The 41,693-nt window shown below is 67.8% G+C and carries 36 protein-coding genes; 24 read left to right on the top strand and 12 right to left on the bottom strand.

Features of this window, described 5'->3' with window-relative positions; all coding sequences use genetic code 11:
* Nucleotides 1-130 precede the first annotated feature (130 nt).
* From FFS23_RS14380 to FFS23_RS14355, 6 genes are all read left to right on the top strand, one after another.
* On the top strand, nt 131-535 hold the full coding sequence (locus tag FFS23_RS14380; RefSeq protein ID WP_249340688.1) for an energy transducer TonB: 405 nt from the start codon (nt 131-133) through the stop codon (nt 533-535).
* A gap of 75 nt (nt 536-610) precedes the next feature.
* The gene (locus FFS23_RS14375) at nt 611-1,405 is read left to right on the top strand and encodes a MotA/TolQ/ExbB proton channel family protein (RefSeq protein ID WP_038663276.1); all 795 of its coding nucleotides are present in this window, start codon (nt 611-613) and stop codon (nt 1,403-1,405) included.
* A 92-nt stretch (nt 1,406-1,497) separates the two neighbouring features.
* Nucleotides 1,498-1,977, top strand: a complete 480-nt coding sequence (locus FFS23_RS14370; protein ID WP_038663274.1) for an ExbD/TolR family protein — start codon at nt 1,498-1,500, stop codon at nt 1,975-1,977.
* A gap of 30 nt (nt 1,978-2,007) precedes the next feature.
* Entirely contained in the window at nt 2,008-2,436 is a 429-nt protein-coding gene (locus tag FFS23_RS14365; RefSeq protein WP_038663270.1) for an ExbD/TolR family protein, read from the top strand.
* Nucleotides 2,437-3,647: 1,211 nt separating this feature from the next.
* Nucleotides 3,648-5,507 (top strand): ABC transporter ATP-binding protein, encoded by a 1,860-nt coding sequence (locus FFS23_RS14360; protein WP_137899139.1) that lies wholly within the window; start codon nt 3,648-3,650, stop codon nt 5,505-5,507.
* Nucleotides 5,508-5,595: 88 nt separating this feature from the next.
* The gene (locus FFS23_RS14355; protein ID WP_137899138.1) at nt 5,596-5,940 is read left to right on the top strand and encodes a tetratricopeptide repeat protein; all 345 of its coding nucleotides are present in this window, start codon (nt 5,596-5,598) and stop codon (nt 5,938-5,940) included.
* Between the two features lie 254 nt (nt 5,941-6,194).
* Here the strand turns inward: FFS23_RS14355 and dcd are convergent, their stop codons facing one another.
* Nucleotides 6,195-6,749 carry a dCTP deaminase gene (dcd, locus tag FFS23_RS14350; protein ID WP_137899137.1) on the bottom strand — a complete coding sequence of 185 codons (555 nt, stop codon included), beginning with the start codon at nt 6,747-6,749 and terminating at the stop codon, nt 6,195-6,197.
* Between the two features lie 78 nt (nt 6,750-6,827).
* On the opposite strand from dcd, the gene FFS23_RS14345 reads away from it, so the two are divergent.
* The 6 genes from FFS23_RS14345 to FFS23_RS14320 all read left to right on the top strand — a co-directional run bounded on the left by FFS23_RS14345 (nt 6,828) and on the right by FFS23_RS14320 (nt 13,363).
* Nucleotides 6,828-7,289 (top strand): NUDIX domain-containing protein, encoded by a 462-nt coding sequence (locus FFS23_RS14345; RefSeq protein ID WP_137899136.1) that lies wholly within the window; start codon nt 6,828-6,830, stop codon nt 7,287-7,289.
* A gap of 59 nt (nt 7,290-7,348) precedes the next feature.
* Nucleotides 7,349-7,648 carry a putative quinol monooxygenase gene (locus FFS23_RS14340; RefSeq protein WP_137899135.1) on the top strand — a complete coding sequence of 100 codons (300 nt, stop codon included), beginning with the start codon at nt 7,349-7,351 and terminating at the stop codon, nt 7,646-7,648.
* A 51-nt stretch (nt 7,649-7,699) separates the two neighbouring features.
* Nucleotides 7,700-9,349 carry an NAD(P)/FAD-dependent oxidoreductase gene (locus tag FFS23_RS14335; RefSeq protein ID WP_137899134.1) on the top strand — a complete coding sequence of 550 codons (1,650 nt, stop codon included), beginning with the start codon at nt 7,700-7,702 and terminating at the stop codon, nt 9,347-9,349.
* A gap of 296 nt (nt 9,350-9,645) precedes the next feature.
* Entirely contained in the window at nt 9,646-10,272 is a 627-nt protein-coding gene (locus FFS23_RS14330) for a TetR/AcrR family transcriptional regulator (RefSeq protein WP_137899133.1), read from the top strand.
* Nucleotides 10,273-10,277: 5 nt separating this feature from the next.
* The gene (locus FFS23_RS14325) at nt 10,278-12,038 is read left to right on the top strand and encodes a sensor histidine kinase (RefSeq protein WP_212742983.1); all 1,761 of its coding nucleotides are present in this window, start codon (nt 10,278-10,280) and stop codon (nt 12,036-12,038) included.
* Nucleotides 12,035-13,363: a sigma-54-dependent transcriptional regulator gene (locus tag FFS23_RS14320; RefSeq protein ID WP_137899132.1), complete on the top strand. Its 1,329-nt coding sequence runs from the start codon at nt 12,035-12,037 to the stop codon at nt 13,361-13,363. The genes FFS23_RS14325 and FFS23_RS14320 overlap by 4 nt, the downstream gene beginning before the upstream one ends.
* Nucleotides 13,364-13,652: 289 nt before the next feature.
* Here the strand turns inward: FFS23_RS14320 and FFS23_RS14315 are convergent, their stop codons facing one another.
* A complete protein-coding gene (locus FFS23_RS14315) occupies nt 13,653-14,243 on the bottom strand; it encodes a TetR/AcrR family transcriptional regulator (RefSeq protein WP_137899141.1) in 591 nt (196 codons plus the stop codon).
* A 144-nt stretch (nt 14,244-14,387) separates the two neighbouring features.
* Between FFS23_RS14315 and FFS23_RS14310 the strand changes: the two genes are divergently transcribed.
* Genes FFS23_RS14310 through FFS23_RS14300 form a run of 3 tightly spaced genes read left to right on the top strand, consistent with a single transcriptional unit; the run spans nt 14,388 to nt 20,381 of the window.
* Complete coding sequence (locus FFS23_RS14310) at nt 14,388-15,575, top strand: efflux RND transporter periplasmic adaptor subunit (protein WP_137899131.1); 1,188 nt, start codon at nt 14,388-14,390, stop codon at nt 15,573-15,575.
* 6 nt (nt 15,576-15,581) lie between these two features.
* The gene (locus tag FFS23_RS14305) at nt 15,582-18,800 is read left to right on the top strand and encodes an efflux RND transporter permease subunit (RefSeq protein WP_137899130.1); all 3,219 of its coding nucleotides are present in this window, start codon (nt 15,582-15,584) and stop codon (nt 18,798-18,800) included.
* Between the two features lie 6 nt (nt 18,801-18,806).
* Nucleotides 18,807-20,381, top strand: a complete 1,575-nt coding sequence (locus tag FFS23_RS14300; protein WP_171009502.1) for an efflux transporter outer membrane subunit — start codon at nt 18,807-18,809, stop codon at nt 20,379-20,381.
* 302 nt (nt 20,382-20,683) lie between these two features.
* Here FFS23_RS14300 and FFS23_RS14295 read toward each other — a convergent pair whose 3' ends face one another.
* The 4 genes from FFS23_RS14295 to FFS23_RS14280 form a co-directional block, all read right to left on the bottom strand.
* Nucleotides 20,684-21,709 (bottom strand): glycosyltransferase family 4 protein, encoded by a 1,026-nt coding sequence (locus FFS23_RS14295; RefSeq protein ID WP_137899128.1) that lies wholly within the window; start codon nt 21,707-21,709, stop codon nt 20,684-20,686.
* A complete protein-coding gene (locus tag FFS23_RS14290) occupies nt 21,709-22,584 on the bottom strand; it encodes a UDP-2,3-diacylglucosamine diphosphatase (protein ID WP_137899127.1) in 876 nt (291 codons plus the stop codon). The genes FFS23_RS14295 and FFS23_RS14290 overlap by 1 nt, the downstream gene beginning before the upstream one ends.
* Nucleotides 22,585-22,729: 145 nt before the next feature.
* Nucleotides 22,730-24,376 (bottom strand): inorganic phosphate transporter, encoded by a 1,647-nt coding sequence (locus tag FFS23_RS14285; protein WP_137899126.1) that lies wholly within the window; start codon nt 24,374-24,376, stop codon nt 22,730-22,732.
* Nucleotides 24,377-24,569: 193 nt separating this feature from the next.
* Nucleotides 24,570-25,544, bottom strand: coding sequence for a cation diffusion facilitator family transporter (locus tag FFS23_RS14280; RefSeq protein ID WP_137899125.1), 975 nt, complete (start codon nt 25,542-25,544; stop codon nt 24,570-24,572).
* 296 nt (nt 25,545-25,840) lie between these two features.
* Between FFS23_RS14280 and FFS23_RS14275 the strand changes: the two genes are divergently transcribed.
* From FFS23_RS14275 to FFS23_RS14265, 3 genes are all read left to right on the top strand, one after another.
* A complete protein-coding gene (locus FFS23_RS14275) occupies nt 25,841-27,229 on the top strand; it encodes a helix-turn-helix domain-containing protein (protein WP_137899124.1) in 1,389 nt (462 codons plus the stop codon).
* A gap of 138 nt (nt 27,230-27,367) precedes the next feature.
* Entirely contained in the window at nt 27,368-28,960 is a 1,593-nt protein-coding gene (locus FFS23_RS14270; protein ID WP_137899123.1) for an isocitrate lyase, read from the top strand.
* Nucleotides 28,961-29,450: 490 nt separating this feature from the next.
* Nucleotides 29,451-29,837: a DUF805 domain-containing protein gene (locus FFS23_RS14265; protein WP_137899122.1), complete on the top strand. Its 387-nt coding sequence runs from the start codon at nt 29,451-29,453 to the stop codon at nt 29,835-29,837.
* 6 nt (nt 29,838-29,843) lie between these two features.
* Here the strand turns inward: FFS23_RS14265 and FFS23_RS14260 are convergent, their stop codons facing one another.
* Genes FFS23_RS14260 through FFS23_RS14250 form a run of 3 tightly spaced genes read right to left on the bottom strand, consistent with a single transcriptional unit; the run spans nt 29,844 to nt 31,335 of the window.
* On the bottom strand, nt 29,844-30,791 hold the full coding sequence (locus FFS23_RS14260) for an aldo/keto reductase (protein ID WP_137899121.1): 948 nt from the start codon (nt 30,789-30,791) through the stop codon (nt 29,844-29,846).
* Nucleotides 30,788-30,997 carry a hypothetical protein gene (locus FFS23_RS14255; RefSeq protein ID WP_137899120.1) on the bottom strand — a complete coding sequence of 70 codons (210 nt, stop codon included), beginning with the start codon at nt 30,995-30,997 and terminating at the stop codon, nt 30,788-30,790. Before FFS23_RS14255 ends, FFS23_RS14260 begins: the two co-directional genes overlap by 4 nt.
* A complete protein-coding gene (locus FFS23_RS14250; protein ID WP_137899119.1) occupies nt 30,997-31,335 on the bottom strand; it encodes a hypothetical protein in 339 nt (112 codons plus the stop codon). Before FFS23_RS14250 ends, FFS23_RS14255 begins: the two co-directional genes overlap by 1 nt.
* 102 nt (nt 31,336-31,437) lie before the next feature.
* Between FFS23_RS14250 and FFS23_RS14245 the strand changes: the two genes are divergently transcribed.
* The 5 genes from FFS23_RS14245 (at nt 31,438) to metH (ending at nt 37,437) form a co-directional block, all read left to right on the top strand.
* Nucleotides 31,438-32,406: an ArsR/SmtB family transcription factor gene (locus FFS23_RS14245; protein ID WP_038663214.1), complete on the top strand. Its 969-nt coding sequence runs from the start codon at nt 31,438-31,440 to the stop codon at nt 32,404-32,406.
* Nucleotides 32,403-33,344 (top strand): methylenetetrahydrofolate reductase [NAD(P)H], encoded by a 942-nt coding sequence (gene metF / locus FFS23_RS14240; protein WP_137899118.1) that lies wholly within the window; start codon nt 32,403-32,405, stop codon nt 33,342-33,344. The genes FFS23_RS14245 and metF overlap by 4 nt, the downstream gene beginning before the upstream one ends.
* Before the next feature lie 150 nt (nt 33,345-33,494).
* Nucleotides 33,495-34,541 carry a homocysteine S-methyltransferase family protein gene (locus FFS23_RS14235; RefSeq protein WP_137899117.1) on the top strand — a complete coding sequence of 349 codons (1,047 nt, stop codon included), beginning with the start codon at nt 33,495-33,497 and terminating at the stop codon, nt 34,539-34,541.
* Nucleotides 34,538-34,768 (top strand): hypothetical protein, encoded by a 231-nt coding sequence (locus FFS23_RS14230; protein ID WP_137899116.1) that lies wholly within the window; start codon nt 34,538-34,540, stop codon nt 34,766-34,768. Before FFS23_RS14235 ends, FFS23_RS14230 begins: the two co-directional genes overlap by 4 nt.
* Nucleotides 34,765-37,437 (top strand): methionine synthase, encoded by a 2,673-nt coding sequence (metH, locus tag FFS23_RS14225; protein WP_137899115.1) that lies wholly within the window; start codon nt 34,765-34,767, stop codon nt 37,435-37,437. The genes FFS23_RS14230 and metH overlap by 4 nt, the downstream gene beginning before the upstream one ends.
* Nucleotides 37,438-37,647: 210 nt before the next feature.
* Here the strand turns inward: metH and FFS23_RS14220 are convergent, their stop codons facing one another.
* The gene (locus FFS23_RS14220) at nt 37,648-38,856 is read right to left on the bottom strand and encodes a cation:proton antiporter (protein ID WP_137899114.1); all 1,209 of its coding nucleotides are present in this window, start codon (nt 38,854-38,856) and stop codon (nt 37,648-37,650) included.
* A gap of 161 nt (nt 38,857-39,017) precedes the next feature.
* Between FFS23_RS14220 and FFS23_RS14215 the strand changes: the two genes are divergently transcribed.
* Entirely contained in the window at nt 39,018-39,944 is a 927-nt protein-coding gene (locus tag FFS23_RS14215; RefSeq protein ID WP_137899113.1) for a right-handed parallel beta-helix repeat-containing protein, read from the top strand.
* 389 nt (nt 39,945-40,333) lie between these two features.
* On the opposite strand, the gene FFS23_RS14210 is transcribed toward FFS23_RS14215, so the two are convergent.
* Nucleotides 40,334-40,525: a hypothetical protein gene (locus tag FFS23_RS14210; RefSeq protein WP_137899112.1), complete on the bottom strand. Its 192-nt coding sequence runs from the start codon at nt 40,523-40,525 to the stop codon at nt 40,334-40,336.
* A 30-nt stretch (nt 40,526-40,555) separates the two neighbouring features.
* Complete coding sequence (locus tag FFS23_RS14205) at nt 40,556-41,608, bottom strand: sialidase family protein (protein WP_137899111.1); 1,053 nt, start codon at nt 41,606-41,608, stop codon at nt 40,556-40,558.
* Nucleotides 41,609-41,693 lie beyond the last annotated feature (85 nt).

Raw genomic sequence — 41,693 nt, 5'->3', positions numbered from 1 at the left:
TCCCCGGCGACCGACGTGGCCGGCAACCCGCTCTCGACCACCCAGTCGCGGCGCGTGGTCTGGAAGATCCCGAAGGAATGATGCGGTCTCCGCCCGCCGCGACGGCGGGCGGAATCCGAATCCGCCGCCCGTGGTGATCCAGACGGTTTCGACGCCGCCGCCCGCCGTCAATCTGACGCCGATCGCTGCGCCGCCGGCACCGCCGGCTCCGCCTGCGCCGCCGGCCGTCTCGACGGTCAGCAAGGCAGCGGGTGCCAAGGGCAACCCCGCGGACTGGATCACGAACGACGACTACCCGCCGAGCTCGCTGCGCAACAACGAGGAAGGCACCAGCGTGATCGCCTGGACGATCAATACGCAGGGGCGCGTCGAAAACTGCCACACCACCCAGTCGAGCGGTTCGACCGCGCTGGACCGGGCGGCATGCGCCGCGATCACCCGGCGGGGACGCTACTCCCCGGCGACCGACGTGGCCGGCAACCCGCTCTCGACCACCCAGTCGCGGCGCGTGGTCTGGAAGATCCCGAAGGAATGATGCGGTCTCCGCCCGCCGCGACGGCGGGCGGATCCTCCCCGAACTTCTACACCGTTTGATAAGGACGAAATCCCAATGCTCACCACCATTCTCGCGGCCGGCGGCACCGCGGCAGCCGAAAACCAGTTCGGCCTCCAGGCCGCTCTGAAGGAAGGCGGCCTCATCTCGCAGTCGGTGTTCACGATCCTCGTGATCATGTCGATCGTGTCGTTCTACATCCTGTTCTCGAAGCTGTTCGAGCAGCAGAAGATCATCAACCAGGCGAAGCGCGTCCGCCAGGGCTTCTGGAGCTCGCCGAACCTGCGCGAAGGTGCCGCCAAGCTCGAGAAGAACTCGGCGTACAAGCAGCTCGTCGACGACGGCCTGCAGGCGCAGGACCAGCACGCCAAGCTGACCGATCCGGTCGAGGCGCACGACTGGCTGCACGGTTCGCTCGCCCGTTCGGAAGCGGCGATCAACTCGAAGCTGGGCGGCGGTCTCGCCTTCCTCGCGACGGTCGGCGCGACCGCACCGTTCATCGGTCTGTTCGGTACCGTGGTCGGCATCTACCGCGCGCTGATCAAGATCGGCGCGTCGGGCGATCCCTCGATCGACAAGGTCGCCGGTCCGGTCGGTGAGGCGCTCATCATGACCGCGCTCGGCCTCGTCGTCGCGGTTCCCGCCGTGCTCGCCTACAACTGGCTGCAGCGTCGCAACAAGTCGATCGCGGAAGACCTGTCGGCCTTCTCGAACGACGTGCTGGGCTTCCTCGCCTCGAACGGTGCGGTCAAGCCGACGATCGCCGGTGCGCCGGTTTCGAAGGCGCCGGTGAAGCCGGCCGCGGCGACCACGACCGCCGGCCAGACCGGTGGCGTGCAGACCCGCCCGTAACGATAAGGCTGCGGGGCCGTCTCCGGGCGGCCCCGCGACCGGCCGGCGACGTTCGGTCGCCGGCTAGATTGAATGGATAGGATAGCTCGCACATGGCGATGAGCGCTGGCGGAGGAGGAGGTTCCTCCGAAAAACCCTTGTCGGACATCAACACCACGCCCCTCGTGGACGTGATGCTGGTGCTTCTGATCATCTTCCTGATCGCCGTTCCGGTGGCGATCCAGACGGTCAAGGGCATCGTCCTGCCCAAGGTCCGTTTCGATCCGACGACGACCAAGCCCGAGAACGTCCTGCTGTCGGTGACGACCAAGCCGGACGGCAGCTGCCTGGTCTATTGGGGCACGTCGCCGATCACCAGCAAGGACCTGCTGACCCGCGCGGTCGACAAGCTGAAGCTGGAGATCGACCGTCAGGGTGGCGCAGGCAACCCCGATCTCGAACTGCCGGAAGTCCATATCCGCGGTGACGTCAACACCCCGTACAAGTGCATCGGCGGCACGGTCTACACGATGCAGCAGGCCGGCTTCGCCAAGGTCGGCTTCATCTCGCAGCCGCCGCCCGCGGGTGGCTAATCCGCCCCGCCCGACCCAGGAGTATCTGACATGGCAATGAGTGGTGGCTCGGAAGATGGCGAGCCGATGATGGAAATGAACACGACGCCGTTGATCGACGTCATGCTCGTGCTCCTCATCATGTTCATCATCACGCTTCCCATCCCGACGCATGCGGTCAAGGTCGATCTGCCGGTCAATGACCCGCGGAACGTCAAGCCGCCGGTCGACCCGCAGAAGAACAAGATCATCATCGATGCCGCGGGCACGGTGTCTTGGAACGGCGTTCCCGTCGACGAGGTGACGCTGCGCACCTATCTGGACGCCGCTGCGGCGATCAACCCGGAACCGGAGCTGCACTTCCAGCCCGATCCGGCGGCGAAGTACGACAAGGTCGACCAGACGCTGGCGGTGATCAAGCGCTCGGCGGTGACCAAGCTCGGTTTCATCGGCAACGAACAGTATCGCAACGACTTCTGATCGCGATCGGATGACGGATGACAAGGGCGGTTCCGCAAGGAGCCGCCCTTTTTGCGTTCGGGGGGTGGGGGGCGGTTGGGGAGCCGCGGGCGTCACGGATGTGCGCGACGCTGTGGCGAAGGGCGACAGGCTGCGCGTCGGAACGAACAACGAGAGGCGTGCGTGCGCAGGGCAGCAGCCGGTGACGGAACGGGATTTGCAGAAGAAGAAAGAATGAGTCGCGCGGAGGCGCGGAGGACGCAGAGGTGTTGCGTTCGCTTTAGCCGCGGCCCGTTACCTTGCGACGATGAAGTGATAGGTGAGGCTTGGCCGGGCGAGACACTCCGCGCCTCCGCGCCTCTGCGTGAACCCAGCCTTCTTCGCCTCGTGTACGACGATACGTCCGACGACGTTGTGCCCGATTAGCGGGCTATCTTCCGGATAGTCTCGGTTCGACCATCACCAAAGCCGGCGGCATCGTGATCGTGAGCGAGGCTGTCCGCCCGCGGCTCATGTTTGGCCGATCGACATTCCGCCATGGCGTTCGCGCGCGAGGGCAGGGCTATCGCATATGACTATGGTGACGAGGCTCGATCGCTTTCCTTACCGGTTTCGTCATTCCGGACTCGTTCCGGGGTCCGCCGGGCTGCAAGGGAACGGTGTCGGATCGAGCCTTTCTCCTCGCCGCGGGGTGGACCCCGGAACGAGTCCGGGGTGACGGGGTGGTTTGGGACGACTTTTCAACCTCATTCCGTCAGCCCCGCCTTGCGCCGGGGTCCCGATTCTTCAGGCGGTCCGAAGAAGCGGGATGCCGGATCAAGTCCGGCATGACGGGGATATGAGTACCGTCGCAACACCCTGATCAGGCGTGCGTATAGCCCTGCCTAGTCCCGACCGACATTCATCGTCGTAGCGTACGTCCTTGACCTGACAGGGAGGATTTTGCCTGAATGTCGATTGACCCTAGGTCGACACGCTCGGCCTCGATCCGGTTAGGCCGCTTCCAGCCTAGCGATTTTCAAGCAGGCGGACGGTGCCGGTTTGGGCGTTGAAAGGACAACGGCGCAGACCTGACCATCGATGGTCGCCGTGAGAAGCAGGCCAGACGTGCCGGGCGGCGACCGAGACACAGCGTCCGGCACCTGTCCGGCCATTCCATCCCCTTGCCTCAACCGGATTGCCAAGATCGTTGCTGCGGCGCAACATCGGGACATATCCGGGAGACCTCTGCCGTGCCTTATCTCCGCAGCCCGTTCCGGTTCCTGCTCCACTATATCCGCGTCCGCCCCTGGACCTTCCTGCTGCTCGGCCTGCTCGTTGCGGGTTCGTCGGTCAGCTCGATCGGGGTGCAATATGCGTTGAAGCTGCTGATCGACGCGATGACCGGCTCGGATCGCATCCGTGCCGCGGTCTATACCTTTCTCGGCGCCTTCCTCGCGCTGGTGGTGCTGGAGAGCGCGTTGCAGCGCGCCGCGGCGCTGACGCTCGGTCATGCCACGGTGGTGTCGGGGGTCGATATCCGGCTCGACATGGTCGATTATCTCACCGGGCATCAGATGCCCTTCTTCCAGAATCAGCGCGCCGGCTCGCTCGGCCATCGCGTGTCGGGGCTGGCGGGGATCTTCGGCGCGATCGTCCACCGCCTGCTCCAGGAGGTGACGCCGCCGCTGATCGCCTTCGTCGGGGCGATGATCATCTTCGTCAGCATCGATCCGGGCATGGCGCTGGTGCTCGGCGTGGTGTTCGTGATCGTCACCGTGGTCCTGGTGGTGCTCGGGCTGCAGGGGCACGTCCACCACAAGGCGTTCGCCGAACATGCCGGCACCGTCGGCGGCGAGCTGGTCGACCTGATCGGCAACATCTGGGTGGTGAAGGCCTTCGCCGCGCACCGGCGCGAATTGTCGCGATTGCAGGGCTTCCTCGACGATGAGGCGAGCGCGCAACGCCGCGGCTGGTTCTTCGTCGAACAGATGCGCGGGCTGCACGACCTCGCGCTCGCGATCCTCGTCGGGGGCACGCTGATCTGGGCGATCGGGCGCTGGTCGGCGCATGCGATCTCGACCGGCGACGTCGTCGTGATCAGCACGATGACCTTCCGCATCCTGCACGGTTCGCGCGATCTCGCGATGGCGCTGATCGATACCAGCCAGCAGTTCAGCTATCTGCGCGAGACGCTCGACATCATCGGCGTGCCGCAGACGCTGAGCGACGCCGATCACGCCAGTCGGCTGCGCGTCGGCGAGGGGCGGGTGGAGCTGTCGCACGTCACCTTCGGCTACGATCCTTCGCATCCGGTGCTGCACGATCTGTCGCTGGTCATCCCGGCGGGGCAGAAGGTCGGCATCGTCGGACCGTCCGGTGCGGGCAAATCCTCGCTGCTCCAGCTCATCCAGCGCTTCCACGATCCGCAGGGCGGCCATGTCGCGATCGACGGCCAGGATATCCGCGAGGTGACGCAGGAAAGCCTGCGCGACGCGCTCGCGGTGGTGCCGCAGGAGGTGATGCTGTTCCACCGCTCGGTGATGGAGAATATCCGCTTCGCCAAGCCGGATGCGAGCGACGAGGAGGTCTATCGCGCGGCGCAGACCGCCGGTTGCGACGATTTCATCCGCCGCCTGCCGCACGGCTATGACAGTATCGTAGGCGAGCGCGGCACCAATTTGTCGGGCGGCCAGCGCCAGCGGATCGGCATCGCCCGCGCCTTCCTCAAGAATGCGCGCGTCGTGCTGCTCGACGAGGCGACCTCGGCGCTCGATTCCGAGTCGGAACTCGAGGTACAGAACGGGCTCGAGGCGCTCATCGAGAATCGCACGGTGATCGCGGTCGCGCACCGGCTGTCGACGATCGCGGGCTTCGATCGCGTCGTCGTGCTGGTCGACGGCCGCGTCGTCGAGGACGGGCCGCCGCAGCATCTGCTCCGCCAGAAGGGCGGCGCGTTCCGGCAATTGTGGGTGATGCAGGTCGAGGGACTCGATCGCAGCACCGGCATCTCCGCCGCCGGCGAGCGGCTGCGCCACCTTTCCGACAAGAGCCGCGAGCATCTCGGGCGGATGGTGCGCAACGCCTGGCAGGGGGTGACCGAAAGGACCTGATCGGCCGCTTGCATCCATGTCTCTGAAGTGACACAACAGTGTCACAAAAGTGAAACCTGCCGTTCAGGCGGGAGAAGGAGACGATGCAATGCGTATGATTGTCGCGACGCTGCTGGCGGGTGCATGCCTGACGACGCCAGCACTGGCCACGGACCGGACGGGCTATCAGGCGATCACCGCGGGCGATTTCACCGCGGCGGCGAAACGGATCGAGGCGGAGCGGCGGATTTTTCCGGATCGCCCCGAGTTGATGCTCAATCTGGCGGTCGCCTATGCGCGGATCGGCCGCGCCGCGGATGCGCGCACGCTGTATGACGACGTGCTGCAGCGCCCGGCGGTGGCGATGGACATGCCCGATGGCGCGGTGGTGTCGTCGCACGATATCGCGACGCGCGGTTTGTCACGGCTGCAGACGCGGATAGCGACGCGCTGAGCGCAGGGGGTGCGTTCGGTTTATTCCGAATGCACCGTCATCGCTGAACGAGTTGGGACTTTTGCGAAGATCTACTCGGCCACTCGGTTAGGTGCAGTGTTCCTGCGAAAGCAGGAACCCAGGGCCAAGCAGAATAACAGCTAATGGCGTTCCGGACTCCTGGGCTCCTGCGTTCGCAGGAGCACGGGTGGGCTGTCGCAGAGGTTTGATCCGAGCCCGGGGTGTCGGAGTGGATGAGACGTCGTCCCGCCCCCTCAGAGCCGCGGCAGGGTGACCCCGCGCTGCCCCATATATTTGCCCGCGCGGTCGGCGTAGCTCACCTCGCACGGCTCGTTGCCGCGCAGGAACAGGAACTGGCACGCGCCCTCATTGGCATAGATCTTCGCGGGCAGCGGCGTGGTGTTGGAGAATTCCAGCGTGACATGCCCCTCCCAGCCGGGCTCGAGCGGCGTTACGTTGACGATGATCCCGCAGCGCGCATAGGTCGACTTGCCGAGGCAGATCACGAGCACGTCGCGCGGCACGCGGAAATATTCCACCGTCCGCGCCAGCGCGAAGCTGTTCGGCGGGATGATGCACACGTCGGTCTTGCGGTCGACGAAGCTGTTCGAGGCGAAGTCCTTCGGATCGACGATGACGCTGTCGATATTGGTGAACACCTTGAATTCGTCGGCAACGCGGGCGTCATAGCCGTAGCTCGACAGGCCATAACTGATGCAGCCGTCGCGCCGCTGCGATTCGACGAACGGTTCGATCATCGCATCGGCAAGCGCGCGTTCGCGAATCCAGCGGTCTGACATGACGGTCATGATGGTCCCCTTCGTCGCGCCCTTTTGCCGGTTCGGGGCGAGGTGGCAAGCGTCGGCGCAGTCGCCTAGACTGTCGCGATGCGCCCGCTGATCGATCTCGCCCACCGCCTGCGCCGCCGGACGATGGCGCTGGTCGGCTGGCGGACGCGGGGCGTCAAGGTAATGGCATTCGACCCCGACGGCCGGTTGTTGCTGGTCCGGCATCGCTACGGCCGGTCGGATCTGTGGATGCTGCCCGGCGGCGGCATCGCGCGGCGCGAGACGCCCGCCGCGGCGGCGGTGCGCGAGCTGGCGGAGGAAACCGCGTGTCGGCTCGCCGCCGTGACGGAAGCGGGGCGCTACGAGGCGCGCGCGGAAGGCAGGCGCGACACCGTCTTCCTGTTCCGCGGCACGACCGGCGATGCGCCGGTGGCGGATGCGGTCGAACTGGCCGAGGCGCGCTTCTTCGCGCTTGACGCGCTGCCCGCGGGCGTGTCGCCGGCGACGGCGCGGCGGATCGCCGAACATCGTGGCGTCGCGGCACCGGATGGCCGCTGGTAGGCTTGCCGCGTCAGGGGAACGCGCCCACGGTCGCCGTCCGCAACACAGGGATATCCGTTATGGCACTCAAGGTGGTCGCATTCGTCTCGGTGAAGCCCGGACAGGAAGAGGCATTCGTCGCCGCGGCGAAGACCTGCGTCGCCGCGTCGCGCGCCGAGCCGGGAACGCTCCAGTACGAGCTGTGGCGCGAGACCGAGGGCGCGCGGCGCTTCGTCTTCAACGAGCTGTACGCCGATCAGGCGGCGGTGGCGGCGCATATGCAATCGGCGCATTTCAAGGCGTTCGGGCTGGCGGCGCGCGATCTGGCCGCGGCGCGGCCGGAGATCATCGTCACCGAGGCGGTGGATGTGGCAGGGTAGGGCCGGCCCGACCCCGCTGGCCGCATCGCCCGCAATCCGCTATCACGCGCCATGCTCCGCATCACCGAATTGAAGCTGCCCCTCAACCATCCCGAGGAGGCGCTGGCGGCCGCGATCCGCAACCGGCTGCGCATCACGCCGCGCGATCTCGTCCGCTACACCGTGGCGCGGCGCGCGCACGACGCGCGCGACAAGATGGACATCCATTTCGTCTACTCGGTCGACGTCACCGTCAAGAACGAGGCGCCGCTGCTCGCCCGGTTCAAGCGCGACCGCCACGTCAACCCGACGCCGGACACTGGCTATCGCTTCGTGACGAAGGCGCCCGCCGGCTATGGCGGGCCGCGGCCGGTGGTGGTCGGCGCGGGGCCGTGCGGGCTGTTCGCCGGGCTGATCCTCGCGCAGATGGGGTTCCGGCCGATCATCCTCGATCGCGGCAAGGTGGTGCGCGAGCGGACCAAGGACACCTGGGGCCTGTGGCGGCGCAGCGAGCTCAACCCCGAGTCGAACGTCCAGTTCGGCGAGGGCGGCGCCGGCACTTTCTCCGACGGCAAATTGTGGAGCCAGATCAAGGATCCGCGCCATCTCGGCCGCAAGGTGCTGACCGAGTTCGTCAAAGCCGGCGCACCGCCCGAGATCCTCACCGAAGCGCATCCGCATATCGGCACCTTCCGCCTCGTCACGATGGTCGAAAGCATGCGCGCGACCGTCGAGGCGCTGGGCGGCGAATATCGCTTCCAGCATCGCGTCGACGATCTGGAGATCGCTACCGATGCTGCGGGCAAACGCCGCGTCTGCGGCCTGCGCTTGCAGACCGGCGAGCGGCTGGACACCGAAGGGCCGGTGGTGCTCGCGCTCGGCCATAGCGCGCGCGACACCTTCCACATGCTGCACGAGCGCGGCGTGTTCCTCGAAGCCAAGCCGTTCTCGATCGGGGTGCGGATCGAGCATCCGCAAAGCTGGATCGACGAGGCGCGGTTCGGCCCGTGCGCCGGCCATCCCGATCTCGGCGCGGCGGCCTACAGCCTGTCGCACCATTGCAGGAACGGGCGGACGGTCTACAGTTTCTGTATGTGTCCGGGCGGGACGGTGGTCGCCGCCACCTCCGAGCCGGGGCGCGTCGCGACCAACGGCATGAGCCAATATTCGCGCAACGAGCGCAACGCCAATTCGGGGATCGTCGTCGGCATCGATCCCGCGCGCGACTATCCCGGCGATCCGCTCGCGGGCATCGCCTTGCAGCGGCATTGGGAGACGCGCGCGTTCGAGGTCGGTGGCGGTGCGTACAAGGCGCCGGCGCAGCGGCTCGGCGACTTCCTTGCCGGGCGGCCGTCGACGCGGCTGGGCAATGTCATCCCGTCGTACCGGCCGGGGGTGCACCTTACCGATCTCGCCGACTGCCTGCCCGATTTCGCGGTGACCGCGATGCGCGAGGCGCTGGTGGCGTTCGGCCAGCAGATTCCGGGCTACGACCATCCCGATGCGGTGATGACCGGGGTCGAGACGCGCACCTCGTCGCCGGTGCGGATCACGCGCGGCGACGATTTCCAGAGCGTCACCACCGCCGGCCTGTATCCGGCCGGCGAGGGGGCGGGCTATGCCGGCGGCATCCTGTCGGCAGCGGTCGACGGCATCAAGATCGCCGAGGCGGTGGCGCGCGATTTGATGGGCATGCGGCCGGCGCTGGCCGACGCGGCTTAGGGTTTCGCACGAGGCGCGCACGTAGGTGTGCGGCGGCGCGCTTACATCGGGTCCGCGGCTGCCCCACCTTGCCCGTCACCCCGGACTTGTTCCGGGGTCCACCGATCCGCAAAGGCATGGCAAGAGGCTCTGGCCGTTCTCACCGCCGCAAGGTGGACCCCGGAACAAGTCCGGGGTGACGAATCCCTGGGGGTGACGATTTCGCGCGAAGTCGTTCAGAAGCGGGCAAAAGGTTTCAGTCCGCAACTGCCTTGTTTGTGCCATCGGCGAGTTCTATACTAAGCGATATGGAAAGCATGACCCTCTCGCACGCCGATCCGGCACCGCTGCCCCTCAAGGGGCGGCCGCGCGAGTTCTGCACCGATGCCGCGCTCGCCGCGGCGCTGCGCGTGTTCTGGAGCAAGGGCTATGAAGGTGCCTCGCTCGCCGATCTGACCGACGCGATGGGGATCACCCGGCCGAGCCTCTATGCCGCGTTCGGCAACAAGGAAGCGCTGTTCCACAAGGCGCTCGACCTCTACGAGGCGGAGAAGCTCGCTTATACCCGCCAGGCGCTCGAACAGCCGACCGCGCGCGGCGTCGCCGAATGCTTCATGCGCGGCGCCCTCGCGATGCAGACCAGCCAGTGCGGCGATCCCAAGGGCTGTCTCGGCGTGATCAGCGCGATGCCGTGCGGGGCGGAGGCCGATTCGATCAAGGCGGACGTGATCGCGCGGCGCGCCTCGTCGCAGGCGGCGCTCGTCGAACGGTTCGAGCGGGCCAAGGCGGAGGGCGATCTGCCCGCGCACGTCGATGTCACCGGGCTGACCTGCTATCTCTACGCGCTGCTGCAGGGGCTGGCGGTGCAGGCCGGATCGGGCGCGAGCCGCGCCGATCTGGAACGGCTGGTCGAGACCAGTCTGGCGATCTGGCCGACCCGCTAGGCCGCGTGCCGCGGCGGCTGACGTGGCTGCTGCTGGTGGCCGGGCTGGTCGCGCTGGTCGTCGCGGCCGGTGCGCACTGGGCGGAGGGCGCGGCGCGCACCGCCGCCGACCGCGAGGCGACGACGCTGGCACGGACCCACGCCGGGCTGCTCGCCAGCGAATTGCAGAAATTCCGGCTGCTGCCGCTGGTCCTCGCCGAATATCCCGACGTGCCGCGAGCGCTCGCCGGCGGTGACGCGGCGGCGGTGCACGGCCTCGACGAGACGCTGGAGCTGCTCGCCGCGCGCACCGATGCCGCGGCGCTCTACGCCATCGATGCGCGCGGTCGCGCGGTTGCGGCGAGCAACTGGCGCTTGCCGACCAGCTTCGTCGGACAGGATTATACCTTCCGCCGCTATGTCGCCGAGGCGATGGCGCGCGGTGCCTCCGAATTGTTCGCGCTCGGCACGGTGAGCGGGCGGCCGGGCCTGTATCTGGCGCGGCGGATCGATCGCGAGGGCCGCGCGCTCGGTGTGATCGTCGTCAAGGTCGAGTTCGACCGGTTGGAACGCGAATGGGCGCAATCGGCCGGGGCGACGATCCTCACCGACGCGCGTGGACTGATCCTCGTCACCAGCGTGCCCGGCTGGCGATTCCACCCGACCCGGCCGGTCGATGCCGCGACGCGGGAAGCGCTGCGGCGGTCGCGCCAGTTCGGCGAGTCGCCGCCGGCGACGCTCGCCTTCGTCGCCAACGGTCGCGATATCCGCGTGCGGCAGGATGGGCGGATGGTGCGCTATCGCATCGCCGCGGTGGCGGCGCCGCTCGCCGGCAGCCGGGTGTTGCATTTGACGCCGCTGCGGCCGTTGCTCGCCGCGGCACGCGCGCAGGCGGCGCTGTGGGGACTGGCGCTCCTCCTGCTGGTCGGCATCGCCGGCGGCATCGGCCTGCGCGCCGCCAACCGGCGCCGGTCGCAGGCGCGGGCGCGCGAATCGCTCGAACGCGAAGTGGTGCGGCGCACCGCCGAACTGCGTGAGGCCAATGCGCGGTTGATCGTCGAATCGCAGGAACGCGGCGAGGCGGACCGCCGCTTCCGCGCCGCGCGCGAGGAACTGGCGCAGGCCAACCGGCTCGGCTCGCTCGGCCAGATCACCGCCGGCGTCGCGCATGAGATCAACCAGCCGCTGGCCGCGATCCGCACCTTTGCGGAAAATGGCGCGATCCTGCTCGATCGGGGCGGCGCCGATCGCGCGCGCGAGAACCTCGGCCGGATCGTCGACCTGACCGACCGGATCGCGACGATCACCGGCGAATTGCGCGCCTTCGCCCGCCGCCGCACGCCGTCGCGCGGCGCACCGACGCTGGGCGCGGCGATCGAGGGGACGATGCTGCTGATCGGCGAGCGCGCGCGTGGCGTCGTGGTCGATGCGGTCGCCGACGATCTGCGCGCACGCCGCGTCATCGCCGACCGCATCCGGCTGGAGCAGATTCTGGTCAATGTGATCGGCAATGCGCTCGACGCCGTGGCGGGGCGCGACCCGCGCCGCGTGACGATCGACGCCGTGCTGGAGGAGGATCAGGTGATCGTCCGCATCGCCGACACCGGACCCGGCATCGACCCGAGCCTCGACGAGACGCTGTTCACCCCCTTCGCCTCCGCCAAGCCCGAGGGGCTGGGGCTCGGCCTCGCCATCGCCCGCGATATCGCGCGCGAATTCGGGGGCGAGCTGGCGCTGGCGCCGGACGGCCCCGGCGCGACCTTCCTGCTGACGCTGCGGCTGGCATGAGCGAGCAGAGCGTCCTGTTCGTCGAGGATGACGAGGCGCTGCGCTTCGCGACGGTGCAGGCGCTGGAGCTGGCCGGCCTGTCGGTGCGCGCCTTCGCCGGGGCGGAGGCGGCGCTCGCCGCGCTGCCGGCCGATTTCGACGGGGTCATCGTCTCCGATATCCGCATGCCGCGGATCGACGGGCTGCAATTGCTCGCCCGCGTCCGCGCGCTCGACAAGGACCTGCCGGTGATCCTCGTCACCGGCCACGGCGACGTGCCGATGGCGGTGGCGGCGCTGCGTGACGGCGCGTTCGACTTCCTGACCAAGCCGTTCGCTACCGATCATCTCGTCGCCGCGATCGCGCGGGCGCTGGAGCGGCGCGCGCTGGTGATCGAGAACCGCCGGCTGCGCGCCGCGCTCGCGGCGGGCGAGACGGACAGTCCATTGATCGGCGAGAGTGCGGCGATGGTGCGGTTGCGCGGCGCGATCGAGCGGCTGGCGACGGCGGATCTCGACGTGCTGGTCGAGGGCGAGACGGGGACGGGCAAGGAGCTGGCGGCGCTGCTGCTGCACCGGCTCGGGCCGCGCCGGGCGCGGCCGTTCGTCGCGGTCGACTGCACCACGCTGACCGAAGACGGCGGCGCGGCCGATCTGTTCGGTCATGCCGCCGACAGCGTCGCGCATACGCGGCTGTCGCGCGTCGGCGCCGTCGTCGCATCGAGCGGCGGCACATTGTTGCTCGATGCGGTCGACGATCTGTCGCCGGCGATCCAGGCGGCGCTGCTGCGCGTCATCGAGGAGCGCGAGGTGCAGCCGATCGGCGCCGAGCGCGCCGAGGCGGTCAATCTGCGCGTCGTCGCGACGAGCCGCGGCGATCTCGCGGCGGCGGCGGCGGCGGGGCGGTTCCGCGGCGACCTGTACCATCGGCTGGCGATCACGCGGCTGCACCTGCCGCCATTGCGCGAGCGCGAGCACGACCGGATGCTGCTGTTCGCCGCCTTCGTCGATCAGGCGCGCGAGGCGCTGGCGCGGCCGGATCATGCGATCGGGGAGGCCGAGCGGCATCACGTGCTGGCGCATGGCTGGCCGGGCAATGTGCGCGAACTGCGCAATTACGCCTTCGCCTGCGTCCTGGCCGCGGACGACGCCCCCGGGGAAGACCGGCAGGACCTGCCGAGCCGGGTCGCCGAATTCGAAACGCGGGTGATCGTCGACGCGTTGCGCGCCAGCGCCGGTAACGTCGTCAAGGCGGTCGAGCTGCTCGGCATCCCGCGCAAGACGTTGTATTACAAGCTCGGCCGCTACGGCATCGACCCCGATGCGTTCCGCCGGCAGGGCACTTAGGCACGAGCGACATTCAGGGTGTTGGAAAAATTCCTCCCCCTGGCGGGCAGGGCTATCGGATATGGTTGCGGTGATGAGGCTCGATCGGTTTCCTCATCAAATTCGTCACCCCGGACACGTTCCGGGGTCCACCGGGCCGCGAGAGAACGGTGCCAAATCAAGCCTTTCTCCTCGCCGCAGGGTGGACCCCGGAACAAGTCCGGGGTGACGGGGTAAGCTTGGAAGACGACCGGCTCGCACGAGCGTCCGTATGCGATATCGCTCCGGCGGGGGGAGGACTTGCCTCGGCCTAGGCCGCCATCGCCGAGGCCGCGCGGCGCAGCGAGTCGATGTCGCGGTCGATCGTCGCGGTCAGCGCCGCGACCAGCGTCGAATCGTCCTCGCCGGAGTGCATCATGCCGTGGTGCAGCATGCCAAGCGACATGATGAGAATGACGTCGGTCACCGCTGACCGTCGCTCGGCAAGCGCCGCGCCCGGTGCCAGCATCTCGAGCGCATTGAGCATCAGTTCACGCACGTCGCGATGCGTGGCGTTGAACACCGCCGCGATGCGGGTGTTGCGCGCCGCCTCGGCGAGGATTTCGGCGAACAGCCGCGGATCGCCGTCGTCCTCGCCCGGCGTCACCAGTTGATGGATCCAGTCGCGCACGGCGTGCGCATCCCCGTCCTGAATGGCACGGCGGAGCGAATCGGCCGCGAGGAACGACCGGCAGTCCGAATTGACGATCGCGGCGACGATATCCTCCTTGGCGGAGAAATCGCGGTACAACTGGCCCACCGCGACGCCCGATTCGCGCGCGATCTGGGCGATGCCAGTGCCATGGAAGCCGTTTTCGATGAACAGCTTGCGAGCCGCCTCAATGACCCGATATCGACGCATTTCCGCATTGTTTCGTTGTGCACCGCAACAAATATTCGAGTCGATCATTCCATCCTCGTCGGCATGCCTTGACGCCTGTTCATCACTGGTTGTAGCAGGGCGTGAGTGATCGATCACTCACATTCTTACTAGCGGACAATTTGCATGGCGAATATGCGACACGGGGTGGCGGTGCTTGCGTTGGCACTGGCATTGGCGGCGTGCGGCGGCGGCAACGAGCAGCAGCAGCAGGCGCCGCAAGGCCCGCCGCAGGTCGGTTACCTCGTGGTACGTGAACAGCCGGTGACGCTGACCACGGAACTGCCGGGGCGGACCACGGCCTATGAGACGTCGGACGTGCGTCCGCAGGTCAACGGCCTGATCCTCAAGCGCCTGTTCACCGAAGGCGACATGGTGCGCGCCGGGCAGCCGCTCTACAGCATCGACCCGGCGCCCTATGAGGCGCAGGTCGCCAGCGCGCGCGCCGCGCTGGCCCGTGCCCGGGCGAACATCGCGTCGACCGCGGCGCTGGCCCGCCGCTATGGCGAACTGGTCAAGATCAACGCGATCGCCCGCCAGGAATATGAGAATTCGCAGACCAGCGCGCAGCAGGCGCAGGCTGACGTCGCCGCGCAGCAGGCCGCGCTGCGTACCGCGCAGATCGATCTGGGCCGAACGACCATCCGCGCGCCGATCTCCGGGCGGATTGGCCGCTCGCTGTCCACCACCGGTGCGCTCGTCTCCGCGTCGCAGACGCAGGCGCTGGCGACGATCCAGCGGCTCGACCCGATCTATGTCGACATCCAGCAGTCGAGTGCCGGCCTGCTCAAGCTGCGCCAGCAGGTGATGAACGGGCAGGTGACGCGTGACGGCAACGCCCGCGTCAAGCTGACGCTCGAGGACGGCACCGAATATGGCGCGCAGGGGACGCTGCGCTTCGCCGACGTCACCGTCGATCCGACGACGGGGTCGCAGACGATCCGCGCGCTCTTTCCCAATCCGCAGGGCCTGTTGCTGCCCGGCATGTTCGTCCGCGCCTCGCTGGTCGAGGGGACGCAGGCCAAGGCGCTGCTGGTGCCGCAGCGTGCGGTCAGCCGCGACGAAAAGGGGCAGGCGACGACGATGGTCATCGGCAACGACGGCAAGGTGCAGCCGCGCACGCTCCAGACCAGCCGCACGATCGGCGACAATTGGCTCGTCACCGGCGGCATCAAGCCGGGCGACAAGGTCATCGTCGAGGGCGGCATGATGCTGCGTCCCGGCATGGCCGTCCAGGGCAAGCCCTGGGATCCCAATGCCAAACCGGCCGCCGCACCCCAGGGTGCCGGCGCGCCCGCAGCTCAGGCGAAGTAACCGCTCATGGCCCGCTATTTCATCGACCGGCCGATCTTCGCCTGGGTGATCGCGATCATCCTGATGCTCGCCGGCGTCATCGCGATCCGCTCGCTGCCGATCGCGCAATTCCCGGCGATCGCGCCGCCCGCGGTGTCGATCACCGCCACCTATCCGGGTGCCGACGCGACCACGCTCGAAAATACGACAACGCAGATCATCGAGCAGCAGATGAAGGGGATCGACAACCTTCGCTATTTCTCCTCCTCGTCGTCCTCGGCCGGCACCGTCACCGTCACGCTGACCTTCGAACAGGGCACCGATCCCGACATCGCGCAGGTCCAGGTCCAGAACAAATTGCAGGCGGCGACGCCGCTGTTGCCGCAGGAGGTGCAGCGTCAGGGGCTGATCGTCGCCAAGGCGACGCAGAACTTCCTGATGTTCGTCGGCCTCTATTCCGAGAACGGCACGCACAACGATTCGGACCTGTCGGACTATATCGCGTCCAAGCTGCAGGACCCGCTCGCCCGTGTGAACGGCGTCGGCGATACGCAGGTGTTCGGCTCGCAATATGCGATGCGCATTTGGGTCGATCCGATCAAGCTCAACAATTACGCGCTGACGATGACCGACGTGACGTCGGCGATCACCGCGCAGAACGCACAGGTGTCTGCGGGCCAGATCGGCGCGCAGCCGGCCCCCAAGGAGCAGATGCTCAACGCCACCGTCTCGGTGGAATCGCGCCTGACCTCGCCCGAGCAATTCGCCGCGATCCGGTTGAAGAGCAACACCGACGGTTCGGTGGTGCGGCTCGGCGACGTCGCGCGCGTCGCGATCGGTGCGGAGAATTACGGCTTCTCGTCGCAGTGGAACGGCAAGCCCGCCTCGGGCATCGGCATCAAGCTGGCGCCGGGCGCCAACGCGCTCGACACGGTCGAGGCGGTGAAGACGCGCGTCAACGCCATCGCCAAGCAGTTCCCGCCCGACGTCAAGGTCATCTACCCCTATGACACGTCGCCGTTCGTGCGGCTGTCGGTGGAGCAGGTCGTCCACACGCTGATCGAGGCGGTGATCCTCGTCTTCCTCGTGATGTTCCTGTTCCTGCAGAACTTCCGTGCGACGCTGATCCCGACGATCGCGGTGCCGGTGGTGCTGCTCGGCACCTTCGCGATCCTCAGCGCGGCGGGCTTCTCGATCAACACGCTGACGCTGTTCGGCATGGTGCTCGCCATCGGCCTCTTGGTCGACGACGCGATCGTCGTCGTCGAGAACGTCGAACGCCTGATCCAGACCGAGGGGCTGAGCCCCAAGGAGGCGGCGCGCAAGTCGATGGACGAGATCACCGGCGCGCTGGTCGGCATCGCGCTGGTGCTGTCGGCGGTGTTCCTGCCGATGGCGTTCTTCGGCGGCTCGACCGGCGTCATCTATCGTCAGTTCTCGATCACGATCGTCTCGGCGATGGTGCTGTCGGTGACGGTCGCGCTGATCCTCACGCCGGCGCTGTGCGCGACGATCCTCAAGCCGCACGATCCGAGCCGGACCGAGGGCAACGGGCCGCTCGCCCGCTTCTTCCGCTGGTTCAACGACAAGTTCGAGCGCGGCCAGAACCGGTATGAGAAGGGTGTGCGCAGCACCGCGCGCAGCTGGAAGCGGTCGATGCTGGTCTATCTGCTGATCGTCGTCGGCATGGCGGTGCTGTTCGTCCGCCTGCCCACCGGCTTCCTGCCCGAAGAGGATCAGGGGATCATGATCGCGCTGGTGCAGGGGCCCCCGGGCGCCACCACCGCGCGGACGCAGAAGGGCCTCGACACGATCAAGGACCATTTCCTCAAGAACGAGGGCGGCAACGTCCAGGGCGTGTTCACCGTCAACGGCTTCAGCTTCGCCGGCCAGGGCCAGAACAGCGGCATCGCCTTCATCCCGTTGCAGGAATGGTCGCATCGTGAAGGCGCCGCCAACAAGGCGCAGGCGATCGCGGGCCGGGCGATGGGTGCCTTCTCGCAGTTCAAGGACGCACTGATCTTCGCGGTGATCCCGCCTGCGGTGCAGGAACTGGGCAATGCCAGCGGCTTCGACCTGCAATTGGTCGACGAGGCGGGCATCGGTCACGAAAAGCTGCTCGCGGCGCGCAACATGCTGCTCGGCATGGCGTCGCAGGACAAGTCGCTGACCGGCGTGCGTCCCAACGCACTCGACGACGCGCCGCAGCTCAAGATCGAGGTCGATCAGGACAAGGCGCGGGCGCTCGGGCTCGACCTCACCACGGTCAACAATACGATCTCGACCGCCTGGGGTGGCGCCTATGTCAACGACTTCATCGATCGCGGTCGCGTCAAGCGCGTCTATATCCAGGCGGACACGGCCTATCGTCTGAAGCCCGAGGATCTCGGCAACTTCTACGTGCGCAGCGAGACCGGCACGATGGCGCCGTTCACCGCCTTCTCGACGATCGCCTGGGCGCAGGCCCCGGCGCAGCTCACCCGCTATAACGGCCTGCCGTCGATGGAAATCCTCGGCCAGCCGGCACCGGGCGTGTCGTCGGGCGCGGCGATGAAGGCGATCGAGGCGATGCACGCCAAGCTGCCGCCGGGCACCGGGCTCGAATGGACCGGCCTCAGCTATGAGGAGCGCCTGTCCGGCGGCCAGGCACCGGCTCTGTACGGCCTGTCGCTGCTGATCGTCTTCCTCTGCCTCGCCGCGCTGTACGAAAGCTGGTCGGTGCCGATCTCGGTCATGCTGGTGGTGCCCTTGGGGATCATCGGTGCGTTGCTCGCCGCGACGCTGACCGGGCTCAACAGCGACATCTATCTGCAGGTCGGCCTGATCACGACGATCGGCGTCTCGGCGAAGAATGCGATCCTGATCGTCGAATTCGCCGAGGAGCGGATCAACGAGGGGATGAAACCCTTCGACGCCGCGGTGGAGGCGGCCAAATTGCGCCTCCGCCCGATCCTGATGACGTCGCTGGCGTTCATCTTCGGCGTGCTGCCGCTGGCGATCTCGACCGGCGCCGGCGCGGGCGGGCAGAATGCGATCGGCCGCGCGGTGGTCGGCGGCATGCTGTCGGCGACGATCCTCGCGATCTTCTTCGTGCCGATGTTCTTCGTCGTCGTGCTCCGCCTGTTCGGCCACGACGAGCACGGCAAGCGCGGTGCGAAGGACGCGGGGCATGACGATCGTCCCGACGACGAGCGTCCGCATGATGACGGCGCGCACGGGCCGACGCCCGCGCCGCAGGGAGCCTGAGTGGTGATGACGAGCAAGATCCTCCTCGGCCTGCTGGGCGCGACCGCGCTCGCCGGCTGCAACCTCGCGCCGAAATACGTCCGGCCGGTGGGCGAAGTGCCGGCGGCGCTGCCGCAGGGCGGCGTCTATGCGGCGGCGGCGACCGACGCGCCCGACGTCACCAAGATCGGCTGGCGCGACTTCTTCACCGACGAACGGCTGCGCAACACGATTGCGCTGGGGCTGGAGAACAACCGCGACCTGCGCGTCGCGGCGGCCAACGTGCTCCAGGCGCGGGCGCAATATCGCATCCAGCGCGCCGATCTGGTGCCGCAGACGACGCTGTCGGCGTCGGGCACCTACACCAACAATATCCAGGGTGCGGCGAGCACGCTGGGTGGCGCGGCAAGCGGGGGCACCGGTACCGGCGGCACGGGCACGGGTGGCACCGGTACCGGGGGCACCGGCACCGGCGGCACCGGATCGAATGCCGGTGGGGGCACCGCGGGTACCGTGGGCTCGAGTTCGTCGAACTTCGAATTCTACTCGGTCAACGCCGGCTTCTCGGCGTTCGAGCTCGACCTGTTCGGCCGGGTGCGCAATCTCAACCGCGCCGCGCTCGAGCAATATTTCGCCACCGAGGAGGCACAGCGCTCGACGCGGATCAGCCTGATCGCCGAGATCGCCACCGCCTGGCTGACGTTGGCATCGGATCAGGACCAGCTCGCCATCTCGCAACGCTCGCTGGCCTCGTTCGCGCAATCGCTCGAACTGACCCGCGCGCAATTCCGCATCGGCGTGGCGTCGGAGCTCGAGGCACGACAGGCCGAGACGACCTATCAGGGCGCGCGCAACGACATCGCCGTGCTCAAGACGCGGGTGGCGCAGGACAAGAATGCGCTCGACCTGCTCGTCGGCGCGCCGGTGGCCGCGCCGTTGCTGCCGCAGGGCCTCGGCAATGGCGATGCCGCGTTGCAGGTGCTGCCGGCGGGTCTCGCCTCCGATGTGCTGCTGCGCCGTCCGGACGTGTTGCAGGCGGAGCATCAGCTCATCGCGCAAAACGCCAATATCGGTGCGGCGCGCGCCGCGCTGTTCCCGCGCATCTCGCTGACTGCGACGCTGGGGACGATCAGCACCGCGCTCAGCGGTCTGTTTGCGGGCGGCAGCTTCACCTACACCGGTGCGCCCTCGGTCTCGCTGCCGCTGTTCGACGGCGGCCGCCTGCGCGGCAACGTCGATCTGGCGCGTGCGCAGCAGCAGTCGGCGGTGTCGACCTACGAGAAGACGGTGCAGACCGCGTTCCGCGAAGTCGCCGATGCGCTGGCGCAGCGTGGCACGATCGACGAGCAGGTCGCCGCGCAGACCGCGCGCGTCGAGGCGGCGAACGTTGCGCTGCGGATCTCGGATGCGCGCTACCGGGCGGGGGTGGAATCGTTCCTGACCACGCTCGACTCGCAACGCACCGCTTATGCCGCGCAGCAGCAGCTGGTGACGACGCGGCTGAACCGCGGCAGCAATCTGGTGGAAGTATATCGGTCGCTCGGCGGCGGGCTGGACGTGGACGATCCGCAGGTGCGTCCCGCTTCGACAACGGCCAGGTGAACGGGGTGTCCGGGCGATGGGTCATCGTCCGGACGGCGGCCTGTCGTAGGTGTGATTCGCGCGAAGACGCGAAGACGCGAAGGAAGGAGAAGGGTTTTGCGCGCAGAGGCGCAGAGGCGCGGAGAGGGTGTCGCCGCGGCAGCGGCTGTTTCCTTCCCATGGATACAAGGGGCGCTTCGCGCCGGTCGAGACATCTTTGCGTCTCTGCACCTCTGCGCGAACAACGATCCTCCTTCTTCCTTCGCGCCTTTGCGTCTTCGCGTGAACCCGACCTTCGCTGTCACCGGTACGGCGATCCGTGGTTATGCGGCGCACGCCTCCGCCACCCGGATCGGCGCGAGGCTGTCGAGGAACTGGCGTGCGCTCGCTTCCCAGGTGAAGTGCGCTGCATAATCCACGCAGGCGCCCGGGTTTCGCGTCAGCGCCGCGGCGATCGCCGTTTCCAGATCATCGTCGATCGCGCCGACGTCGGCGCACAGCACATCCACCGGTCCCGGCGCCGGCAGCGCCGCGACGGGGGTGCCGCAGGCGAGCGCCTCGATCATCACCAGCCCGAACGTGTCGGTCCGGCTCGGGAAGACCAGAACGTCGGCGCTGCGATAGGCGGCGGCGAGCGCCTCGCCGAACCGCGGACCGAGGAAATGCGCGGCGGGATAGCGCGCGGCGAGCGTCGCCCGCGCCGGTCCGTCGCCGACCACCACTTTTGTGCCCGCCACCCGCGTATCGAGGAACGCCTCGATATTTTTCTCCACCGCGACCCGGCCGACGTAGAGCTGGATCGGTCCCGGCAGGGCCGCGATCGCCGGATCAGTCGCGCCCTCGGCCGAGAAGACGGCGAGATCGACGCCGCGTCCCCACCGCCGCAACCGGCTGAGGCCGTGCGCGCGCAACGCGGCATCGACCGACGGCGTCGAGGTCAGGATCGCGTCGGCGGGGGCGTGGAACCAGCGGATGTAGCGCCAGATCCATTCCGCGCTGACACCGGTCCGCGCCGCGACGTAATCGGGGAATTGCGTGTGATAGGCGGTGGTGAAGCGCAGCCCCTTGGCGAGGCACCAGCGCCGCGCCGCGACGCCCAGCGGTCCTTCGGTGGCGATATGGATCGCATCGGCGTCGAAAGCGCGGATCAGCCGGCCGATGCTGCGCCCGCCGGCGAGCGCCAGGCGGATTTCGGGATAGCTCGGGCAGGGCAGGCTGGCGAACCGCTCGGGCGAGACGACGAGCAGTTCATGCCCCTGCGCCTCGACTTCGCGTTTGATCGCGCTGAGCGTGCGGACGACGCCATTGACCTGCGGTTGCCACGCGTCGGTGACCAGCGCGACCCGCATCAGGCGGCGATCGTCCCGGCGCGGCTCGCGGCGCGCTCCGTCGCGACCCGTGCGGCGATCTCGTCGCCCCACAGCAGCAATTCCATCCGGCCATCGAAATGTTCGACCAGCGCGGTGCAGCCTTCGACCCAATCGCCGTCGTTGTAATAAGCGATATCGCCGATCTGGCGGATCTCGGCGGTATGGATATGGCCGCAGACGACCCCGTCGACGCCGCGCGACCCCGCCGCATGCGCCACCACCTCCTCGAAGCGCGAGATGAAGGCGACCGCATTCTTGACCTTGGCCTTGGCATGCTTCGACAGCGACCAATAGGGCATGCCGAGCCGCCGCCGCGCCGCATTGACCCAGCGGTTGAGGACCATGAGCGCGGTATAGGCGCTGTCGCCGACCAGCGAGAGCCAGCGGTGGGCGAGCGTGATCGCATCGAATTCGTCGCCGTGCAGCACCAGCAGGCGGCGGCCGTCGGCGGTGATGTGGATCGCCTTGCGGCGGATCTTGACGCCACCGAAGTCCATGCCGGCGAACTGGCGGAACACCTCGTCGTGGTTGCCGGGGATGTAGGTGACGCGGGTGCCGCGCTTGGCGCGCTTCATCAGCCGCCAGACGACGTCGTTATGCGCCGCGGGCCAGTAGAATTTCTTCTTGAGCCGCCAGCCGTCGATCATGTCGCCGACCAGATACAGCTGCTCGCTGTCGACATGGTCGAGGAAGTCGATCAGCATGTCGGCGTTGCAGCCGCGCGTGCCGAGATGGACGTCGGAGATCCAGATGGTGCGGAACCGGCGCCGGGCGATGTCCGACCGCTCGGCGACGATCGGCCGCTGCGGCAGAAAGGCAAGAACGTCGGCGCTGCTCACATCTTTGGTGGTCATGATCGGCCCCCCGGGGCCCGCTGCCCCCGATGCCGACATGCCAGAGGGATGTGACGCTGCGATCACGGCAGCGTGACGATCGTGTTGCGATATCCGAAACGGACCAAATACGCCGGGCGCGCCGCTTCGGGCTCGCGCCCCCGGCTCAGGCCGCCATCGTCGTCCGCAGCACGGTGAGCAGCGCCCAATAGAGTCCGCCGGCGAGCAGCATCGCCGCGGGCAGCGTCATCACCCAGGCGAGCGCCATGTTGCGGATCGTCCGCCATTGCAGCCCGGCGCCGTTCGCCACCGAGGCACCGGCGACGCCCGAGGACAGGATATGCGTCGTCGAGACCGGCAGATGACCGAACCGGTCGGCGAGCAGGATGGTCGCCGCGGTGACCAGCTCCGCCGACATGCCCATGCCGTAAGTGAGGTGGGTCTTGCCGATCCGTTCGCCGACGGTGACGACGATCCGCCGCCAGCCGACCATCGTGCCCAGCCCCAGCGCGATCGCGACGGTCACCTTGACCCAGAAGGGGATGAAGCGCGTGCCCTTTTCGAGCGCGCCGCCGTAGCTCTTGATCCCCTCGATATCCTGCGCGGTGAAGCGGGCCTGCGCGCCCTCGTCGGCGACCACCATCTTACTGGCGTCGAGCACCAGATACATGTCGCCGCGCAGATTGGGCGTTGCCGCCGCGGGCACCTTGTCGAGCGAGCCGTAGCTGGCCAGCCGGTCGCCGACGTCGCGCGACAGCGACGACAGCGCTCCATAGACCGCGGGCGTATCGATGTTGCGGGTGGCGAGCCCCTGCGTCACCGTCGCGCGCGCGACGTCGATCGAGCGCGGCTCCGGTCCCGGCTGGCGGGCGAAGATCGCCTCGGCCGAGCGTGCCTGCGCGACGAAAGCGGGCATCTCGCTCTGCGGCACAGTGCGGTTGAGCGCATAGGCGGTGGGGGCGCAGCCGATCAGGATCAGCATGATGAGCCCCATGCCCTTCTGCCCGTCGTTGCTGCCGTGCGCGAAGCTGACCGCGGTGCAGGTGAGGATCAGCGTCGCGCGGATGCCGCGCGGCGGCGGCGCGTCGGTCCGTGGCGCGCTGTACAATTTGGGATCGCGCATGAACCGCTTCATCACCAGCAGCAGCACCAGCGCGCCGATGAAGCCGACGAGCGGACTGAACAGCAGGCCGGTCAGCACCTTCTGCGCCTGGCTCCAGTCGACCCCGGAGGTGCCGCCGAGCCCGCGCGAAAGCAATTGGTTGGCGAGGCCGACGCCGAGGATCGAACCGATCAGCGCGTGGCTCGACGAATTGGGCAGGCCGACATACCAGGTGGCGAGGTTCCACAGCACCGCGGCGAGCAGCAGCGCGAAGATCATCGCGAACCCGCCGGCCGAGCCGATGTGGAGGATCAGTTCGATCGGCAGCAACGTGACGATCGAATAGGCGACCGCACCCGACGACAGCAGTACGCCGAGGAAGTTGAAGAACCCCGACCAGATCACTGCGAGCGGCGCCGGCATGGCGTGCGTGTAGATCACCGTCGCCACCGCATTGGCGGTATCGTGGAAGCCGTTGACGAATTCGAACCCGAGCGCGATCAGCAGCGCCAGCGCAAGGAACAGGAAGACACCGGTCGCCAGCGTCTCGCCGACCTCGGCGGTATCGGAGATGACGCTGCCCCCCGCATAGCCCAGCGCGCCGATCAGGACGGCGAGGAAGATCCACCGCCCCGCCGGATGCAGATGCGCGTCGAGGCGCGGACCGTGCGAGGAGGTGGGTGTCGACGCGGCGGAAACCGTTGTAGCCATAATGGCGCGGTGCACCGCGGATGTGACGAGTTCGTGACAAAATGACGCTGGGAATGCCCGACGGTGCCGCCGTCGGGCGACGGGACCGGCCCGCCGATTCCGTTATAATCCCGTCGCAGCCAGTTTAGCCGATGGATTCGCGGGGAAAAGTCACCGATGACTCCGGCCCGGCGCCGGCGCGGCCGATTTTCCGTCAGGTCGCGGCTGGCGTCGTATCGGCCTGTATCGTCGTCAACGTCGCGGCATTCTCGCGTTTTTCGGGGCGGATGTAGATCGAGGACAGGGTCGGGACCGCCTCGCGCAATCGGTCCTCCATCTCCTCGATGATCGTCTCGCCATCGCCCATCGTGACGGTATCGACGAAATCGGCGCTGACCGCGACGAAGATCGCATCCGGCGCGGTGTGGATCGTGCGGACGTGGTTGACGGCGCTCACCGCCGGATGCGCGGCGACGATGCCGCGCACCGTCTCGACCACCTGCGGGTTGGCACGCTCGCCGATCAGCAACCCCTTCGCCTCGCGTGCCAGCAGCATCGCGACCAGCCCGAGGATCAGGCCGATCAGGATCGAGGCGACGCCGTCGATGCGCGGATCGGCGAAGGCATGGCTCGCCCAGACGCCGATGCCGGCGATGACCAGCCCGGCGAGCGCCGCCGAATCTTCGAACAGGACGATGAACCCGGCCGGGTCCTTGCTCTGCCGGATCGCACGCCACCAGCCGCTGTCGCCCTTCGCCTTGGCGAACTCGCGCATCGCGATGAACCACGAAGCGCCTTCCATCGCGAAGGCGATCGCCAGCACGATATAATTGACCAGGGGATCGCGCAGCGGCTCGGGTTCGAGGATGTGCAGATAGCCCTCGTAGACCGACACGCCCGCGCCGACCGCGAAGATCAGGATCGCGACGACGAATGCCCAGAAATACAGTTCGCGGCCATAGCCGAAAGGGTGGATGGCATCGGGCTGCCGCTTGGCGCGATGCTGGCCGTAGAGCAGCAGGATCTGGTTGCCGCTGTCGACGCAGCTATGCACGCCCTCGGTCAGCATCGACGACGAGCCGGTGATCCCCGCCGCGACGAACTTGGCGACCCCGATGCCGAGATTTGCCGCCAGCGCGCCGTACAGGACGATATTCTCGCGGATCCGCGCGGTCAGCCCCTGAGTCATGCCTGTTCCCTGTCGTCGGTCTGGTTGTCGCAGGGGTTACGCGCGAACCGGTGGTGTGGCTCCCGCGGCGGAGGCGGAACGGGAATGGCCGCCGGCGTACGAGACGCCGACGGCCACCTTTCCTCCCCAGGAAACTCTTGGGAAATCCGTTAGCTACAGTCGCGGAGCGGGGGCAGTGGGGCGATGCGTCCGGGCAGGGTCGTCTTGTCCACCGCGCGGACATGCGTTCCGGTCAGGCTGTAAGGAATTGACAAGACCTTTCCCATACCCGATCTTCGAGTGGGCAAGGAGTGAGGATGGCGGAGCGTAAATTGTTTGCCGGCCACGCGGTGCGCCGGCTGCGCCGTCAGGCGGGGCTGACGCAGGCGGCGATGGCCGAGGTTCTGGCGATCTCGTCGAGTTATCTCAACCTCGTCGAGCGCAATCAACGGCCCTTGTCGGCGACCTTGCTGGTCAAGCTCGCCGAATCCTACGATTTCGATCCGCGCGCGCTGACTGCGGGCGAGCCGGGCGGCGGCGATGCGGCGATGCGGCGACGGCTGGCCGACCCGATGTTCGCGGACCTCGAAATCGACCGCAACGAGGTCGGCGAATGGCTCGCCGGCGCGCCGGGTGGCGCCGAGGCGTTCGCGCGCGCCTATGACCGGCTCGGCGCGGGTGGCGGCAGCGGCGTATCGGACGGCGTCGATCCGGTCGCCGAGGTGCGCCGCGAGATCGAACGCTGGCGCGGCCATTTCGCCGATCTCGACGGCGCGGCGGAGGCGCTCGCCGACGAGCTGCGGCTCGGCGCGGGTGATCTGTACGGCGCGATTGCCGAGCGGCTGCGCGTCAAGCATCAGCTCACCATCCGCATCCTGCCGATGGACGTGATGCCCGACCTCTTGCGCCGGCTCGACCTGCACGCGCGCCAGTTGCAGTTGAGCGAGGTGCTCGATCCGGCGTCGCGGACCTTCGCCGCCGCCTATCAGCTCGCGCAGATCGAGGCGCGCGCCGAGATCGATGCGCTCGCCAAGGGCGCCGATTTCTCCGACCGGTCGGGCGAGCGGCTGTTCCGCCGCCATCTCGCCAGCTATTTCGCCGCCGCGGTGATGATGCCCTATGCGCGCTTCCTGCGCGCGTGCGAATCGACCGGCTACGACCTCGAACTGTTGCAGCGCCGGTTCGGCGCGGGGTTCGAACAGGTCGCGCACCGGCTCACCACCTTGCACCGGGTCGGTGCGCGTGGCCTGCCCTTCTTCCTGATCCGCATCGATCGTGCTGGGCAATGTTCCAAACGCTTCTCGGGGGCGAGCGCGTCGCCGCTCGCCGAGGCGGAGGGGCGCTGCCCGCTATGGCGGCTCCATCATGCCTTCGACCGGCCGGGCAGTCTCGCGGTGCAGCTCGTCGAGCTGGAGGATGGCGCGCGCTGGCTGACGATCGCGCGCACCGTCACGCCGCAGCGCCGCCGCTATGGCGGCGTGCTCGCCGAATTCGCGGTCGGCATCGGCGTCGCGGCGGAGCTGGGCGGCGCGCTCGCGGTGGCGCGCGGGGTCGATCTCAAGGGCGATGCGACGCCGATCGGTCTCGGCTGCCGCGCCTGTCATCGTACCGACTGTCCGCAGCGCTCGGCACCGCCGGCGGGCCGCGCGTTGCTGATCAACGAGCGCGACCGCGGCGTCTCCGGCTTCACCTTCGCCGGTGATTGATTGTAAATAGAAGTACTAATCGACAGCTATGATGCGTACCTTGTGACAGGATTACGTGCTTTTACGGCGAAATATCGTCCAACAAGCTGTCAACATATATACACATCCTCGCATTCGGACCCAAGCGAGGATGTGGATATGACCTACCAGCAGCAGATCGGCGGCGCGCGCGACCTCATCGGCGGACAGGCGACCTGGGGCGGGATCGACGCGGAATCGGTCGCACGCATGCGCCTCCAGAACCGCTTCCGCACCGGGCTCGATATCGCGCGCTACACCGCCGCGATCATGCGTCGCGACATGGCCGCTTATGATGCCGATCCGTCCGCCTACACCCAGTCGCTCGGCTGCTGGCACGGCTTCATCGGCCAGCAGAAGATGATCAGCATCAAGAAGCATTTCGGCACCACCGATCGGCGCTATCTCTACCTGTCGGGCTGGATGGTCGCGGCGCTGCGCAGCGACTTCGGCCCGCTGCCCGACCAGTCGATGCACGAGAAGACCAGCGTCCCCGCGCTGATCAAGGAATTGTACACCTTCCTGCGTCAGGCCGATGCGCGCGAACTCAGCCTGTTGTTCCGCGATCTCGATCACGCCCGCGCCGCCGGCAACGACATCGAGGCGCAGCGGCTGACGCAGGCGATCGACAACCACCAAACGCATGTCGTTCCGATCATCGCCGATATCGACGCGGGCTTCGGCAATGCCGAGGCGACCTATCTGCTGGCGAAGAAGATGATCGAGGCGGGCGCCTGCGCGCTCCAGATCGAGAACCAGGTCAGCGACGAGAAGCAATGCGGTCATCAGGACGGCAAGGTCACCGTGCCGCACGAGGACTTCCTCGCCAAGGTGCGCGCCTGCCGCTACGCCTTCCTCGAGCTCGGCGTCGACGACGGCATCATCGTCACCCGTACCGACTCGCTGGGCGCCGGCCTGACCAAGCAGATCGCCTATTCGAAGGCGTCCGGCGATCTCGGCGACCGATATAACGGCTTCCTCGACTGCGACGAGATCGACGTGGCCGAGGTCGGCAACGGCGACGTCGTCATCAGCCGCGACGGCAAGCTGCTGCGGCCGAAGCGGCTGCCGTCCAACCTGTTCCAGTTCCGCGAGGGGACGGGGGCGGACCGCTGCGTGCTCGATTGCATCACCAGCTTGCAGAACGGCGCCGACCTGTTGTGGATCGAGACCGAGAAGCCGCATATCGAGCAGATCGCGTCGATGGTCGACCGCATCCGGGAGGTCGTTCCCAACGCCAAGCTCGTCTACAACAACAGCCCCAGCTTCAACTGGACGCTCAATTTCCGCCAGCAGGTCTATGACGCCTGGGTGGAGGCGGCGCGCGACGTGTCCGCCTATGACCGCGCGCGGCTGATGTCGGTCGACTATGACGCGACCGAGCTGGGCGCAGAGGCGGACGACCGCATCCGCACCTTCCAGAAGGATGCGGCGGCGCGGGCGGGCATCTTCCATCACCTCATCACGCTGCCGACCTATCATACCGCGGCGCTGTCGACCGACAATCTCGCGCGCGAGTATTTCGGGGAGGCGGGGATGCTCGGCTACGTCAAGGGCGTGCAGCGCAAGGAGATCCGCGAAGGCATCGCCTGCGTGAAGCACCAGAATATGTCGGGCTCCGACATCGGCGACGATCACAAGGAGTATTTCGCCGGCGAGGCGGCGCTCAAGGCGGGCGGCGCACACAATACGATGAACCAGTTCGCCGCATGAGGATGGGGCGGGGTGGGGAATCGATCTATCCGCCCCCGTCACCCCGGACTAGTTCCGGGGTGACGGGAGCGGGAGTGTCGTTCGTGTTTTGGGGGCGATTGGCATAAACAACGAAATGGTGATTCGCGCGAAGACGCGAAGACGCGAAGGTGTTGCGTCCGCCGCGCTCGTGGTCCGTCATAACAAGTGATTGTGATGACAGGGCCACGCTCGCCCGGAGCGCGACACCTTTGCGTCTTCGCGTCTTCGCGTGATCAAGACCTTTCCTAAAAAACGTCCATCAGCGTCGGATCAGGCACGCTCTGCGTCCCCCTGCCATATTTGGCCCGGCGGCACGTTTCATCGCGTTGGCTGTCTATGATGACATCATGGTCCACCGCGCCTTTTGCCCTGATGTCTCGGAGCGCGCCGCGAGTGGGCACGGTCATCGGCCGGCCGATCCAGCCCGCGGGCTGGTCCGCCCGACCGGTCCAAGGAAGGGGATCGCCCGATGCTGCCCGATTACGTGACGCGGCCCTTCCGCCTCTATACGGACTTCCACGGTCGATCCACCCGGCGCGAGTTCCTGTGCTTCAGCGTGATCCTGTGGATGGCGCTGTTTGCCGCCTTCTGTCTCGGCGATGCGCTGGACATGCCGGCCAGCCATGACTGGGCGGTGGCCTTGTGCGGCATCGTCTTGCTCGCGCTGATCGTTCCCGGCTTAGCCGTGAAAGTGCGACGGCTGCATGACATGGACCTGTCGGGATGGTGGGTGATCGCTTCGGGCGTGCCGTACCTCGGCTTTCTCGTCGACTTGTTCTTCGTGTTCAAGGCGGGGGATTCCACCGACAATCGCTTCGGGGCGAACCCGCGGCTCGCCACCGGCGCGATGGCCTGACCTTGCCTATGCGCCGGCGTTGGTCAGGCGTTCGAGCTGATCCTTGCTGAGTTCCAGCTCCATCGCCGGCAGCAGGTCTTCCAGCTGCGCCACCTTGGTCGCGCTCGCGATCGGTGCGGTGACGCCCGGCTGCGCGATCAGCCACGCCAGCGCGATCTGCGCGTGGCTCGCGCCGGTCTCCTCCGCGACGCCGTCCATCGCGGTGAGCACGTCGGCGCCCTTGCCGTCGAGCAGCTCGGTCATGCGGCCGCCGCGGACGCTTTGGCCGAGGTCGTCCTTGCTGCGGTACTTGCCGGTGAGGAAGCCCGAGGCGAGGCCGTAATAGGGCAGCACGCCGATGTTCTCGGTGACGCAATAGTCCTGCAGCTCGCCTTCGAACTTGTGGCGGCTGACGAGGTTATATTCGGGCTGGAGCACGTGATAGCGCGGCAGGTCGTGCGCCTTGGCGGCGTCGATCGCCGATTTCAGCCGCGCCGCGTGGAAGTTGGAGGCGCCGATGACGCGGACCTTGCCCGCGTCGATCAGCCGGCCGAACGCCTCGAGCACCGCCTCCTGCGGCACGCCGTCGTCGTCCTGATGCGCGTAATAGAGGTCGATCCGGTCGGTGCCGAGCCGCTTGAGCGACGCCTCGGCGGCGGCGGCGATGCGGGCAGGAGCGAGCTTCTCGCCGCCTTCTCCGGGGAGCATGCCGACCTTGGTGGCGAGCAGCACCGAATCGCGCTTCCCGCTGGCCTTCAGCCATTCGCCGATCATCGTCTCGGACTCGCCGCCCTGATGACCGTCGACCCACGCCGAATAGACGTCGGCGGTGTCGATCATCGTGCCGCCGCCGGCGACGAAGGCGTCGAGCACGGCGAAGCTCGCCGCACGGTCGGCGGTCCAGCCGAAGACGTTGCCGCCGAGGACGAGCGGGGCGATGCGGAGGTCGGTCGAGCCTAAGCGGCGCAGGGTCATGGCTGGGCGTCCGTGTCGTTGGAGGTGACGGCGTCGAGGTCGATGCTGTTGGCGTCGAGCATTGCGGCGGCGTCGTTGAGCTGGGCGGCTTCGTCGGCGCTGACCGTGCCGGGATCGTCGCCGCCGCCGCGCGAACAGGCGAGCAGCGCCAGGGGGAGGACGGCCGCCGCCAGCAGGCGCGACCGGCGATCGTCCCCCCGCGACATCAGTTCTTGAGCGAGCGGCCGGCGCGCTCGAGCGCGTTGCCTGTGGCGTCGGCGGCGCGGTCGGCGCCGTTGCTGATCGCATCGCCGGCGCGATCGAGGCGGTCGTCGGCGTGGGCGGCGGCGTTGTCGAGATGGTCGCCGGCATTGTCGATGTGGCGCTCGGCCGAGCCGAAGGCGCGGTCGGTGGCGACGTCCACGTCGCTGACGGCGTTGCGCGTCGTCGCTTCGGTGTCCGCGGCGATCGCGTTGGCGGCGTCGGCGGTCTCGTTCTGGGCGTTCTGGCTGCACGCGGCGAGGCCCACGGCCAACGGGGCGGCGAGGATCAGCAGGCGCTTCATCGATAATCTCCCGGTAAGTTCACTAACCTCGCGCAAACGCGGGTCGGCCGGTTCGGGTCCGCGTTGACCGCATATAAAGATATCTTTATATGTTGATGCGACATGACCCTCGCGCTCGATATCTTCCGTGCCTTAGCCGATGCCACGCGGCTGCGCATCTTCTCGCTGCTGCGCACGATGGAGCTGTCGGTGGGCGAGCTGGCGCAGGTGCTCGGCCAGAGCCAGCCGCGGGTCAGCCGCCATGTGAAGATCCTGTGCGACGCCGGCCTCGCCGAGCGGCGCAAGGAGGGGAGCTGGGTGTTCGTCGCGCTCGGCCGGGCGGCGGCGACGGGTCCGGTCGCGGTCGCGATCGACCAGTGGCACAAGACCGAGCCCGATCATTGGGCGGTCGCCGACGCCGCGCGGCTCGCCGCGGTGCGCGCCGATCGCGCGGCGAGCGCGGCGCAATGGTTCGAGGGCCATGCCGACGAATGGGATGCGATCCGCTCGCTCCATATCGCCGAGAGCGAGGTCGAGGCGGCGATGGCGCAGGTGCTCGGCGACGGACCGCTCGGCAGCCTGATCGACATCGGCACCGGCACCGGGCGGATGCTCGAACTGTTCGGCGATCAGGCGGACAGCGCGCTCGGCATCGACCGATCGTCGGAGATGCTGCGGCTCGCCCGTGCCAAGCTGCACGACCGTGCCAATACCGAACTGCGCCAGGCGGACCTCTATGCGCTGCCGATGGCGGACGGCGCGGCGGATGTCGCGATCCTGCACCACGTGCTGCATTTCGCGCAGCAGCCGGGTGCGGCGATCGCCGAGGCGGCGCGGGTGCTGGGGCAGGGCGGGCGGTTGCTGATCGTCGACTTCGCGCCGCACGATCGCGAGGACCTGCGCACGCGCGACGCGCATACCCGGCTGGGCTTCGCGGACGACCAGATCGCGGGCTGGTTCGGCAATGCCGGGCTGGCGCTCGCGCGGACCGAGACGCTCAAGGGCGGCGAATTGACGGTGACATTGTGGCTCGGACGCAAATCGGGCGCGAGCCTGCGTGAAGTGCCTTTGAAAAAGGTTGGGGTGGCATGACGATTTCGGTGAACCAGCTCGAAGAGGCGCAGATCGCGCTCAAGGCGCCGCTCTATGCGGACGTCGCGGGGGATATCGACGTTTCGTTCGAATTCTTCCCGCCCAAGAACGAAAAGATGGAAGAGCAGCTCTGGGATGCGGTGCGGACGCTCGAGCCGCTCGCGCCGAGCTTCGTGTCGGTGACCTATGGCGCGGGCGGCTCGACGCGTGAACGGACGCACGCCACGGTGGCGCGCATCCAACGCGAGACGTCACTGGCGGCGGCAGCGCATCTGACCTGCGTCGAGGCGACCAAGGCGGAGATCGATCAGGTCGCCGAGGAATATTGGGCGGCGGGCGTGCGGCATATCGTCGCGCTGCGCGGCGATCCGCCCGCGGCCGGGGCGAAGTTCGCCAGCCATCCGGGCGGGTACGAGAATGCGGCGGCGCTGGTCGCCGGGCTCAAGCGGCTGCATCCGTTCGAGATTTCGGTGGCGGCCTATCCCGAATGCCATCCCGATTCGCCCGACATGACGGCAGACATCGACAATCTGAAGCGCAAGTTCGACGCGGGTGCGACGCGTGCGATCACGCAATTCTTCCACGAGCCCGAGACCTTCTTCCGCTATCGCGATCAGGTCGCCGCGGCGGGGATCGACGCCGAGATCGTGCCGGGGATCATGCCGGTGACCAATTTCGCCAGCGTCGTGCGGATGAGCAAGATGTGCGGCACCGAGGTGCCGGCGTGGATGGCGCGGCTGTTCGACGGGCTGGAGGATCATCCGGCGTCGCGGCAGCTGATCGCGGCGACGCTGGCGGCGGAGCTCAGCCGCAAGCTCTATGCGGGCGGGGTGAAGTCGCTGCATTTCTACACGCTCAACCGGGCGGAGCTGGCGTTCGCGATCTGCCACCTGCTGGGGGTGCGTTCGAAGCCGGTGGCGAGCGTGGCGGCGGCGTAGCAAATTCCTCCCCGGTACGGGGAGGGGGACCAGCCGCAGGCTGGTGGAGGGGGCTCTCCACCGGCGACACCGTTTGTGGAGAGCCCCCTCCACCCCTCGGCTATCGCCGAGCGGTCCCCCTCCCCGTGCCGGGGAGGAATTGGAAGTGACATGACCACACGCGACACATTCCTTGCCGAGGCCGCCAAGCGCATCCTGATCACCGACGGCGCGTTCGGCACCGAGATCCAGAACTGGAAGCTGTCCGAGGCGGATTATGCCGGCACGCTCGGCCTGAGCCATGACCAGAAGGGCAACAACGACATCCTCGCGCTGACCAAGCCGGAGGTGCCCGAGTCGATCCACCGCGCCTATTTCGAGGCGGGGGCGGATATCGCCGAGACCAACACCTTCTCCGCCAACAAGATCAGCCAGGCCGACTATGGCGCCGAGCATCTGGTCCGCGAGATCAACGTCGAGAGCGCGAGGATGGCGCGGCGCGTCGCCGACGAGTTCCAGGCGAAGGACGGGCGTCCGCGCTTCGTCGCCGGGGCGATCGGGCCGACCAACAAGACGCTGTCGCTGTCGCCCGACGTCAACGATCCCGGCTATCGCGAGATCGACTTCGACTATCTCAAGGACGTGTATCGGGAGCAGATCGACGCCCTGGTCGAGGGCGGCGCCGACTTCGTCCTGATCGAGACGGTGTTCGACACGCTCAACGCCAAGGCGGGGATCATGGCGGCGCTGGAGGCGGGGGACGCGTTGGGGCGCGACCTGCCGATCATGATGTCGATGACGCTGACCGACCTGTCTGGCCGCAACCTGTCGGGCCATACCGTCGAAGCGTTCTGGCATGCGGTGCGCCATGCCAAGCCGCTGACGATCGGGCTCAATTGTTCATTCGGTGCGGAGCAGTTGCGGCCGCATGTGAAGACGCTGAGCGAGATCTGCGACACGCTGATCATGATCTACCCCAATGCCGGCCTGCCCAACGAACTCGGCGCCTATGACGAGGCGCCGGCGACCACCGCGGGGCTGGTCGGCGAATGGGCGCAGGCGGGGCAGGTCAACGTGCTCGGCGGCTGCTGCGGTTCGACCCCGGCGCATATCGCGGCGATCGCCGAGATGGCGCGTGGCGTGACGCCGCGGCCGGTGCCGGTGGCGCCGGTGCGGACGCGGCTGGCAGGACTCGAGCCGTTCACGATGGCGGCATGACCCCCTTCGCCATCATCGCGCGGCTCAACGCCGCCCGTATCCACCACACGATCACCAGCATCAGGGACGATGCGCTTCTGATCGATGCGGCGGTGCCGGGCGAACGGTGGGAGATCGAGGTGTTCGAAGACGGCCACGTCGAAGTCGAACGCTACCGATCCGATGGCGAGATCGCGGACGAAGCCGCCCTTACCAATTTGCTTGCTCGTTTCTCGGATAATTCATGACCATTTCTTCCGCCCAGTTCGTCAATATCGGCGAGCGCACCAACGTCACCGGCTCGGCGCGCTTCAAGAAGCTGGTGATGGCCGGCGATTACCCCGCCGCGGTCGCGGTGGCGCTGCAGCAGGTCGAGGCGGGGGCGCAGGTGCTCGACGTCAATATGGACGAGGGCCTGCTCGACGCGCACGAGGCGATGACGACCTTCCTCAAGCTGATCCAGGCCGAGCCCGATATCGCGCGCATCCCGGTGATGGTCGATTCGTCCAAGTGGGACGTGATCGAGGCGGGGCTGAAATGCGTCTCCGGCAAGCCGATCGTCAATTCGATCAGCATGAAGGAAGGCGAGGAGGCGTTCCTGCATTATGCGCGCAAGTGCATGGCCTATGGCGCGGCCGTCGTCGTCATGGCGTTCGACGAGGTCGGCCAGGCGGACACCAAGGAGCGCAAGGTCGAGATCTGCTCGCGCGCCTATGAGCTGCTGATCGGCATCGGCTTTCCGCCCGAGGACATCATCTTCGATCCCAACGTCTTCGCGGTCGCGACGGGGATCGAGGAGCATAACAATTACGGCGTCGACTTCATCGAGGCGTGCCGCGAGATCAAGGCGCGCTGTCCGCACGTCCATATCTCGGGCGGCCTGTCGAACCTGTCGTTCAGCTTCCGCGGCAACGAGCCGGTGCGCCGCGCGATGCACTCGATCTTCCTCTATCATGCCATTCCCGCAGGCATGGACATGGCGATCGTCAACGCCGGCCAGCTCGACGTCTACGACACGATCGATCCCGAGCTGCGGACGGCGTGCGAGGACGTCATCCTCAATCGCGATCCCGAGGCGGGCGACCGGCTCGTCGCGCTGGCGGAGAAATATCGCGGCACCGATGCGGTGGCGGAGAAGGCGGCGGCGGAATGGCGCTCGCTCCCCGTCACCAAGCGGCTGGAATATGCCTTGGTGAAGGGCATCGACGCGCATGTCGTCGACGATACCGAGGAATGCCGCCAGCAGTTCGCACGGCCGATCGAGGTGATCGAGGGGCCGCTGATGGACGGAATGAACGTCGTCGGCGACCTGTTCGGTTCGGGCAAGATGTTCCTGCCGCAGGTAGTGAAGAGCGCGCGCGTGATGAAGAAGGCGGTGGCGCATCTCCTGCCGTTCATCGAGGCGGCCAAGGAGCCCGGCGCCAAGGGCAAGGGCAAGATCGTGATGGCGACGGTGAAGGGCGACGTCCACGATATCGGCAAGAACATCGTCGGCGTCGTGCTCCAGTGCAACGGCTTCGACGTGGTCGATCTCGGCGTGATGGTGCCGTGGACCAAGATCATCGAGGCGGCGAACGAGAATGACGCCGATATGATCGGCCTGTCGGGGCTCATCACCCCGTCACTGGATGAGATGGTGACCGTCGCCGAGGAGATGAAGCGCGCGGGCATGACGATGCCGCTGCTGATCGGCGGCGCGACGACGTCGAAGGTGCATACCGCGCTGCGCATCTCGCCCGCCTATGACGGGCCGATCGTCCATGTGCTCGACGCGAGCCGCGCGGTCGGCGTCGCGACGACGCTCGTCTCCGATACGCAGCGCGACGCCTATGTCGCCGGCGTCGCCGAGGATTACGAGAAGGTGCGGCTGGCGCGCGCCAACAAGGGGCAGAACGACCTGCTGCCGCTCGCCGAAGCGCGCAAGCGCGGCTTCGTCGCCGATATGGCGCTGAAGGCACCGCCGGTCGCCAAGCCGGGCGTGCACGTCTTCGACGACTGGGACCTCGCCGACCTGCGCCAGTATATCGACTGGACGCCGTTCTTCCGCGCCTGGGAACTGGCCGGCAATTTCCCCGCGATCCTCACCGACGAGGTGGTCGGCACCAGCGCGACCGGCCTGTACGAGGACGCGCAGGCGATGCTCGATACGATCATCGCCGAGAAATGGCTGACCGCGCGGGGCGTCGCCGGGCTCTGGGCGTGTCATCGGCACGACGACGACGTCTGGGTCTATACCGAGCATCGCGAGTCGCATCGCAGCCCCGATGGCGCGAGCATTCCCGAAGGCTTCCATATCCCCAATCTCGACCGCACGCAGGAGGCGAGCGTGCGGCTGCCGTTCCTGCGCCAGCAGATCGCCAAGCGCGAGGGGCGCGCGAACATGTGCCTCGCCGATTTCATCGATCCGGCGGGCGACTGGATGGGCGGCTTCGCGGTCGGCATCCACGGCATCGACGCGCATATCGCGCGGTTCAAGGCGGACAACGACGACTACAACGACATCCTGCTGAAGGCGCTCGCGGATCGGCTCGCCGAGGCGTTCGCCGAGGCGCTGCACGCGCATGTCCGCCGCGACCTGTGGGGCTATGCGCCCGACGAGCAGCTCACCAACGAGGCTTTGGTGCGCGAGCAATATCGCGGCATCCGCCCGGCGCCGGGCTATCCCGCCTGTCCCGAGCATAGCCTCAAGCGGATGTTGTTCGACATGCTCGACGTCGAGGGCAATGCCGGGCTGGAGCTGACCGAGAGTTTCGCGATGCTGCCGACCGCGGCGGTCAGCGGCTTCTACTTCGGCCATGCGCAGGCGGAATATTTCGGCGTGGCGCGGATCGGGCAGGATCAGGTGGCCGATTATGCCGCGCGGCGCGGCGTCGACGTCGCGCTGGCGGAACGCTGGCTGCGGCCGAACCTCGACTGAAGGGGGGGGCTGCGCTTCGGCTGCACCCTCCACGCCGTCACCCCGGACTTGTTCCGGGGTCCACCGGGCCGCGAGGGAACGGCGTAACGTCAGCCCTTCTCCTAGCCGCGGAGTGGACCCCGGAACCAGTCCGGGGTGACGGTATGGGCTTGGAGAGCGACTCCATTGAGCGGCTGGATGTTATAGCCATCCCCCAAGGGCAGGGGCGTCCTAGAACCCGCGCTTCCTCAACGCCGGATCGCGCCGGAGCAGCGGTGCGACGACCGGGATCGTCAGCATCGTGCTCGCCACCGCCATCAGCAGCAACGCGGTGAACGTCTCGTTGGTGATGATCTTCTTGTCCAACAGGATGTTGACGAAGATGATCATGATCAGCGCCTTGGTCTGGAGCAGCCAGCCGATCGCCTTGGCGTCGCCCTTCGGCCATTTGAGGATGCGGCCGGCGAGGTGGATGCCGGCGAGCTTGCCGCCGACCGAGGCGGCGAGCAACAGCGCGGCGACGGCGAACACCGCCGCGCCCCCCACGCCCCATTGCGTCTTGAGACCCGTCGACAGGAAATAGACCGGCATCACCGCGAGCAGGATGGTCTGGCGGAATCGGTCCATCCGCGCCTCGCCGAACCAGCGCGCATCGAGCACCGCACCCGCCAGGAAGGCGCCGACCATGAAGTGCAGCCCGGCCCAGTCCGCCGCGAAGCCGCACAAAGCGAGCCAGATCAGCCCGACGTACCAGCGGTCGTTCTCGCCGAGCGCGCGCAGCAGCTTGCGGATCGCCCAGGTGGCGATGGCGAAGCCGACGAGGAAGCCGCCCTGCCGCCCGACCCGCTCCCAGTCGAGCAGGATCAGCGCGAGCACGCCCCAGATCGCGATATCGTCGAGACTGGCGTAGCGCAGCACGCGCTGGCCGAGCGGTTCGCGCAGGACGTCGAGCTTCTCCATCAGCAGCACGAGGATCGGCAAGGCGGTGACCGCGCAGGCCATGCCGATGCCGAGCACGACCTGCCAGTCGGCTCCGTCGGCGCCGCGCCAGCCGGGATAGCGCAGCATGATCAGCGCCGCGACGCTGCCCGCGACCAGCGGCACGCCGAGCGCGAGCCCGGCGGTGACCCCGGTCTCGCGGCGGCGGCGCCATGCCTCGCCGAGGTCGAGCTCGAGCCCCGCGACCCAGACGAACAGCATCACCGACCACCAGGCGATGCCGTTGAGCGCGCTCATCGTCGGCGCGGTGAAGACGAAGGCGTAATAATCGGGGAAGATCGCGCCGAGCACGCCCGGCCCGAGCAGGATGCCGCCGATGATCTGCACGACGACCAGCGGCGCCCAATAATCGGTGCGCCCGACCCGCCAGACCAGCCACGGCAAGGTGAAGATGATGAGGATCGCGAGGAGGAAGACCTCCGTCGGTGACATGGCGTGCATTCTGCCCTCCCGTGGCGACCCCCCGGTCGCCTTATCGTTACGGCGGCGATAGCCGATCCGTAGTTGGGACCGCAATCATTCTGACGTCGCGGGTCATTCCGGGACACGCGGGCGTGCGGATCGCAGCGGCGGCGGCGCGCTTCAGGCGATAGGATGCGGCGATGACCCGCATGATCCTCGCGCTCGCGATGCTCGCCGCCCCGGCCTCCGCCCAATCGGGCAAGCCGTTCACCATCGCCGAGACCGGGCAGGGCTTCGACGATCTGCAGGCGGCGGTGTCGTCGGTGCGGATGGGGACCGCGACGATCCGCATCGCCCCCGGTGTCTACCGGCAATGCGCGGTGCAGCAGGGCGGCCGCATCACCTTCCAGGCGGTGACGCCGGGCACCGCGATCTTCGAGAAGGAGGCGTGCGAGGACAAAGCGGCGCTGGTGCTGCGCGGGCAGGGATCGGTGGTCGACGGGCTGGTGTTCCGTGGCTATCGCGTGTCCGACGGCAATGGCGCGGGCATCCGCACCGAGATGGGCGACCTGACCGTCACCAATGCGATGTTCCTCGACAGCCAGGAGGGTATCCTGGGCGGCGAGCCGACCGGCCAAAGGATCACGATCGACCGCTCGACCTTCGCGGGGCTCGGCCAGTGCGACGAGGCGGTCAATTGCTCGCATGCGATCTATCTCGCCAATCGCGGGCAGGTGACGATCACCCGCTCGCGCTTCGAGCGCGGCACCGGCGGCCATTACGTCAAGCTGCGCGTGCCCAACGTCGTCATCACCGACAACAGCTTCGACGACACCGCCGGGCGCAAGACCAATTACATGATCGATTTGCCGGAAGGCGCGCGCGGCCTGATCGCGCGCAACGGCTTCGTCCAGGGGCGCGGCAAGGAGAACAGCAGCGGGCTGATCGTGGTGGCGGCGGAGGCGAAGACCTATCCGTCGGCGGGGCTGCGAATCGAGGACAATGACGCGCGGCTCGCGCCGGGCGCGCCGGGCAATCCGGCGTTCGTCGCCGACCTCAGCCACGAGCGGTTGGCGGTGGGCGCGAACCGGCTGGGGCCGGGCATACGAATGTTCGAGACGCGGTAAGCATAGGGGGGATTGGCGGCTAGACGGATTTCTCCTCCTGGCGGGGAAGGGCAATCGCATATGGCTGCGGTGATGAGGCTCGATCGCTTTCCTTGCCAAATTCGTCACCCCGGACTCGTTCCGGGGTCCACCGGGCCGCGAGGGAACGGTGTCGAATCAAGCCTTTCTCCTCGCCGCAGGGTGGACCCCGGAACAAGTCCGGGGTGACGGGGTGGGCTTGGACGACGACAGGCTTGCACGAGCATGACCATCTGGAGTGTGGCGACGGCATCATATCGCCGTCATGCCGGACCTGATCCGGCATCCCGCTTCTTGTTCGCGACGTCCGAAGAAGCGGGACCCCGGCGCAAGGCCGGGGTGACGGGGCGGGTTTGGGAAGTCGCCCGACCCTAGCGGTCGCGGCGCGCGGCGCGGACGATCACGGCGGACGACAGCAGGATCGACGACACCAGCGCGCCGACCGACAGCAAGCCGCCCGGCGTCATCGTCAGCTCTGCGCGCAACCGGCTGCGCTTGCCGATGCGGAGCGCGATCGCGGCGCGCTGGATGGCGGGGCGTGCGGGAAGGGCGGGGGTTTCCATGTCGGTCCAACGATCGACCGGCGGCGGCGTTCAATCGCTACGGGGCAGCCGTCGCGGATCGATCACGACATGGCGGATGCGGGTGCGGTTCCAAGTGTAGCTGACATGGACCAGCCCGTCGCGGGTCTGGATGACCGCGGGATAGGCATAGCCGTCGGGGCGCGGCTTGCTCTCCAGCGTCAGCACGTGATGCCAGCGCATGCCGTCGCCGGACAGCGCGACGTCGAGCGGGTAGCGCGGGCCGTCGCCGGGCCGGTCGGGCCAATGCGCGCTGTGATTGTAGACGATCAACTGCCGGCCGTCGGCGAGCGTCACCGCATCGGTGCCGGCATTGGGATTGGGCAGGTCGATCGCGGCGAGCGGCGACCAGCTGCGGCCGTCGTCGCGCGACCAGCTCATCGCCAGCGCCCCCTGTCGCGTCCGCGCGACGAGTTCGAGGCGACGATCGGGGAAAGCCAGCACGCTCGGCTGGATCGCCTCGATCCCCATCGGCGAGGGGATGGCGGGCTCGACCTGCCACGTCCGTCCGGCGTCGGTGGAGCGCTCCATGCGGATGAACCAGCGATTGTGTTCGGGCGTGCCCTCCTCGCGGCTCGACGGGGCGAGCCACGCGCCGCCGGGCGTCACCACCGGCTTGTTCTTGATCGGGCCGAGCACGCCGTCGGGAAGGCGGCGCGGCGCGCTCCAATGCCGCCCGCCGTCGCCGGAGGTGATCACCATCCCCCACCATTCGCGCGGGTTGGGGCCGACCTTGTAGAACAGGTGGAGCGGTTGCCCCGCGGGCTGGAACAGCACCGGGTTCCAGGTCGCGAAGCGCCGGCCGTCGGCGGTGCTGCCGTCGGCGACGCTCACGGGTCTGTGCCAGCCGGACCGGTCGTGGCGCGCGAACCAGATGGTGACGTCGGGCCGGCTCTCGCCGCTGCCGCCGAACCAGGCGGCGGCGATCGCGCCGTCGGGCAACTCGACCAAGGTCGAGGCATGCGCCTGTGGATAGGGCGGGGCGGGGTCGATGAACTCGCTGCGCAGGATCGGCGTGGCGAGGGCGGTGGCGGCGAGGAGCGGCGCGGCGAGGGCGAGGAGCATGGCGGGTTTTTACCCCGTTCGGGCGCGGGGGCCATGGTTTGTTGGTTGACGGTAGGTGTGTGTCGGTCGTCGGTCGGGTTGGAAC

The organism is Sphingomonas sp. 2SG, assembly GCF_005503285.1.
Lineage (GTDB): Bacteria > Pseudomonadota > Alphaproteobacteria > Sphingomonadales > Sphingomonadaceae > Sphingomonas > Sphingomonas taxi.
This window is presented reverse-complemented; position numbering and strand designations above follow the sequence as displayed.

What these genes read in the sequence shown, in the direction of transcription:
- FFS23_RS14265 (WP_137899122.1), top strand. Translation starts at nt 29,451, where the DNA reads ATGCTGCCCGATTACGTGACGCGGCCCTTCCGCCTCTATACGGACTTC.
- FFS23_RS14365 (WP_038663270.1), top strand. Translation starts at nt 2,008, where the DNA reads ATGGCAATGAGTGGTGGCTCGGAAGATGGCGAGCCGATGATGGAAATG.
- FFS23_RS14310 (WP_137899131.1), top strand. Translation starts at nt 14,388, where the DNA reads ATGGCGAATATGCGACACGGGGTGGCGGTGCTTGCGTTGGCACTGGCA.
- FFS23_RS14335 (WP_137899134.1), top strand. Translation starts at nt 7,700, where the DNA reads ATGCTCCGCATCACCGAATTGAAGCTGCCCCTCAACCATCCCGAGGAG.
- FFS23_RS14370 (WP_038663274.1), top strand. Translation starts at nt 1,498, where the DNA reads ATGGCGATGAGCGCTGGCGGAGGAGGAGGTTCCTCCGAAAAACCCTTG.
- FFS23_RS14230 (WP_137899116.1), top strand. Translation starts at nt 34,538, where the DNA reads ATGACCCCCTTCGCCATCATCGCGCGGCTCAACGCCGCCCGTATCCAC.
- FFS23_RS14280 (WP_137899125.1), bottom strand. Translation starts at nt 25,544, where the DNA reads ATGACTCAGGGGCTGACCGCGCGGATCCGCGAGAATATCGTCCTGTAC.
- FFS23_RS14270 (WP_137899123.1), top strand. Translation starts at nt 27,368, where the DNA reads ATGACCTACCAGCAGCAGATCGGCGGCGCGCGCGACCTCATCGGCGGA.
- FFS23_RS14285 (WP_137899126.1), bottom strand. Translation starts at nt 24,376, where the DNA reads ATGGCTACAACGGTTTCCGCCGCGTCGACACCCACCTCCTCGCACGGT.
- FFS23_RS14210 (WP_137899112.1), bottom strand. Translation starts at nt 40,525, where the DNA reads ATGGAAACCCCCGCCCTTCCCGCACGCCCCGCCATCCAGCGCGCCGCG.
- FFS23_RS14340 (WP_137899135.1), top strand. Translation starts at nt 7,349, where the DNA reads ATGGCACTCAAGGTGGTCGCATTCGTCTCGGTGAAGCCCGGACAGGAA.
- metH (WP_137899115.1), top strand. Translation starts at nt 34,765, where the DNA reads ATGACCATTTCTTCCGCCCAGTTCGTCAATATCGGCGAGCGCACCAAC.
- dcd (WP_137899137.1), bottom strand. Translation starts at nt 6,749, where the DNA reads ATGACCGTCATGTCAGACCGCTGGATTCGCGAACGCGCGCTTGCCGAT.
- FFS23_RS14305 (WP_137899130.1), top strand. Translation starts at nt 15,582, where the DNA reads ATGGCCCGCTATTTCATCGACCGGCCGATCTTCGCCTGGGTGATCGCG.
- FFS23_RS14330 (WP_137899133.1), top strand. Translation starts at nt 9,646, where the DNA reads ATGACCCTCTCGCACGCCGATCCGGCACCGCTGCCCCTCAAGGGGCGG.
- FFS23_RS14275 (WP_137899124.1), top strand. Translation starts at nt 25,841, where the DNA reads ATGGCGGAGCGTAAATTGTTTGCCGGCCACGCGGTGCGCCGGCTGCGC.
- FFS23_RS14290 (WP_137899127.1), bottom strand. Translation starts at nt 22,584, where the DNA reads ATGACCACCAAAGATGTGAGCAGCGCCGACGTTCTTGCCTTTCTGCCG.
- FFS23_RS14215 (WP_137899113.1), top strand. Translation starts at nt 39,018, where the DNA reads ATGACCCGCATGATCCTCGCGCTCGCGATGCTCGCCGCCCCGGCCTCC.
- FFS23_RS14300 (WP_171009502.1), top strand. Translation starts at nt 18,807, where the DNA reads ATGACGAGCAAGATCCTCCTCGGCCTGCTGGGCGCGACCGCGCTCGCC.
- FFS23_RS14315 (WP_137899141.1), bottom strand. Translation starts at nt 14,243, where the DNA reads ATGCGTCGATATCGGGTCATTGAGGCGGCTCGCAAGCTGTTCATCGAA.
- FFS23_RS14320 (WP_137899132.1), top strand. Translation starts at nt 12,035, where the DNA reads ATGAGCGAGCAGAGCGTCCTGTTCGTCGAGGATGACGAGGCGCTGCGC.
- FFS23_RS14375 (WP_038663276.1), top strand. Translation starts at nt 611, where the DNA reads ATGCTCACCACCATTCTCGCGGCCGGCGGCACCGCGGCAGCCGAAAAC.
- FFS23_RS14345 (WP_137899136.1), top strand. Translation starts at nt 6,828, where the DNA reads ATGCGCCCGCTGATCGATCTCGCCCACCGCCTGCGCCGCCGGACGATG.
- metF (WP_137899118.1), top strand. Translation starts at nt 32,403, where the DNA reads ATGACGATTTCGGTGAACCAGCTCGAAGAGGCGCAGATCGCGCTCAAG.
- FFS23_RS14355 (WP_137899138.1), top strand. Translation starts at nt 5,596, where the DNA reads ATGCGTATGATTGTCGCGACGCTGCTGGCGGGTGCATGCCTGACGACG.
- FFS23_RS14250 (WP_137899119.1), bottom strand. Translation starts at nt 31,335, where the DNA reads ATGAAGCGCCTGCTGATCCTCGCCGCCCCGTTGGCCGTGGGCCTCGCC.
- FFS23_RS14220 (WP_137899114.1), bottom strand. Translation starts at nt 38,856, where the DNA reads ATGCACGCCATGTCACCGACGGAGGTCTTCCTCCTCGCGATCCTCATC.
- FFS23_RS14205 (WP_137899111.1), bottom strand. Translation starts at nt 41,608, where the DNA reads ATGCTCCTCGCCCTCGCCGCGCCGCTCCTCGCCGCCACCGCCCTCGCC.
- FFS23_RS14245 (WP_038663214.1), top strand. Translation starts at nt 31,438, where the DNA reads ATGACCCTCGCGCTCGATATCTTCCGTGCCTTAGCCGATGCCACGCGG.
- FFS23_RS14260 (WP_137899121.1), bottom strand. Translation starts at nt 30,791, where the DNA reads ATGACCCTGCGCCGCTTAGGCTCGACCGACCTCCGCATCGCCCCGCTC.
- FFS23_RS14255 (WP_137899120.1), bottom strand. Translation starts at nt 30,997, where the DNA reads ATGTCGCGGGGGGACGATCGCCGGTCGCGCCTGCTGGCGGCGGCCGTC.
- FFS23_RS14295 (WP_137899128.1), bottom strand. Translation starts at nt 21,709, where the DNA reads ATGCGGGTCGCGCTGGTCACCGACGCGTGGCAACCGCAGGTCAATGGC.
- FFS23_RS14235 (WP_137899117.1), top strand. Translation starts at nt 33,495, where the DNA reads ATGACCACACGCGACACATTCCTTGCCGAGGCCGCCAAGCGCATCCTG.